The following is a 51,624-nucleotide window of genomic DNA, read 5'->3' on the forward strand; positions in this document are numbered from 1 at the left end:
CAAGAGGAGCCGGTGGCGCCAGGCCAGGCGCCTTGCGTAGAGAAGGTGGAACCCAGGCTCCACGGCAAGACCATTATCCCCCGCCAAGGGTTAAGGAAAAGGTGCCCGGGGCCTTTAGGCCCCGGGGGGAGGGAGTACACCGGTCTACTTGACCGGGGGACGGGACTTGAGGACCTCCTGGGGGGAAAGGGCCTTGGCCCTTTGCGCCTTCACCTCCTCGGCGCTTATGGGCTTGGCCTTGGACTTGGCGAAGGTGGTGAGGATGTGGTTCAGGAGGTCGGCCACCTCCTGGTCCTTGAGCTGGCGGAAGGGGGGCATGACCCCGTTATAGGTCTTGCCCTCCACCGTAAGGCTTCCCTGGAGGCCGTAGAGGACCACCCGGATCAGGTACTCCCGGCCTCCCTTGGCCTGGACCACCTTGTCCAGGTGGGTGAGGGGCGGGAAGGCTCCAGGGACCCCCTGGCCCGTGGCCTGGTGGCAGCTTTGGCAGTTGGCGGAGTAGAGCTTGGCCCCGGGGCTTTGCCCAAGGGCCAGAAGGCCCAGGAAGAGCAAGGCGGGCAAGAGGCGCTTCATGGCTCCATTATGGGGAACCCCGCTCCCCTTAGGCCAGGGGCATTTGTCCTAGGCCCTTAGGGATGTAGGCGCAGCGGGGGTCGGCGGCCAGGTGGTCCCCGGTTTCCGCCCAGGCCCGGGCCCGGCTTCCCCCGCAAAGCTCCCGGTACTCGCAGACCCCGCACTTGCCCTTTAGAAGGGCCTTGTTGCGGAGCTCGAGGAAAAGGGGGCTATTTCGGTAGATCTCCAGAAGGGGCTTCTCCCGCACATTGCCGGCGGAGAGGGGAAGAAACCCCGAAGGATACACCTCCCCCGTGGAGGAAACGAAGACGAAGCCGAAGCCGTCGGAGAGGTGCACCCCCCGGCCTTCCCCCACCAGGGCCCCGTCCTCCCCTCCTTCCTTCTTGCGGCGCTCCAGGGCCACCCGGCGGAACATGGGGCCTTCCGTGGTGCGCACCTTGAAGGGGTAGCGGCGGGAGAGATCGTAAAGGAGGTGCATCACCTCCTCGTATTCCTCGGGGGAGAGTTGCTCTAAAAGCGCTCCCCGGCCCACGGGTACCAGGAAGAAGACCTCCCAGGTGGCCACCCCTTTGGCCGCCAGGATCTCGGCGATGCCGGGGAGTTCCCCCTTGGTCTTTCGGGTCACGGTGGTGTTCACCTGGGTCATGAGGCCCACCTCCCGGGCCCATTCCAGGGCCTGTAGGGCCAGGGCGAAGGTGCCCGGGACTCCGCGGAAGCCATCGTGGCTTTCGGGGCTCGCCCCGTCCAGGGAGATGGCCATCTGGTGCACGGAAAGCTCCTTGAAGCGCTCCACCACCTCCCGGGTGAGCCTGGGGGTGACGGCGGGGGTGATCCCCACCTTAAGGCCCAGGCGTTTGGCCTCCTCCAAAAGGAGGAAGAGGTCGGGCCGGGCCAGGGGATCGCCCCCCGTGGGCAGGAGGATGGGCTTGGGGGTGTAGGTGGCGAGCTCCTCCAAGAGCCTCAAGCCTTCCTCGGTGGTGAGCTCCCCGGGTAAGGGGTCGGGCACCGCCGAGGCCCGGCAGTGCTGGCAGGCGAGCAGGCAGGCCCGGGTCATCTCCCAGGCCACCAGGAGGGGGAAGCGGTGAAGGTCGGGCTTCATGCCTCCAGGATGCCGCCTGGGGGTGGGGGCAGATGTCCCTAGCGGGGAAGGGTGAGGCGGTAGACCAGGGTAAGGGCCTCCCCGGGTTTAAGGGGGACCTCCAGGCGGTAGCCCTGGGGCAGATGGGTGGCCTCGGGGAAGTCCAGGCGGAAGGGCTGGGGGAAGGTTTCCGAAAGGAGAAGGGCGATGGGGTAGGGGTAGGGGTTTTTTAAGCGGGTTTCCACCCGGTAGGTGGCCTCCTTTTCGCTTTGCTGGAGCAGGCTCACCGTCCGTTCCAGCCGGCCCTCGAGGTCCCGCCCCAGCCACACCTCGGCCACCTCTCCCTCAGGGGTGGCGGGAAGCAGGGCCTGGCCCAGGAAGAAGCCTTCCTCCACCACCTCGAGGCTCCCCGGAGCCAGGGGGAAGGGTGCCTTAAAGCGGTAGCCCCGCTCCAGGGCCAGAAGCCTGTCCGTGCGGAAGGGTCCTTGGTAGCGAAGAAGCCGGGTTGGGCTTACCTGGGCCTTGAGGACAGGAATCTCCGTGGTGCCGGGCTCCAGCCGGCCCGGGGGCAGGGGGTAGCGGAAGAGGCCAAAGGGGCTTTCCCCCGAAGGAGCCTCGGCGAAGGCCCGCATGGGTATCCCCTTGGCCTCGGCCACCCCGAGAAGAGGGGCTTCCCCGGCGAGCAGGGTGAGCTTTCTGGCTTCCAGGGGGCTTCCCTCCAGCCGGAGCCGGGCCCAGAGGGTGAGCCTTCCCTCCTCCAGGGTGTAAAAGACCTCCCCGGAAAGCCCGGTGTAAAGGTAGCGCAGGGTGGCGGGCCCTTCCCCCTGGTAGCGGAAAAGGACCGTCGTTCCCTGGTAGATGCGCTCCTTTTCCTCCACCCCAAGGAGCCTTAAGGACCCCGGGGCCATGCGGGAAAGCTTTTCCCCGGCCAAATAGACCCAGGCGGAAGGGGGAAGGAGCACGGGTTCCTTGACCTCAGCGAAGCTGGGGTAGACCACCACCTCCTGGGCCCAGGCCAAGGCGCCCAGGCTCCAGAGGAGGGCTAGGAGGCCCACTTGGACTTTTCTCATACCCCCAGTTTAAGGGCCAAGGCCTCCACCTCCTGGCGGGAGAGGGGCCCTCCATGGCCCAGGTAGACGGTTTCTGCTCCCAGGTCCAGGATCTTGCGCACCGTCTTCTTGGTAAGCTCTGGGTCCTCGTTGATGAACCTGGGGGGAAGGCCCTTGCCCCTTAAGGCATCCCCGGCGATCAGGAGGCCTTCCCGGAAAAGCCCCACCTGCCCCAGGGTGTGGCCGGGAAGCTCCACCACCCGCCATCCCAGGACCTCCTCCCCTTCCTCCACTGGCCTCAAGGCCTCCCTGGGAAGGGGCGGGGCCAGGTTGGCGAGCCAGGGGCCCAGGAGGGGTATGGGTAGGGGAGGGCGGGGCTTTTCCTTGGTCAGGTAGGGCCACTCCTTGGGATGGGCCAGGATGGGAAGGCCAAACCGTTCCCAAAGGGCCCGGGCCCCGCCGCTATGGTCCGTGTGGTGGTGGGTGAGGAAGAGGAGCCTGGGGGGTTCCCTGAGGAGCCTTAGAAGCCTTCCCGCCTCCCAGGGAAGCCCGGCGTCCACCAGGAAGTACCCTTCCGCTACGGGAACCTTGTAAAGATTGGCGGCGAAGGGGAGGGCCTCAAGCCCTCTCATAGGTGGGAGGGACGCCCATTTCCGCCAGGGCCTTCCGGATGCCCTCGGCGTCGATCCCAGCCTGGCGGTGGAGGCTGGGGATGGAGCCGTGCTCCAGGAAGCGGTCGGGCAGGCCCAGGACCTTCACCTGAGGCTTCAAGCCCATCTCGTTTAGGGCCTCGAGGACCGCGCTTCCAAATCCCCCCATCCGTTGGTGGTCCTCCACGGTGAGGAGCCGGTAGCGGGCAAGCGCCTTGAGCATCTCCCGGTCCAGGGGCTTGAGGAACCGGGCGTTCACCACCCCGATCCTGGGATCGTCCGAGGCGGCCTCGAGGGCGTACTTCAAGGTCTTTCCGAAGGCCAGGATGTAGGCCTCGGTACCCTCCTTGAGCACCTCCCACCGGCCCCAGGGAATCTCGGGCCAGGCGCCCTCCGGGGCCCGTTCCACGTTGTCCCGGGGGTAGCGGATGGCGATGGGCCCTCCGATCTCTAAGGCCTTCTTCAGCATGGCCCTTAGCTCCAAGGCGTCCTTGGGGGCAGCGATCTGCAGGTTGGGGATGGTGCGCAGGTAGGCGATGTCAAAAACCCCGTGGTGGGTGGCTCCGTCGGCCCCCACCACCCCCGCCCGGTCTATGGCGAAGATCACGGGTAAGGCCTCTATGGCCACGTCGTGGATCACCTGGTCGTAGGCCCGTTGCAAGAAGGTGGAATAGATGGCCACGATGGGCTTGAGGCCCCGTAGGGCCATGCCCGCCGCCGTGGTCACCGCCACATCCTCGCAGATCCCCACGTCCAGGTAGCGGTCGGGGTGCTCCACGGAGTAGCGCACCAGGCCCGACCCCTCCCGCATGGCCGGGGTGAGGACGAAGAGGCGGGGTTCCAGATAGGCCAGCTCCGTGACGGCGTCCCCAAAGGCCTGGCTCCAGGTGTAGCCCTTGGAAACCTTCTCCGGCCTGAGGGGGTCAAAGCCCGAGGGCCCGTGCCAGTAGATGGGGTCGGCCTCGGCCACCTTGTAGCCCTTTCCCTTCTTGGTGACCACGTGGAGCAGGGTGGGGCCGTCCAGCTCCTTGAGGTGCTCCAGGATGTGGATGAGCCCCTTGAGGTCGTGGCCGTCCACGGGGCCGATGTAGCGGATCCCCCAGGCGTAGAAGGGGTTCTCCTGGTGGAGGATGAGCTTGGCCGCTTCCTTGGCCCGGTCCACCAGGCCGAAGAGCTTGGGGGAGATGTGTTCCAGGATGCTCCGGCCCAGCTTCTCGGCGTCCTGGACCCACTTTCTTATCTGAAGCTCTTTGAAGTACTTGTTGAGGGCCCCCACGTTTTCCGAGATGCTCATCTCGTTGTCGTTCAGGATGATGAGCATCCTCTTGCCTAGCTCCCCGATCTTGTTGAGGGCGGCCAGGGCCATTCCTCCGGTGAGGGCCCCATCCCCTATGACCGCCACCACGTGGTAGTCCTCCTTCGCCAGGTCCCGGGCGATGGCCATGCCCAGGGCATGGGCCAAGGAGGTGCTGGCGTGCCCGGCGGTGATGGCGTCGTGCTCCGACTCGGAAACCTTGGTGAAGCCGGAAAGCCCCCCTTCCTGCCTCAGGGTGTGGAAGCGGTCCTTGCGCCCGGTGATGAGCTTGTGGGCGTAGGCCTGGTGGCCCACGTCGAAGAGGATGCGGTCTTTAGGGGACTGGAAGACCCTGTGCAGGGCTAGGACGAGCTCCACCGCTCCTAGGGAGCTTGCCAGGTGGCCTCCGTTTTGCGCCGTGACCCGGATGATCTCGCTCCGGATTTCCTCGGCCAAGGCCAGGAGCTCCTCGAGGGTCAGGCCCTTCAGGTCGTCCGGGCTATTCACCTTGTCCAGTACCATCGTTTCCCCCTAGCTAGAAGTTCTTCTCCACCAGAACGCGGCCTTCCCGGGTGCGCACCTCCCCCACCCTGGGGGAAAACCAGACTTCCCGGGCATCCTGGCCGCGCTCGTCCTGGTAGACCTGGCGGATGCGGTACACCTGGAAGACCCCGGCGGGCAGGCGCACCTCCCGCTCCTCCAACACCTCCATGGCATAGCTCAGGCCTCCCTGGGCCAGGGGCTCCCGTCCCCCAGGGGTGAGGAGTTCCACCCGCACCGTCACCCTGCCCCCCCAGCGGTAGCCCACGGCTAGGAGGGCCTCCGGGGGGTACTCCAGGATGGGGGGGGTGAAGACCACCCGGGCGGAGGGGTCCTGGAAGCCCAAAAGCCGCACGCCAAAGGCTCCCACCTGCCGGTAGTAGACCCTGTCCTCCCCCCGGCCGAAGCTTCGGAAGCGCACCGCCTCCTGTCCCTCGTAAAGGGCCGGGCCCTCCACCCGCACCCGGTAGGGGGGGGAGGAAAGGGCCTCCCCCTCGGGCACATAGACCCACTCCAGGCCCGTGGTGGCGGGATAAAAGGCGGTTTCCTTAAGAAGGGGCCGGGCCTCGGGGGCCTGGGTGGCCTGGGGGGCACAGGCGGCCAGAAGGAGGGCGAGGGCCATAAGGTACCGCCTCATGATACGGAGTTTACCCCTTAAGCCCCGGTGGGCCGGCTCACGCTGCCCACAAGGAGGGATGCCCGGATTAGGACTGGCCAAGCTCCTTCTTGAGGCGGGAAAGCTCCTCCTCCAGCTCCTTTTCCGCGGAGAGGGCGGCGAGCTCCTTTTCCAGGTCCTGGCCATCCAGCTCCTTCAGGGCCTCGTGCCGGTCCTCCATGGAGAGGATGCGGGCCTCCATCTCCTCAAAGGCCTCGAGGGCCGGGTCGGCGTCCAGCTTGGATTCCATCCGCCGCACTGCCTCGGCGGCCTCCACCCCCTTCTTGCGGGCGAGAAGGAGCTTTTTCCTGGCCTCGGCCTCGTCGATCTTGGCCTCGAGGGCCTTGAGCTGGGTCATGAGGCGGTTCACAAGGGCCTTCTGCTCCTCCGCCTGCTGCTTGAAGCCCTCGGCCAGGTCCAGGGCCCGCTTCCTCCGCCTCAAGGCCTCCTTGGCCAAGTCTTCCCGGCCTGCCTTCAGAGCCTCCTTGGCCTTCTCCTCCCAGAGGGTGGCCTCTTGCAGGTGGCTTTCCACCTCCCGTTCCAGGCGCTTGCCCTCGGCCATGGCAGCCGCCACCTGCTCCCGGGCCTCCCTTAGGGCTTCTTTCATGTCCTCCAGGGCCTGGTTGATGATCTTCTCGGGGTCCTCGGCCCGGCGCAGCAGGTCGCTCAGGTTGGCCCGGATGAGACGGCTTAGGCGGTCCAGTAGGGTCATGGTTTTTCCTCCTAGGTTGAGTATGCCACACCCACCCTTGACCCTGGGGGAGAAAGGGGGTAGGCTTGCGCTGTAAGTATGCGCTTACTTGCAGGGCCGGAGGACCAGGGCTGGGGCAAGGATCCGGATCGCGGGTTGCTTTTGGCGGCCCTGGAGCTTTTGGCTGAGCGGGGGTACCGGGGGGCCACCACCAAGGAGATCGCCCGGCGGGCCGGGGTGAACGAGGTAACCCTCTTCCGGCGTTTCGGCAGCAAGGAGGCCCTTTTGCGGGCGGCCCTTTCCCGCTTTATCCCGGCGGGGTTTCTGGAACGCCTCCCCGCGGAGGAGGCTCCCTTGGAGGAGGGCTTGAGGCAGCTTTTAGAGGCCTACCTGGACCTCCTAAAGGCCCACCAGGCCCTTCTGCCCAAGCTGCTTGCCGAGCTTCTCCGCCACCCGGGGCTAAGGGGCGCAGGACCTCCGGAGGGCATCCTGGGTGTCCTGGAAAGGGTGGTGGGCTTCTTCCGGGCCCAGCAGCGCAAGGGTCTTCTCCGGTCCGATGAGCCTCCCGAGGAGATGGCCTTGGCCTTTGTGGGACCCTTGATGGCCCGCTTCCTTCTGGGGGAGGCTTTGGGGGTGCACCTGCCCCTGGACCCGGAGGCCTATCTGCGGGGATACCTGGAGGGTAGATATGGTGCAGGCAGAGGAGGTCAGTCGGAGCTTCGGTAGCGTCAGGGCCTTGGACCGGGTGAGCCTCGAGGTGCGCCCCGGGGAGGTCTTCGGCCTCCTGGGGCCCAACGGGGCGGGGAAGACCACCTTGGTGCGGATCCTCACCGGGGTTCTCCAGCCCGATGGGGGAAGGGCCTGGGTGGCGGGGTTGGAGGTGGGAAGGGAACCCCACCGGGTGAAGGCCAGGATCGGCTACGCCACCCAGGAGCAAAGCATTTACCGCGACCTCACGGTGGAGGAGAACCTCCTCTTCCGCGCCCGCCTGTACCGGCCCAAGGAGGCCCGCCCCCTGGCCCGGGAGGTCCTGGAGCGCTTTGGCCTTTTGCCCTACGCCCACGCCCTGGCCGGGCATCTTTCCGGGGGGTGGCGGCAGCGCCTGGCCCTGGCCCAGGCGGTGGTGCACCGCCCCGAGGTGCTTTTCCTGGATGAGCCCACCACCGGCTTGGACCCCCTTTCCCGGAGAAGCGTCTGGGAGCTCATCCATCAGGAGGCGGAGAGGGGGGCGGCGGTCTTGGTCACCACCCATTACATGGACGAGGCAGAGCGTTGCCACCGCCTGGCCCTGCTCTTCGGCGGCCGGGTGCTGGCCACGGGCACACCCCAGGAGCTGAAGGCCCTGGCCAAGGCAAGGGCCCGCTTTCTCTATGCTCCCGGGCTTTCCCTGAGGGAGGCCCGGGGGATGCCAGGGGTCCTCGAGGCCTGGCCGAGCGGAGCCGGGGTCCGGCTCATCGCCCGGAGGGAGGCTTCCTTGGGCGGATTGGAGGAGGTGGAGCCCAGCCTCGAGGACGTCTTCATCCTTCTTACCAAGGAGGTCTTATGAACCGCATCCTGGCCCTGGCGGAGAAGGAGTTCTTGCAGATCCGGAGGGACCACGTCCTGCCGCGGCTCATCGTCTTGCTCCCCACCTTGATGCTCCTCCTCTTTGGCTACGCCATCAACTTCACCCTTAGCCACATTCCCCTGGCGGTTTACGATGCCTCCCAGGACCGCATCAGCCAGGTGCTTTTGGCGGAGCTCACGAAGGAGGACCGCTTCCGCCTGGTCCACCGGGCGGCAAGCCCGGAGGCGGTGGTGCAGGCGGTGGACCGCGGCCAGGCCCGGGTGGGGCTGGTGGTGCCCCCTGGGGCCCTGGACAAGGTGCGGCGGGGGGAGAGCGTGAGCCTGGAGGTTTACGTGGATGGCTCCGACCCCAACTTCGCCTTCCAGGCCCAGGCGGCCCTGCGGAAGGCCATCCAGGAGGTCAACGCCCGCATCCTGGTGGGCCGGGCCATGGCGGGGGAGGCGGTGTTGCCCCCCTTGAGCCCCAACCTCCACACCCTCTACAACCCCGAGAACAAGACCGCCTGGTTCATGATCCCCGGCATCATCGGCCTGGTGCTCACCATGTTCACCGTCCTCCTCACCGCTTTGTCCATCGTGAGGGAGGTGGAAAGCCGCATGATGGAAAGCCTGCTGGCCTCCCCCTTGCGCCCCCATGAGATGGTGCTGGGCAAGGTGCTGCCCTACCTGTTCATCGCCTTCGGGGTGGCCCTGCTGGTGCTGGGCCTGGGGCATTTCGTGTTTGGGGTCCCGGTGCGGGGGAGCCTGGCCCTCCTCCTCTTGGCCATGTTCCTCTTCGTTCTGGGCTCGTTGGCCGCGGGGGTTCTCATCTCCACCCTGGCCCGGACCCAGGTGCAGGCGGTTTTCGGCACCTATGCCTACGCCTTTCCCACCATCTTCCTTTCCGGATTCGTCTTCCCCATAGACGGCATGCCCCGCTTTTTCCAGCTTCTTTCCTATCTGGTGCCGGCCCGGTACCTCATAGAGGTCCTCCGCGGGGTGATGCTCAAGGGAGTGGGGTTTGCGGTGCTCTGGCCCCATCTGGCGGCCCTTCTCCTCTTTTCCGCCCTGGTCCTCTTCCTGGCCTCCGTGCGCTTCCAAAGGCAGGTGGTGGCATGAAAAGGATCTGGTGGGTGGGGTGGGTGGTTTTGGGCTTGGCCCTGGCCCAGGGGCGCCTCGAGGCCGGGGTTTATGGAGTTTCGGGAAGCTTAGCCTCCACCCTCGAGGGAGGCTTCACCCTGGAGCCGGGGGAGGTCTACGGGAAGCTCCAGGTGGGGCAGGAAAGCCGGGGGGCCTTGGGGCTTTCCTCGAGCCTCGCCCTAGGGCCCCTGGGGTACCTGGCCTATGGCCTGCAAGCCGAGGTGGGGGTGGGGGGGCTTGGGGGGATGGCCTTTGCCGAAGGGGGTGCCGGCCCCCTGGCCCTGGCGGCGCGGCTCGGCTACCGCTCCAAGAGGGTTTTCCCCCTGTTCCCCGAGGAGGGGGTGTTCGGCCGGCTTTCCCTGCGTTACCGCCTGGTGCCCAAGGAGGTGGTGGGCCTGCTCTTGGAAAGGGGAGAGGTCTTGCGGGCCGAGGTGAGCTACGCCCTGAGGGAGGAGGCCACCTATACCCTGGGGGTGGGTTTTTCCGGCCTGCCCTATCTGGTTTTGGGCTGGAAGGGCGAGGTGGGGGAGGGGATGGAGGTTCTGGACCTCGCCCTGCGCTTAGGGGGGTTAAATCGCCTCGAGGCAGGGCTTTACTTAGGGGAGGCTAGCCTTTTCCTCACCCTTTCCTATCCCTTTGCGGGTAGCCTCGGGGTGTGGCTTGGGGACTTGGGGCTCGAGGGAGGATATAGGGAGGCTCCCTACGCCTGGGTCCGGTACGCCTGGAGGTGGCCATGAGGAGGAGATTTATGGAAAAACCCTGGGGTATTTTGCTCCTGGCCCTGGGCCTGGCTCTGGCGCAAAGCGTCTCCGAGATCCTGGACCGGGTGGAAAGGAACCTGCAGGACCCCTGGCAGGCGGTGGTGCAGGGCCAGATCCAGGGACCCGGAGGGCAGGAGGAGCTTAAAGCCCGGGTGCTGGCCATTCCCAAGGAAAACCTCTTCCGCATAGAGTTTCAGAAACCGGGCTCTCTAGAGGGCAACTTCACCCTGATCACGGAAAAGGAGGTCTGGAACTACCTTTACCTCACCAACCAGCTCATCGTGAGCCCCAAGGAAAAGGCCCAGGTGCAGGGCCTGGGGTTTAGCCCCCAGGGCCTTGGGGACCTGAAGGGGCTTTCCGAACGGGTGAGCCTTCGCCTTGTGGGGGAGGAGCGCCTGCCGGAGGGGGTGGTCTGGAAGCTGGTGGGCCGGGCACAGGAGGGCCAGGGTTTCGCCACCCTGGAGCTTTACATCCTGAAGAACGATCCCAGGCCCGTGCGCTTCGTGTTTCGGGACGAGGTGGGGAAGGTGATGGCCGACCTGCGGGTGGTGGAGTTCAAGAAAGCCTCCTTACGCCCCCAGGATCTCAAGCGCTACCCCAAGGACGCCCAGGTGGTGCGGCGCTAGGGTTCGGCGTAGAGGGGGGTGGTGAGGTACTTCCAGCCGCCATCCGGGCTGATGCAGGCCACCCTCTTGCCAGGGCCCAGTTCCCTGGCCACCTGCAGGGCTGCCCACAGGATCCCTCCCGAGCTCATTCCCAGGAAAAGCCCTTCCTCCTTGGCCAGCCGCCGGGCCAGGGGGAAGGCATCCTCCTCCCACACCTGGATGACCCCATCCAGAAGGGAAAGATCCAGGTTCTCGGGGATGAAGCCGGGTCCCATGCCCTGGAACTGGTGCTGGCCCATCTTGCCCCCGGAGAGGACGTTGGAGCGGGCGGGCTCCACGGCGATCACCTTCACCCCGGGGATCCTTTCCTTCAGGTACCGCCCCACCCCGGTGATGGTCCCCCCGGTGCCCGAGCCGTAGACGAAGGCGTCGATCCGCCCTTCTAGGGCCTCAAAGAGTTCCGGCCCGGTGGTCTCGTAGTGGGCCCGCACGTTGGCGGGGTTGGCGAACTGGTCGGGCATGAAGGCCCCAAGCTCCTCCTTAAGGCGCAAGGCCTCCTCCCTTGCGGCCAGCATCCGCCTCGCCGGGTCGGTGAGGACCAGCTCGGCGCCGAAGGCCTTCAGCACCCGCTTCCTCTCCTCGGACATCTGGGCGGGCATGGTGAGGATGAGGCGGTAGCCGCGGCTTGCGGCGATCATGGCCAGGCCGATCCCGGTGTTGCCGCTGGTGGGCTCCACGATGACCTGGCCGGAGCCGGGGCGGAGGAGGCCTCTTTCCTCGGCATCCTTGATCATGTACCAGGCGGGCCGGTCCTTGATGGACCCCCCGGGGTTGAGGCCCTCCAGCTTCACCCAGACCTCGGCCATGTCGGGCTCCACCACCTTGAAAAGGCGCACCACCGGGGTTTTGCCGATGATCGTTTCCACCCGCATACCCCTACTATAGGGCCTGTAAGGGAAGGGGAAGGAGCTTGGATACGGGGAAAGCTCCTTCCACCTTTCCTCCAAGGGGCGGGTCTGCTAGGCTAAGGGGAGCAAGCCTGGCTTGCGAAAGGGTGACCATGAAGGTTGAACAAGACAAGGTGGTAACCATCCGTTACACCCTCCAGGTGGAGGGGGAGGTCTTGGACCAGGGGGAGCTTTCCTATTTGCACGGGCACGGCAACCTGATCCGGGGCCTCGAGGAGGAGCTGGAAGGCCGCGAGGAGGGGGAGATCTTCCAGGCCCGTGTGCCTGCGGACAAGGCCTATGGACCCCGCGACCCCGAGGGGGTCCAGGTGGTGCCCCTCTCCGCTTTCCCCGAGGACGCGGAGGTGGTGCCCGGGGCCCAGTTCTACGCCCAGGACATGGAGGGGAACCCCATGCCCCTCACCGTGGTGGAGGTCCAGGGGGAAGAGGTGACCATTGACTTCAACCACCCCTTGGCGGGCAGGGACCTGGACTTCGAGGTGGAGGTGGTGAAGGTCCGGGAGGCTACCCCCGAGGAAATCCTTCACGGCCACGTGCACGAGGGCGGGCACCACCACTAAGCGCAAAGCCTCCCTCAGGCCCCAAGGCCCCTTGCGCTTTGGGGCTTGACTTTTTGGGTAATCCGTGGGATAGTGAAGAGTCCCTGGAAAGCCAGGTGGGTTTTCGGGATGAAGGAGAAGCATGAAGAAGGGTACCGTCAAGTGGTTTAACGCGGAAAAAGGCTACGGGTTCATCCAGCAGGAAGAGGGTCCGGATGTGTTTGTGCACTTCACGGCCATCGAGGCCGAGGGGTTTCGCACCCTGAACGAGGGTGACCGGGTGGAGTTCGAGGTGGAGGCCGGCCGGGGCGGCAAGGGCCCCCAGGCCAAGAAGGTCCGCCGCCTCTAAAGGATCTTTCCGCCCAAAGGCCCCTTCGGGGGCCTTTTTGCTTTAGGCTTAAGCCATGCGCATCCTGGTTTCCAACGACGACGGCATCTTCTCCCCCGGGATCAAGGCCCTGGGCCTGGCCATGCGGGCTTTGGGGGAGGTTTATGTGGTGGCCCCGGATGTGGAACAGTCCGCGGTGGGCCACGGGATCACCGTAAGGCGGCCCCTACGGTTCAAGCACACCGCCAGCGCGGGCTTCGGGGAGATCCCTGCCTACCGGGTGGACGGCACCCCTGCGGACTGCGTGGTGCTGGGCGTTCACCTTTTGGGCCGGCCCGATCTGGTGGTCTCCGGCATCAACATCGGGGTCAACCTGGGCTTGGACCTCACCCACTCGGGCACGGTGGCCGCGGCTTTGGAGGGCACTTCCTTGGGCATTCCCTCCATCGCCTTCAGCCTGGACACCTCGGGGGAGGAGCTCAACTTCACCCTGGCGGCGGAGTGGGCGGTGAGGATCGCCCGCCTGGTGATGCGAAGAGGGCTTCCCAAGGGGGTTCTCCTCAACGTGAACTTCCCGGCGGGGGTGCCCAAAGGGGTGAGGGTTACCCGACTTTCCACCCACCACTGGGAGGACACGGTGGTGGAACGCCTGGACCCCGAGGGGAGGCCCTACTACTGGATCGCCGGCACCCCCGTGGGGGAGGAGGAGGAGGGAACCGACCTTCACGCGGTGCGCCACGGGTACATCTCCATCACCCCCGTGAGCCTGGATTTCACGGCCGCGGATCTGTTGGGTGAGGTGGCCCGCTGGGTGGAGGAAGTATGACCACGGGCATCCCTTCCCTTAGCCCCAGGGCCTCCTTGGCGTTTCCCCGGTTGAGGGCGATCTCCAGGAGGCCTCCGCTTCCCAGGTAGGCCACGGCCTCCCCCGCTTCCACCTGGCCGAAGGTTTGGCGGATCGGGATGCGTTTCCCCGCCACCTCAACCAGGCCGTTTAGGGGAGCCTCGAGGAGGGTGGTGATGGCGTTGCCGAAGCGGTCAAAGGTGAGGATCTCTCCTTCCGGGCCTGGGGTGAGGGTGAGGGGCAGGCGTAATAGGTCCTGGGCGGGCACCTCCGGTCCAAGCCCCTCGGCAGCCAGCCCTAGGGCCAGGTGGGCTGCGGCGGGGGCGAAGAGGTCGCGGCCGTGGAAGGTGTGGCCCCCCGGGGCCCAGCCCGGCAGGGGGAGGATGCCCTTGGGGCTAGGGGGAGAGATGCAGGTGATCTCGTGGGCTCGGATGGGTGGGTCCAGAAGCCAGGCCAGGGTGAAAAGGCCGTTGTCAGGCCCCACGTAAAGCCGCCTTCCTAGGGCGGCGATGGCCCGCCTCTTGGTGCCCACCCCAGGGTCCACCACCGCCAGGACCACCGCCTGTTCCGGCAGGTAGGGGAGGGCCTCAAAAAGGGCGTAGGCAGCCCGGCGCAGGTCCTGGGGGGGTAGGGCGTGGGCCAGGTCCAGGACGGGTACCCCGGGGGCTTTTTCCCAGAGGATGGCCTTGACCACGCCCACGTAGGGGTCCTCGAGGCCAAAATCGGAGAGGAAGAAGACGGGGCGCATCCTGCCCTTAGCCTACGGGGTTTTACCTGGACCCCCACCCTGGCAAAGCCGGGACGGGGTGGCATCAGAAGCTCCGGAGCCAGGCGGCGGGGAAAAGGGCCAGGATCACCCCCGCCACCACCCAGCCCAAGGCCAGGCCCAGGGTGCCCTCCGCCCGCTCCTTGGCCCAGAGGAGGCCCGCCCCCAGGAGGAGGAGAAGGAAGGTGGGCCCGGGCACGGCCACCGCAAAGAGCAAGGCCGTCAGGTAGGGGGAAAGGTCCCGGTACCGTTCCTTAAGGACCATGGGGACCAGGCCCCGGAAGAAGGGCTCCATGAGGGCTAGGCCCAAAAAGGCAAGGAGGTTTAAGGGGAGGGTGCCTAGCCCCAAGGGCTCCCGGATCCACCCGTAGAGGAAAAGGAGGAGGACCAAGGCCGGCCCCACCCAAAACCCCTCGATCCAGCTGGACCAGGGGCCCAGAAGGGCAGGAAGGCGCTTGCGGAAGGGCCTTTGGAGAAGGAGGCTTGCGAAGAGGAGAAGGCCATAGAAGAGGTAAAAGCTGGGAAGGATCAGCTCTTTCTGGTAAGGGGTGATGAGGGCCAGGGCGTTGGCGAAAAGGGTTTTGCCCAGAAAGGCGGCCAGGAGGAGGGCCAGGAGGAGGGTGCCCAGGAGGGTCAGGTAAAGGCTTCCCGGCCCCGGCAGGGGATCCTCCACCACCTCGAGGGTGCGCAAGGGCTCAATGCGGCTTTCCCCCAGGAGGACCAGGAGCAAAAAGGCCAGGAAGACGAGAAGCCAGGGCCAGGCCTGGGCCAGGAAGCGGGCCGGGAGGTTTTCCAGGGCAGAAAGCTGTTTCAAGGCCGCCTGCCCCTGGGCAAGCTGCCCCTGCCCCAGGTAGGCCAGGGCCAGGAGGGAAAGGGCTTGGCCTTGCAGCCCGGGCTGGGTGGAAAGTTCCGGCAAGAGCCCTTCCAGAATAGGGATGGCCTCCTGGGGCTTCCCCGAGAGGAAGAGGAGGCGACCTCGCTCCAGCCTTTCCACAAGGGTGGAGCCCAGAAAGGTGAGACCCTCCTGGGGCCTTCCCAGGGCCAGATGGAGCCGGGAAAGCAAAAGGCGCGCCTCGGGGGTGGAGGGCAGGCCTTGGGCCAGCCTCAAGGCTTCCTCGTACTGGCGGAGGGCCTCGAGGGCCATGGCCTGCAGGAGGTTGGCCTCGGGCCCCGGGGGGAGGGAAAGCCTTAGCACCTCGGCGGCCTGGCCCTTTTGCAAAAGCAACCGGGCGCGAAGGAGCTGGGCCTCCGGCTCATCCCCCAGGCGTTCCAGGTAGCCTTCCACCTGCGCGAGGTCCCCCCTTTCCAGGTGGATGCGGGCGAGGAGGAGGAGGCTTGGCCGGTGCTCCGGATCGCTGGTGAGGGCCAACTCACAGGTGGCCTGGGCGCTATCCAGTGCCCCTCGTTGGTATAGGCGCTGGCAACGGGCGAAATACTCTTCGGCTCCCTGGGCCAAAGCGGGAGAGAGGAAGTGTAGGCCCAGGAGAACCAGCAATCCCCCAATAAGCCTCATGCCTTCCAGTTTACGCCCTCCCTCTCTTGTACCGGGTATAATCCCCCGCGGGTGAAACCCATGAGGCGCTGGATAACCGTACTTGCCGCGATGGTTTGGGTTGCTGGCCTGGCCCAGGCCCCCCAGGTGTCGGCCCTGGTGGATGCCGGGCGGTTTCAGGAAGCCTACGAGCTGGGCTTGAAACTGGGCACCCCCGAGGCCCTGGCCCTGGCGGCCAAGGGAGCCAGCTTTTACGCCCTTTACCAGGCCAAGCCCGAGGAGAAGCGCACCTGGTTTGAAAAGGCGGAGAAGGCGGCCTCCCAGGCCATCGCCAAGGCCCCGGATTACCCCGAGGGCTACTTTGAGCGGGCCCGGGCCCTGGGGCGGCTTTCCCAGTTCAAGGGGATCCTCGAGGCCCTGGCGGAGGGCTTGGCCCCCAGGATCCGAGGCGACCTGGAGAAGACCTTGAAGCTCAAGCCCGACCATGCCGGGGCCATGGTGGCCCTGGCCCTCTGGCACTTTGAGCTGGTGCAGAAGGGCTGGTTGGTGGCGGCCACCCAGGGGGCGGATGGCTCGAGGGTGGAGCCCCTCATGCAAAAGGCCATAGAGCTGGAGCCGGATGGGATCATCCACCGGGTGGAGTACGCCAGGGTCCTTGCCGCCTGGGGCAAGAAGGAGGAGGCCAGAAAGCAGCTGGAAACCGCCCTCTCTCTTCCCGCCAAAACCGCCGCCGACCGCTACGACCAGGAGAGGGCCCGGCAGGAGCTTGCCAGGCTGAAGTAGACCCAAGGAGCTCGGAGGCCGGGTGTATCCGGCCTCCTTTTTTACCTTGGAGTGGGGAGCCTAAGACCAAGCCGCCTTCCGAAGATCCGCAGGAGCACGGTGGCCAGGGTCCCGGCGAAAAGGGCCCCTTCCGGATGGGTGCCGTAGAGGGCATAGACCACAAGGGCTCCCACCAGGGCAGCGGAAGCGTACAGGTCCCCTGCCCGGTAGAGGATGCCCGGCACCTCTCCGGAGAGCACGTCCCGGAGCACGCCTCCCCCCACCCCTGAGAGGGTGCCCGCCAGGGCCACGCCGAAGGGGCCAAGCCCCGAGACCAGGCCCCGCTCCGCTCCCAGGGCAGCGAAGAGGCCCAGGCCCAGGGTATCCAGGTAGTAGATGAGCCGCTCCATGGCTTGTACCCTGGGGTGGAAGCGGAAGACGAGAAGCCCCGTGAGGACCACGCTCCACAAGAGGGGCTCGTTGTGCAGGGCCGTTGGGGGAAGGGTGCCCACCAGGACGTCGCGGATGGACCCACCCCCCACCGCGGTTACCGTGGCCAGCACCAGGACCCCCAGGAGATCAAATCCCTTTTCCACTCCCTTCAAGGCCCCGGTGGCGGCGAAGACCAGGGTGCCGAGCCAGACCAGGACCTCAACCATCCAAAAGCACCATGGCTCGAGCCTGCACGTGCGCTACCGCCAGGCCCTCCGAGGTCTTGAAGGTGAGGCCGATGCGGTCCAGGGGCAGGCCAAGAAGCCGGGAGAGATTTTCCAAAAGGCCCTGCCGGTGGGGGGAAAGCTTGGGCTGGTCCAGGATGATGGCCAGGCTTACCTGGATCAGCCTTCCCCCCCTTTCCTCAACGAGGCGGAGGGCCTCCCTTAGAAAGACCTCGCTGCGGGCTCCTCGCCACTTGGGGTCGGTGTCGGGGAAGAGGAGGCCGATATCCCCAAGGCCAAAGGCGGCCAGCAAGGCATCGGTGAGGGCGTGCAGGGGAGCGTCCCCATCCGAGTGGGCCAGGGCCCCGTGGGGGCTTGGAATCAGGAGGCCGCAGAGGTAGAGGGGTTTTCCCTCTATAAGGCGGTGGCTATCCTCCCCGTAACCTAGGCGCATGGCTATACTTTAGGGCATGCCGAGCTTTGCGGAAGCCCTAGCCCTCATGGAAGCCTGGACGGAAAGCGAGTCCCTGAGGCGGCACATGCGGGCGGTGGAGGTGGCCATGCGGGCCTATGCCCGCCGCTTCGGGGAGGACGAGGAGCTTTGGGCCATGGCCGGGGTCCTGCACGACATGGACTACGAGAAGTACCCCGAGGAGCATCCCTACCGGGGGGTGGAGGAGCTGAGGCGCCTGGGCTACCCGGAGGAGGTCTTGGAGGCCATCCTGGGCCACGCCTCCTACACCGGGGTACCCCGCAGGACCCTGATGGCCAAGGCCCTTTTCGCGGTGGACGAGCTTACGGGCTTGATCACCGCCGCGGTCTATGTGCGCCCGGACCGCTCCATCCTGGGCCTGGAGCTTTCCAGCTTGAAGAAGAAGTTCAAGGACAAGGCCTTCGCCAAGGGGGTGAACCGGGAGGAGATCCGGATGGGGGCCGAGGACCTGGGCCTTTCCCTGGACGAGCACATGGCCTTTGTCCTCGAGGCCATGAGGAAGGAAGCGGAGCTACTGGGCCTAAAGTAGTTGCCTTCGCCCCCTGTGTTCCGCTAGGGTGGAGGGCGTGGAGCTACCCGACCTAAGCCCTTACCTGGGGCAGGTGACCTTTGGCGGCCTGGCGGGGTATGCGGTGGGCTATGCCCTGAAGAAGGTGGGCAGGTTCCTGGCCATCGCGCTGGGCCTTCTCTTCATCGCCGTGCAGCTTTTGGCCCAGGCGGGCTACATCCAGGTGGACTGGACCCGCATCCAAAGGGATGTGGAGCCCCTCCTCCAGCAACCGGGTTTGCAGAGCCTGTGGGAGAGGCTCCTCACCACCCTCACCTACAACCTGCCCTTCGGGGCTAGCTTCGTGGGTGGGTTGATCCTGGGCCTGCGAGCTGGCTGAGGAGCAGGGGACGGCCTAGACCCAGGTGAGTTCCAGGTGGGCCTTCAGATAGCCCACCTGGAGCCCCCGGTAGTTCCTGCGTTCGGGCTGGTCCCAGGGGGTGGGCCCGGGATCCAAGCCCAGGAGCCTGAGGAGGGCCACCACCGCCACCTCCCGGGCCTGGGCCGAGCCGTCCTCCACCTTCAAGGCAATCCCCAGGGGCCCGTGGGGGCTTTCCAGAAGGGCCAGGCCGTAATAGCCGTCGGCTCCCCGCTTGGCCACCACCGGCAGGCGCTCCATCAGGAGGGTGTCGATGCTCCCGGGTCCTGCCACCAGCTCGGGGTGGCGGCGCATGATCTGCTGCACCTTGCGGAGGGGTTCCCGGTACGCCTCGAGGGCCCTTTCCGGCGCCGCCAGGAGGTAAAAGGCCCGGGCGGCCCGGGAAAGGGGCAGGGAAAAAGTGGGGACGCTACACCCGTCGATGGCCAGGAGGGGCTCCACCCCGGAAAGCTCCCTCAGGGTCTTCCGGTTCAGGACCTGGACCGGGTGGTCGGGGGTCTCGTAGCCTTCAGGGCTGGCTCCCAGGGCCAGGCTTACGGCCAGCATGCCCGCATGCTTCCCCGAGCAGTTGTGGTGGAGGGGCGTGGGGCTTTGCCCGGCTTCCTCCAGGGCCTTCCGGGCCTCCCTGGAGGAGGGAGGGTGGACCCCGCAGACCAGGGCCTCGGGGCCGAGGCCCAGCTTGGCCAAGAAGCCGGAAGCCACCGCCACATGGCGGGGGGTGCCGTCGTGGCTGGCGGTGGCCAGGGCCACTTCCTCCTCCGTGATGCCAAACCGCTCCACCGCCCCCGTGAGGAAGAGGGCCAGGGCCTGGAAAGGCTTGGCCGAGGAGCGCATGTAGGCCCATAACCCGGGGTTTCCCGCATAGGCCAGTAGGCCTTCCGGCCCGTGGATGGCCAGGGAAACCCGGTGCCGGTTCTCCACCTCTTGGCCGCGGTAGGCGTAGACCCAAGCGTTCACGCCCCAAGTCTACGCCGGGCTTCCTCAAAAAGGGGCCGCCAGTCCAGGCTAAGGTAGGGGGAGGGGAAGCCCAGGAGTTTCCCTTCCGCCTTTTTCAGGTTCCTCAGGCCTCCCCGCCCGCTTTTGGCCTGGTGCAGGGCCGCCGCCAGGAGGATGAGCCCCTGCAAAAAACGCCGTTTCTCTCCCTGCGCCTCCCGCCAGACTTCCTCCAGGGCCTCGTGGGCTTCAAAGTATTGGCCCTCTTGAAAAAGACGCCAGGCCTCACCCAAGGCTTCCACGCCTTAGGCTAAACTGGGGCCATGCGCTTTGTCCTGGCGCCCCTGCTGCTTGCCCTGGCTTCGGTTCCAGCCCTGGGGCTTAGGCTCGCCACCACCACCAGCGTCTACGACTCGGGGCTTTTGGACCGGCTTTTGCCGGTCTTTGAGCGGGCCACGGGGGTTCGGGTGGAGGTTTTGGCCGTGGGCACGGGGCAGGCCCTTAGGCTGGCGGAACGTGGGGATGTGGATGGGGTCTTGGTCCATGCCCCGGACCTGGAGGAAGAGGCCTTAAGGCGTGGTATCATCGCCCAGCCCTTCTGCCTGGCCCAGAATAGCTTCCTCCTGGTGGGGCCAAAAGGGGATCCCGCCCGGATCCGGGAGGCAGGGGATGTCCTGGAGGCCTTGCGGCGGATCGCCCGGGCCCAGGCTCCCTTCGTGTCCCGGGGGGACCGCTCGGGCACCCACCTGAAGGAGCTGGAGCTCTGGCGGAAGGCAGGCCTCACCCCCGAAGGAGGCTGGTACCTGGAGTCCGGGGCGGGCATGGGCCAGACCCTGGTTCTGGCGGCGGAGAAGGGAGCCTATACCCTCTCCGACCTGGCCACCCACCTCACCGTGGGCCGCAAACGGGGGCTGGAGGCTCTTTATCGGCGGGAGGATCCCCTTCTCTTGAACCAGTACACCTACTACCTGGTGCCTCAGGGGGCGAAGGCGGAGGAGGCGGAGGCCCTGCGCCGCTTCCTGGCCACGGAGGAGGCGGCTCGGTTGGTGGAGGGTTTGCGGGTGGAGGGGACCCCGCTCTTTAAGCCCTTGAGGGGGCGGTGTATCATCCCCAGGGGTGGAGGCCGCTGAGCTTTTGGAAATCTCCTTGCGCAGCCTCTGGGTGGCGGGGCTTGCTACCTTGCTGGCGGCTTTTCCCGCCGTGCCCTTGGGGCTTTGGCTGGCCCTTAAGGGGGGTGGGGGGATTTTCGGGCGGATTCTCCTCTATGCCGGCCTCGCCCTCCCCTCCGTGGTGGTGGGGCTTTTCTTCTACCTCCTCCTTTCCCGCTCGGGGCCTTTGGGATCCTTGGGCCTCCTTTATACACCCTACGCCATGGTGCTGGCGGAGGCGGTCTTGGCCCTTCCCCTCATCGCCGCCTTCGTGCTTTCGGGGGCCAGGGGTAGGGTGGAGGAGGTGCGGCTTTTGGTGCGGAGCCTGGGGGGCAAGGAGGGCCAGGTGCTTCCCACCCTGTTCTGGGAAAGCCGCCGCACCCTGGCCGCTGCCTTGGCCGCCGGCTTCGGCGGGGCCATCAGCGAGGTGGGGGCGGCCACCCTGGTGGGCGGGGATATCCGCCACCACACCCGGGTCCTCACCACGGCCATCGTGGTGGAAACCCGAAAGGGGGAGCTGGAAAGCGCCTTGGCCTTAGGATTTATTCTCCTGGGGGTGGCCCTCTTGGTCACCGCCCTGCTGGTTATCCTGGAGCGGGAATGAGTCCGGTTTTGCAGGCCCAGGGGTTGGTGCACCGCTACGGGGATTTTCGCCTCGAGGTTCCCCACCTCGAGGTTTATGCCGGGGAGATCCTGGCGGTGCTGGGGCCTTCGGGAAGCGGCAAGACCACCCTCTTGCGCCTTCTTGCGGGCCTCCTTTCCCCGGAAGAAGGCCAGGTGGAAGGAGGATTCCGCGCCTACCTGCCCCAGACCCCACCCCTTCTTCGGCGGAGCGTCCTGGAAAACGCTGCCTTTGGCCTGTTGCTCCGGGGGGTGCCCCGGCACCAGGCCCTGGCCCGGGCCTTTAGGCTCCTGGAAGAGGTGGGTTTGGAGGGCAAGGCTCGTCAGCCCGCCCATCTCCTCTCCGGGGGGGAGGTGGTGCGCCTGGCTTTGGCCCGGACGCTTCTGGTGGAGCCTGCAGCCCTGCTATTGGACGAGCCCACCGCCAGCTTGGACCCCGCCAACACCCTGAAGGTGGAGGCCATGCTAAAGGAGGCGGCGGAGGGAGGCCGGGGGGTGGTCCTGGCCACCCATGATCTCTTCCAGGTGCGCAGGCTGGCCCATAGGGTGGTCTTCCTCTTCCAGGGCCAGGTGGTGGAGGAAGCCCCTGCGGACCGGTTTTTCCAAAGCCCAAGGGACTCGAGGAGCCAGGCTTTTTTGGAGGGGCGGTTGCTTCCTTAACCTCCGCCCCGGGCTGCGGCCAGCTGGATCCTTTGGAACCAGGCCTCGGCCTCCTCGCCCTCCACCTCCACCTGGAGCTGGCTTATGGAAAGGCTTCCTACCCGGAGGGGGGCCTCCTCCCGGAAGCGCACGGTGGCCCCACGGAGGGCATAAACCCCTTCTTCTAGCTTCTTTCCGCCCCACTCCAGGAGGTATCTTTCCAAAAGCCAGGAGGGCAGGGCTCCGAAGCGCTCCACCCTTCCCCCGCCCGCTACGGGCGGGAAGAGGTCCAAGGTGGCCTCCTCCGTCAAGGGGGTGGCGAGCCCTTCCAGGTAGCGCACATCCCGCCCCTCCAGGAAAAGGGAAACCCGTTCGGCGAGGCTTTCGCCTTCAAAGAGCTCCTCCTTTAGGGTGGGATAGGCCCGGACCAGCGCCTCCAAAACCTCCCCCACCGTCTTGCCTTCCACCCGGACCTGGCTTTGACCCGTGAGGTCGCGGAAGGTGGCGTACAGGTTCACCTTGGGCATAGCCTCAGTCTAAAGGAAACCCTGGCCTAAAAGGCCAGGGTTATGGGTGCCATTAAAGGGCCTAGTCGGCGGCGGCGGAGAGGATGCCCAAGGCCTGGAGCTTGGCCGGGGGCACCACGCCTTTCTCCCAACCCCGCTCCTGGTAGTATTCCTGCAACATCAGGTCCAGCTCCGTGAGCTGGCCCTTGGAGCCTGCGCAGTCGGAGGGTTCCTTGAGGAAGCGCTCGGGCAGGTAGTCGGAGCCTTCCGCCCAGCCTGCCAGGTTGTTGTAGTAGCGCTCCAGGTTGTAGATGCGCTCCCCGATGAGGAGGATCTCCTCGGGGGTCACGGGCCGGCCCCAGTAGGCGGCAAGCTGCTTGGCGTACTCCTCGGGACCCTCGGCGAACTGGCTGAACTTGCAAAGGTCCAAGGAGTCGGTGAAGGCGGAGAGGTCCTGGAAGAGCTTGGTGAGCTTGCCCTTCCCCTCCCAGGCCAGGGGGTCGGTCTTGTAGGGCACCCCAAGGATCTCCGAGGCGGGGGTGTAGGCCCTGAGGTGGCAGGCCCCACGGTTGGAGGTGGCGTAGGCGATGCCCATGCCCTTGAGGCCCCGGGGGTCGTAGGCGGGGATGGACTGCCCCTTGACCTCGAGGGCAATCTCGGGGTGACCGATGGCCTTGGCAAAGCGGGCCGGGCCCTCCGCCAGGCTGTCCCCCACGCCCCGGCGGTAGGCGATGGCCTCGATGATGCGGGCCTCGCCCTCCTTGTCCCCAAAGCGGATCCCATCAGGGCCCTGGTAGTAGCCCTTCTCCGTGGCCTCCATGAGGACGGCGATGGCGTTTCCGGTCTCAATGGTATCCATGCCGTAGGCGTTACAGAGGTAGATGGCGTACCCGGTCCAATCGGTGTCGGTGTGGCCGGAGTGGGCCCCTAGGGCCCAGGCGGACTCGTACTCGTAGGACTCAAAGCGGATGGCCTTGCCGTTGATGTGGACCTCCACCATCTTCTTGCAGGCCACGGGGCAGGCGTGGCAGGTGTTGTCCTTGATGAGGCGGTGCTCGCGGATGTACTCCCCGGAGATGGTCTCTACTCCTTCAATGCAGGTGTGCTGGGCGTTGAAGGTGGGCAGGGCCCCCATTACGTTGGTGATGTTCATGAGCACGTTGGTGCCGTAAAGGGAAAGCCCTCCCTTTTTGGGGGCGGTGACGTTCTTGGGGTCGTTGATGGTGGCCGAGGCCTGGCGGTCGGCCTCCCGCCAGAGCTGGGGGTCCTTGGGCTGGGGCATGTTCTCCTGCTTGCCCACCACCACGATGGCCTTGAGCTTCTTGCTCCCCGCCACCGCCCCGGTACCCCCCCGGCCCGCAGCGCGCTCGTCGTTGTTGATCCAGTTGGCGAACCGCACCAGGTTCTCCCCGGCGGGGCCGATGGCCATCACGTCGGCATCCTCCCCGTGCCGCTCCCTAAGGATGCGGTGGGTCTCATGGGTGGTCTTACCCCAGAGGTCGGAGGCATCGTGGAGGGTGACTTCCCCGTCCTTTACCAGGAGGTAAACGGGCTTTTCCGAGGCCCCTTTGATGAGGAGCCCGTCGAACCCCGCCCACTTTAGCTTGGCTGCCGTCCAGCCCCCCATGTGGCTATCCGTTACCGTGCCCGTGAGGGGGCTCTTGGTGACCACCGCCAGGCGCCCCGACATCTTAGCCCGGGTGCCGGAAAGGGGGCCGTTCATGATGCAAAGGAGGTTGTCGGGGCTAAAGGGGTCCACTTTGGGCCCGTTTTCAAACACGTACTTGACCCCTAGACCCCTCCCGCCCACATACATCTCCAGGTCCTTGGGATCGGGGGCGAAGTACTCCACCTGGCCTGTAGAGAGGTTGATACGGGCAATCCTATGGGCATATCCACCGAGCATCCTTTACCTCCTTCTGGGCCAAAGGGAAGACACCTGTTGCGAAGAAGGCCACGCACCGCTGCCCAGGTTCTGGAGGATTATACCACCCAGACCCCCGGATAATGTAAAGGAGGTGACAGGCATAATGGAGCCATGCTGGCCCTTTTGGGGGAGGTCCTGGTGGACCTCATTGAGGAAAACCAGGACCCCTTGCGCTTTAGGGGGGTCCTTGGAGGCTCGGTGCTGAACACCGCCACCACCCTGGTCCGGTTGGGGTTTCCCGTGCGCTTCCTTTCTGAGGTGGGGGAGGACTGGGTTTCCGCCTGGAGCGAGGAGGAGATGAGAAAGCGAGGCCTCGAGCTCAGGCTTTTCCGCCATCCCGCCCCCATGCCCCTGGCCCTGGTGCGCCTGGATGCGGAGGGAAATGGGGAGTATAGCTTCCACCGTCCCTTTCATCTGCCTTACCGCCCAGGGCCTGAAGGCCTCCGGGGAGCCAGGGTGTTCCACTTCGGCTCTCTCCTGGCCCTCGAGGATCGTGTGGAGGAAGGCTTAGGCCTCCTTTTGCAGGAAGCGGAGGAGGAGGGAGCCTTTGTATCCTACGACCCCAACCTCCGGCGTTCCCCCGCCCCCAAGGAAAAGAAGCGGATAAGAGCCTATCTGGACCGGATAGACCTGTTGAAGCTTTCCCTGGAAGACGCCAAACTTCTTTTCCCCGAAGACCCCGTGAGGGCGGTGAAGGCTCTAGGTGTACCCCTAAAGGTCCTCACCCTGGGCCGGGAAGGGGCGGTGGCTTTCCTGGGGAAAGAGGCGGTGCGCCTTCCCGGAAAGGCGGTGAGGGTGAAGGATACCGTGGGGGCAGGAGATGCCTTCACCGCCGGGCTCCTGGCCCTTCTTCTCCGAAAGGGCTACGGCAAAGGGAATCTTCCCCTCCTGTCTTTGCCGGACCTAAAGGAGATCCTGGAGGGCGCCATCGCCCTATCCGCCTTGGCCTGCACCGTGCGGGGAGCCTACCTTCCGGAAAAGGGGCTCAGGTCCTGGCAGGTCCGGTACCTAGGGGATGAGGAGGACCTTGCCCGTGGTCTTCCGCCCCTCTAGGGCCTCGTGGGCCTCCCTGGCCTTTTCCAGGGGGAACTCCGCCCCGATGCGCACCCGTAGCCACCCTTCCCGGATGGCCTCAAAGACCTCCCCCGCCCGAAAGAGGAGTTCTTTGCGGGTGGCGGTGTAATGGTGCAGGGTGGGGCGGGTAAGGAAGAGGCTTCCTTTCCGGTTCAGGACCTGGGGGTCAAATGGGGGCACGGGCCCCGAGGACTGGCCGAAGAGGACCAGATAGCCCCTGGGCCTTAAGGCCTCGAGGCTCCCTTCAAAGGTGCTCTGCCCCACCCCGTCATAGACCACGTCCACCCCCCCTCCGGAGAGGGCCTTCACCGCCTGGGCGAAGCCCTCGTAGGGCAGGGCGTAGTCCGCCCCCGCCTCGAGGCAAAGGGCCCGCTTCTCCTCGGTGCTGGCGGTGGCGTAGACCGTGGCCCCCAGCCGCTTGGCCCACTGGATGAGGAGGAGCCCCACCCCTCCGGCCCCCGCATGGACCAGGACCTGATCCCCAGGGCGGACGGGGTAGGTGTTTTTCAGAAGGTAGTGGACGGTCATGCCCTGCAGGAGGCTCGCTGCCGCCAGCTTGGGATCCAGCCCTTGGGGCACGGGTACCAGCCTCTCCGCCGGCACCACCTGGTACTGGGCGTAGGCGCCCTGAACGTTGGCGAAGGCCACCCGGTCCCCAGGGCGTACCCCCACCACGCCTTCCCCCACCTTCTCCACCACCCCAGCTCCTTCCTCCCCTAAGGTGAAGGGAAGGGGCATGGGGTAAAGGCCCTTGCGCTTGTAGGTGTCGATGTAGTTGACCCCGATGGCCAACAGCTTCACCAAAACCTCCCCTGGCCCTGGCTCGGGGATGGGGAGGTCCTCGAGGGCCAGGACCTCGGGCCCGCCTGTCTGATGCACCCGTACGGCCTTCATGGGGAACAGTCTACGGTAAACTGGAGGGGTGAATCGGGCTAAGGACTGGCTTCTCCAGGCGGAAAGGGACCTGGAGATGGCTGAGATCGCCCGGAAGGCAGGCCGGCACGAGTGGGCCTGTTTTGCCGCCCAGCAGGCCGCAGAGAAGGCGGTAAAAGCCCTCCACCTCCACCTGGACCAGGAGGCTTGGGGGCATGTGGTGGCCCGGCTTCTCAAGGAGTTACCCTTGGAGGTTCCTCAAGACCTGGTGGAAAAAGCCCGCTACCTGGATGGGCTCTACATACCCACCCGATACCCCGATGCTTTTCCCGAGGGGCCTTCTGCGGAGCACTATGGCCCCTTGCAAAGCCAGGAGGCGGTGCGCTATGCCCGTGAAATCCTTGAGTTCTGCCGTGCTCAGATGGCCTAGCCGGGAGGAAGTGGAAGGTGCCCTTCAGGCCTGGATGGTCCGCCACCCCATCCCCGGCCTCCTGGCCCTGGGCTACTTCGGTTCCTACGCTCGGGGCGACTACGGGGTGGGAAGCGACCTGGATCTCCTTTTGGTGGTGGAGTCCTCTTCCCTTCCTTCCTGGCAACGGGCCCTAACCCTGCCCCTGGAGGAGCTTCCCGTGCCTGCGGAGGCCTTGGTCTATACCCTGGCCGAGTGGCAGGCCCTGCCTGAAAGAAGCCCCCGCTTTGCTGAAACCCTGAGGCGGGAGGTGCGCTGGCTCCTTCACCACCCCGCTCTTTTCCCCTAGCCCACCGTGCCCCTTAGCGGTTTGAGCTGCCGCGTTAGGGACTGGCCGGAATCCCCAACCTGGCAGGGCCAGGTTGGGGTGGTGCTAAAACCCCCTTTGGTACTGGGGGGGTACCTCCGGGGCCACGCCCAAGGCCTTGGCGGCCTTTAAGGGGAAGTAGGGGTCCCTGAGGAGAACCCGGCCCAGAAGCACCAGATCGGCGCTTCCCGCCTGTAGGAGGGTTTCCGCCTGCTCGGGGGTGGTGATGAGGCCCACGGCTCCCGTTCGCAGGCCCACCCTCTTGCGCACGGCGTCGGCGAAGGGCACCTGAAAGCCCGGGGCCAAGGGAATCCGCACCCTGGGCACCACCCCGCCCGAGGAGCAGTCCAAAAGGTCCACCCCCAGCTCCTTAAGCCTCCGGGCGAAGGCCAGGGTGTCCTCGAGGCTCCATCCTCCTTCCCCCCAGTCCGTGGCGGAGACCCGCACGAAAAGGGGAAGCTCCCTGGGCACCACCTCCCGCACTGCCTGGGCCACCTGGAGGGGAAAGCGCATGCGGTTTTCCAGGCTTCCCCCGTAGGCGTCGGTGCGCTGGTTGGAGAGAGGGGAGAGGAAGGAGGAAAGGAGGTAGCCATGGGCCATGTGGAGCTCGATCACCTGAAAACCTGCCCTAAGGGCTCGTCTGGCTCCTTCCACGAAGGCCTGGAGGATGCGCTCCATCCCTGCTTCGTCCAGGGGTTCGGGTACCGGGTAGCCCTCGTCAAAGGGAATGGGGCTTGGCCCCACCACCCGCCAGCCCAGGGGCTTTCCCCCTTCCCAGGGCCTGGCGGTCCCCGCCTTTCGCCCGGCGTGGGCCAGCTGGATCCCCGGCACCGCTCCTGCTTCCCGGATCCTCCGGGCGAGCTCCTTCAGGCCCGGAAGGTGGTCCTCCGACCAGATGCCCAGGTCATAAGGGCTGATACGGCCCAAAGGTTCCACGGCGGTGGCCTCCACCAGGATGAGCCCCACGCCCCCAAGGGCCCGCGTGGGGTAGTGGAGGAGGTGCCAGTCGGTTACCTCTCCCTCCAAGGTGGCGGAGTACTGGCACATGGGGGACATGGCCAGGCGGTTTTTCAGCCGGAGGCCGCCGAGTTCCAGGGGGGTGAAGAGCAACGCCATGCCTCCATTATGGAGGGCCCTTGAAGGAAAGCGTAAGGAACCAGTCCCGTGGGGGCCGGGTTTCCCTGCGCTCCTTTTTTGGATAGACTGGTCTTATGAACCCCGGCTTCGGTCAGGGGCAAGGCTCCGATCTGGCGGCTGCCTTCCGCTACGTGGAAAGCCTCCTCTTCGGGGATATGGAGCGCCCCGGCCTCACCCTCTACGACCTGGAGCGCTTGGTGGGGTACCCCGCCAAGGGGGAGGGTCCTTTGGCCTACACCCTGCCCCGCAGCAAGGGCCTTTCCGGGGTGCAGGCGGTGCGCCTGTACTACTATCCCAAGGATCCCGTCCTTCAGCTCATCGTGGAGATTGAGGATCTGGAAGGGAGAAAGCACCTTCGCCACTTCCGCTGGAACGGGTTTACCTGGGAAACCCCCGAGGGGGGGCAGGGGGAGCTGAAACCCACCCGGGAGGACCCAGCCTCCGTTCAAGTGGGTGAGGATTTCTTCTTGGGCTTTCCCCGGGAGGAGGCCCTGGAGCTGGAGGAGGCGGTGCGCAAGGGGGAGGCCTCGGGGGTCAAGTACCTCCTGTGCCCCCGGTGCCACACCCGGATCTTCTACGCTCCCTCGGTCCGCCCCGCGGGCCTCGTCTGCCCCCGGTGCGGCAACCCCACCCTCCTCTTCAAGACCCTTTCCGCGCCGGAGGGAGCCAAGGACCCCCTCGAGGCCCTGGCGGAGGAGCAGCGGGCCTTGAGGAAGGCCATAGAGGAGCTCACCGCCTACCTGAAGCGGAAACTGGGCCCTTAATCCTGGGGTTATGCTCTTTCCCGCTCCATCGTGGCCCAGATGGCCTGGGTGAGGTATTCCCTTGGGTCCCCGCCCCAGCGAGGCCAGGGTGGGGTGGCGTTAGACCCGTGTTCCCGGCTGGCTCCAGCCGGTGTAGGCGTAAAAACGGCCCCGTTCCCCCCCAAGGTAGTCCAGCAGGGGTTCCAGGAGGGGGCGGTGGCCGGAAAGCTTGACCGCCACCTCCTCCGGGGTGAAGAAGCGGGCTTCCACGATGTGGCCGTCGGGGTCCCTGGGGTTCAAAAGCCCCTCGTAACTGGCCCTGAAGGCCATGGCCAGGGTACGCTCGTTCTTGCGGCGGTCCTCCACCTGGATGGCGTAGGCCAGGTGCTCAATGGCCTTCACCTTCAGGCCGGTTTCCTCCCGCACCTCCCGCACCAGGGCTTCCAGAACGGTTTCCCCGGGTTCCACGGTGCCCCCAGGAAGGGTGTAGCGCACCATGCCCCGCCTGCCCCAGTCGTTCCCCACCAGGAGGACCCGGCCCTGGCGGTCCAACAGGATGGCCGCCACCACCAGGATCTCGCGGCGCATCACGCTTCCGTCAAGGCCTCCAGCTGCCGTTCCTGGTCGGCCCGTTTGAGGGCTTCCAAGAGGGGCTGGAGGTGCCCCGAGAGGATGCCCTCGAGGTCATGGGTGGTGAAGCCGATGCGGTGGTCCGTGACCCGGGACTGGGGGAAGTTGTAGGTGCGGATCTTCTCCGAACGCTCCCCGGTGCCGATCTGGGCCAGGCGGGTCTTTCGGAGCTTCTCCGCCTCCTCCGCCCGCTTCATCTCCAGGAGGCGGCTTCTCAGGATCATCAGGGCCTTTTCCCGGTTCTTGATCTGGCTGCGGGAGTCCTGGCAGGTGACCATGATGCCCGTAGGCAGGTGCACCACCCGCACCGCGCTGTCGGTGGTGTTCACCCCCTGGCCCCCAGGCCCCGAGGCCCGCATCACGTCGATGCGGATCTCGTCCATGTTGAGCTGGAAGTCGGACTCCTCCGCCTTGGGCAGCACCGCCACCGTGGCCGTGGAGGTGTGGATCCGCCCCTGGGTTTCCGTGGCCGGTACCCGCTGCACCCGGTGGACCCCGCTTTCGTACTTGAAGGTGCCGTAGGCCCCGGGCCCCCGCACCTCGAAGACCACCTTGGAGAAGCCTCCCAGGTCCGTGGGGTGGGAGTCCAGGATCTCGGTCTCAAACCCCATCTCCTCGGCGAAGCGCAGGTACATCTCCAGGAGGTCCCGGGCGAAAAGGGCGGCCTCCTCGCCCCCGGTGCCGGCGCGGATTTCCACGATGGCGTCCCTCTCGTCCATGGGATCCTTGGGCAGGAGGTGGCGTTCCAAGGCCTTTTCCAGCTCCGCCCTCCGGGAAAGGAGGGCTTCCTTTTCCGCCCTGGCCACTTCCTTGAGCTCGGGGTCTTCCAGGAGGCCCTCCACACCTTCCAGGTCCTCGAGGACCTTCCGGTACTCCCGGATGAGGGCGATCACCTCCCCCATCTCCGCATAACGCCGGGAAAGGGCCTGGTAGCGCTTCTGGTCCTTGAGGACCTCGGGGTCGGCAAGGAGCGCTTCCAGCTCCCGGTACTCCTCTTCTAGGCGCGCAAGCTTATCCAGCATACCTTACCTCAGGATACTCCAACCCGGGCTTGCCTTCGGGTTTAGGTATGCCTAAACTGGGGGGCATGGAAACCCCGGTCTTCCTCTACGCCCTCTTGGGAGGGCTCTTCACCTGGGGGCTTACCGCGGTGGGGGCGGCCAGCGTGTTCCTGGCGCAAGAGCCCAGCCGCAAGCTCCTGGATGGGATGCTGGGCTTTGCCGCAGGGGTCATGCTGGCGGCCAGCGTCTTCTCCCTCCTCCTTCCCGGCATGGAGATGGCCGCATCCCAGGGCATGGTTCCCTGGGTGCCCGCCGTGGTGGGCTTTCTCCTGGGAGGAGCCCTTTTGCGTCTGATGGACCGGTTTCTCCCCCATGTTCACCTGGTTCCAGGTGCCCAGGAGGAAGGGATCCGAACCCTGTGGCGGCGCACCACCTTGCTGATCCTGGCCATCACCCTCCACAACTTCCCCGAGGGCCTGGCGGTGGGGGTAGCCTTTGGAGCCGCAGGTCTAGACCCCACGGGGACGGCCACCCTGGGCGGGGCCATCGCCCTGGCGGTGGGCATCGGCCTGCAAAACATGCCCGAGGGTCTGGCGGTGGCCTGGCCCCTAAGGCGGGCGGGAATTGGGGCGGGTAAGGCCTGGTTTTACGGGCAGCTCTCCGCCATCGTGGAGCCCTTAGGAGCCCTTTTGGGAGCCCTTCTGGTCACGCAGATGCTCTACCTGTTGCCCTACCTCATGGCCTTGGCGGCAGGGGCCATGGTCTTCGTGATCGTGGAGGAGGTCATCCCGGAAAGCCAGGCGGAGGGCAACGGGGATATCTCCACCTTCGGGGTGATGACCGGCTTTGCCCTTATGATGGCCCTGGATGTGGCCCTGGGCTGATTCCTTCCTTAGGCTTGGGAATCCCTCTTGCCCAGGCGTTCCTTGAGAAGGCGGGCGGCTTCCTCCGCCTTGGCCTTGGCGGCTTCGGCAGCCTGGGCCGCTTTTTCCGAAAGCTCTTTCAGCTTGTCGGGGACGCCGTCCTTGTCCTGGTCCAGCTCCGCCAGGCGGGCCTTGGCCTCCTCGAGGGCCTTCTTGGCCTCCTGGAGAGCCTTTTCCACCAGGTCGGGCTTGCCGTCCTTGTCCTGGTCCAGCTTCTCCTTCAGCTCCTGAAGGCGCTTTTCCACCTCGGCGGTGACGGAACGGGTTTTCTCGGAAATCTGTTGCAACAAATCCTTAAGGAAATCCATAGCAAATAGTTTACAACAAGGCCCGGAGGTCCCCCACCACTTTCTCCGTTTCCTCCACCTTGTCCGGGCTGAAGAGGAGGACCAGGTTGCCCTCCTTCACCACGAAGGTGGTGGCGGTGTGGTCCACCAGGTACTCCCCCGGGCCCCGGTACTGGGTCTTCTGGTAGTAAACCCCGAAGGTCCGGGCCACCTCCTGGATGGTTTCCGGGCTTCCCGTGAGGCCCAGGAAGCTGGGGTGGAAGCCCTTGGCGTACTGGTCGGAGATCTGTGGGGTATCCCGCTCGGGGTCCACGCTGATGAAGATTACCTGCACCCTTTCCTGCTCCTTGGGGGAGAGCTTCTCGTAGGCCCGCTTCAGGGCCAGCATGGTGGTGGGGCATACGTCGGGGCAGTGGACGAAGCCGAAGAAGATGAGGACCAGCTTGTCCTTAAGCTGGGAAAGCTGTACCGGGCCCTGGGGCCCCTCGAGGGTGAAATCCACGGGCTTGGGGTTCAGAAGCCGGGTGCCGTAGAAGCTATGGGTGCCCTTGGGCAGGAGGAGGAACGCCACCCCTACCAGAGCGAGGACTAACAGGATGGGTAAGAGAAAACTTCTTTTCATCGCATCTCCACGGGGAGGATTACCTTAAGCCTGCTACCGTCTTGGAACTTCAGAACCAGGACCACCTTTTCCCCCGCCTTAAGGGGGCGCTTAAGCCCTTCCAGCATAAGGTGGTATTTCCCCGGGCGGAACTCCACCCGGCCTCCCGGGGGAATGTCCAGGTAGGGAAGGGGGCGCATGCCCAGGACCACCTGGCCTCCCCGGTGTTCCCGGTGGTCCTGATGGAAGGAAACCCGCTCGGCCACCTCCGTTTCGGCTCCCACCAGGCGCAAGGGGGTCTTGCCCCGGTTTTCCAGGGTCAGGTAGGCGGCGGTGTCCTTCACCACCGGGGGTACCAGGCGGACCCAGCCCGGGGTGGCCACAGCCTGGGCCAAGGCCACGCTACCCAGCAACAGGAAAAGCCACCTCACCCCTCCAGGCTACCAGGAGGGGAAGGACATATGTACTCCCCAGGGGTGAGGAGTACGGATGTCCCGCCCTTCCCTTCTACCCTAGGGGCGATGCGGCCCGTTCTTATCCTGGGCTTTCTGGCCCTTCCGGGACTGGCGGCTCCGGTGCTTCGCCTGGAAGGGGAGGTAAGGGGTCCATTGGTGCTTTCCACCCCGAACCTGGTGGTGGAGGGGCAAGGGGCAGTCCTGCGAGGGAACAAGGGGCACACCCTGAGCCTCCTCGCCCCGGGGATCAAGGTGCGGGGGCTAAGGGTGGTGGGGGCGGGGCCCGAGGGGGATTTCTTTGAGCCGGACGCCGCCATTTACCTCTCGGGGTGCGAGGGATGCCTGCTGGAGGATGTGAGGGTGGAGGAAGCCCCCGCTGCGGTGCGGGTGGAGGATTCCCCGGGGGCCACCATCCGGGGGCTTAAGGCCCGGGGCCTCGAGGGTTCCCCGGGGGTTTTGGTCTACTCCAGCCCCAGGGCCCGGGTGGAGGGAAGCCATCTCCAGGGCTTCATGGATGGGATCTACGTGGAGTACAGCCCGGGGATGGGGATTAGGGGCAATCTTCTGGAGAGAAACGGCCGCTATGGTTTCCACGTGATGTTCTCCTGGCAGGTGGGCATAGAGGGCAACCTGTCCCGGGATAACGGCGTGGGCAATGCGGTGATGCATGGGGCGCAGAACCTGGTGCGGGGAAACCGGCTTTATGGGCACAAAAGCCCGGTGGGCTACGGGCTTCTGGTCCAGGACGAGCGGGAAACGGAGGTTCGGGAAAACCTCTTTGCGGAAAACACCCTGGGCCTGGTCCTCATGGACGCCCAGGGGGTGAGGGTGGGGGGCAACGGCTTCCGGGAAAACGGCACTGCCTTGCGCATCACCCGGGAGCGGGGAGGAAACTCGGCTTGGGTAGAGAAAAACGCCTTCCAGGGGAACCTCTACGACCTTGCGGTGGACGATCCTGAGGCCAAGGCCCGGGTGGTGGGGAACCTGTACGACCGGGCTTCTGGTCTTCCTGTTCCCCACCTGCCCACCGGGAGCTTCGCCCTCCTCCTGGCCCGGCAGCCGGAGCTTTCCCTTTTCGCCCTCTCCCCGGGGATTGTCCTTTGGGAGGCGGCGGAGGCCCAGGTGCCGGGGCTGAGGCTCGTGGCCTTGGCCGATGCCCGGGCGGCTTCCTTGCCCAAGGCGGTGGCTTTCCGGGGCCACTGGATCATCCTGGGCCTTCTTGGAGGTGTTCTGTGGTGGTGGCGGAGAACCTGAGCAAGAAGGGAAGGCTTAAGGGAGTCACCCTGCAGGTGGCCGGGGGTGTGGTGGGGCTTTTGGGCCCCAACGGGGCGGGGAAGAGCACCCTTTTGGCCCTTTTGGCGGGGCGGATCAAGCCGGATGGAGGCAAGGCGGCGCTTTTCTCCCATGCCCCCCGGGATCCCAGGGCCCTTCCCCTAAGGGCCTACCTGCCCCAGACCCCCAGGCTATTCCCCCATCTCAGGGCCCTCGAGGTCCTGGAGGGAGCGAGGCGGGTGAAGGGGCTGGGCCAGGAGGCCCTCGAGGAAGCCCTGGAGCGTATGGGGCTGGAGGGGCTCCTGGGAAAACGGGTGGGAGAGCTTTCCGGGGGGCAGCGCCAGCGCCTGGCCCTGGCGGCAAGCCTCATGGGCGACCCTCCCGTCTGGCTTCTGGATGAGCCCACCGCCGCCTTGGACCCCAGGGGGCGGGAGCGGTTTTGGGCCTGGGTGGAGGGGAAGAAGGAGGGCGTGGTCCTGGTGGCCCTCCACCACGTGGAGGAAGCCCAGCGGGCAGACCGGCTTCTGCTCTTGAAGGGGGGAAGCATCCTGGAGGATGGCTCCCCAAGAGGGATTCTCGGCTCAATGGGGGAGCGTCTTTCCTGGCTGATGGAGGTGCTCTATGAGGAACCGGCGTGAGGTGCTGAAGGCTTTGGGTGGACTGGTGGTGGCGGGGCCGGCCCTTGCCCAGCCCATGGGGCACGGCATGGAGGCCCCGGCTCGTGCTTTGGGGATACGGGTTTCCCCTAAGCCCATTCCCTGGGACGAGGGGGCCTGTGCCTTCTGCGGCATGCCCATCAAGACCCCGGAAGGGCAGTGGCGGGGCCGCACCTTCTCCAAGGGCTTCTTTGAGCAGACCTATAGCCAGATCGCCTTTGGCAGGCCTACGCCTGCCCCCCATAATCCCAAGCAAGCGGTGGAGGCCCTGCACTTTGAAAGTATCGCCTGCATGGTGAACTACGCCTGGGTGCACGGGCTTAAGGATGGGGAGGGGGCTACTTTCTACGTCACCGACCGGGGGGCCTACGACCCGGGGAGGCCCCAGGAGTCGGTGCGCCTCATCCCCGCCCGCCAGGCCACCTACTACTGGGGGGAGAGGATGATGGTGGTCATGAACGCCAGGCTCCTGGCCTTCGCCAGCGCCAGGGCAGCCCAGGAGTTCGCCGAGAGGAACCGGGCCCAGCACGGTCGCCAGCGCTTCTACAGCTTCCAGACCCTTTGGGACCTGGCTCCCTTGCCGGAGATGAACCTGGTGGCCCTTCTGGCCCAGCATGCAGGGCTTTTGGGTGGAGAGGGCGAGGGGAGCCATGGCCATTAGCCTGATGGGGGCTTGGGGGGTTCCTCGAGGGTGTACCCTAGCCTAAGGACCTATGCACCGGCGGACCTTTATCCTTTCCCTGCCCTTCCTTCTCCAGGCCCTGGCGGCTCCCCGGGCCCTGAGGGTAGGGGTGGAGGCCTGTTCCTACTGCTTCATGACCATCCTGGATGCCCGGCATGCGGCCCAGGCGGTGAACCCCCAGGGGAAGGCCTTCTTCTACGATGACCCGGCCTGCCTTCTGGATCAGCTTAACGGCTGGGGCGGGCCTGGCCTTATCCCTAAGGAGGTGTACCTGGCGGATTTTGCGGCCAGCACCCGCACGGCCCCCAGGTGGATCCCAGCGGAAGGGGTGGTGCTCTACCACCATCCCAGGATCCGCACCCCCATGGGCTCGGGGCTTCTGGCCTTCGCCAGCCGGGAGGCTTTGGAGGGGCACCTTAAGGAGCGGCCCGGGCGGGGAGGTGGACGGATCCTCACCTGGGCCCAGGCGCTTAAGGAGGGGGAGAAGCGCCCCTGGGTGCCCGCCGACATCTTTTCCCCTTCCAAGGCCCCATGAGCCCCCTTTTCTTCAGGGAGATCACCCGCAACCCCTGGACCTTCGGCCTGTTCCTCCTTCCCTTCCTTCTGGCCCTGGGCTTCCTGGGCCGGGGAGAGGGGGTGGGGCTGGTGGGGCTTTACTCGGGGCTTCTCCTTCTCCTTCCCCCCTTGGTCCTGGCCCTGGCGGTGCCCCTTTTGGCCTCGAGGGAGGAGTGGGCCTTCCTCCTCGGGCTTCCCGTGGGGGCCTTCCGGGGCTTCGGCCAGGGGGTCCTGGGGATCTTCCTGGGGCTAGGGCTTCCCCTCATGCCCGGCCTTCTCCTGGGGGCGGGGTTCTTGGGGCTTTCCGGAAAGGCCGCCTTATGGCTTTTGCTTTCCGGCCTTGGCCTCCTGGCCTTCTGGGTGGGCCTTGCCGCCCTGCTTTCCGCCTTGACCCTGGAGGAAAAGCGGGCCCTGGGCCTGGGGTTTGGCCTTTTCGGCCTCTTGAACATCCTTTATGGACCCCTGGTGGTGGCCCTGGCGGTGCGCCTTAAGGACTATCCCCTGGAGGGCCTCCTCACCCTGGCCCTGCTTCTCAACCCCCAGGAGATCCACCGGGTGGGGCTTCTGGCCAGCTTGAAGGCCCCGGTGCTCACCGGGCCCATGGGGTACCTGGTGGCGGAGCGGCTTGGGGAGGTGGGGCCTTGGCTGGGCTTCCTTTACCTGGCCTTCTCGGGGCTTGCCCTGGCCCTGCTGGGCGCCCTGGTCTTTGCCCGTCGGGACCGGTAGCATAGGGCATGCGCCTCCGTCTGGCGGCCTTTTTGCTCATCCTTCCCTTTTTCCTTCAGCTTCTTGGCTTCGGGAAGACCCCCTTGGGCGGGGGGCTATGCGGGGAGCTCTTCCTGGTGCAAAACCCCGCCTTGGCCTTCCAGACCCCGGGGTTCTGGTACGCCCTTCTCTTCATGGTCCTGTTGGCCCTCGAGCTGGGCTACGGCCTCTCCTTGCTCCTCCTGCCCCTTCTAGAGGTGCCCGTAGGCCCGGGCTGGCGGCGCCTGGGGCGGTACCTGGTGGGGGTGATGGGGGGGCTTTTCCTCCTCACCCGCACCACGGGTCTACCCGCCCCGGGGCCCGGGGGGTGGGTGCTGGAGCGGGCCCCGGTGGACCCCCTTTCCCTGCTCTTGGTGGGCCTTTCCCTGGCAGGGGGCTTCCTCCTGAGGGAGAATGGGGGGCATGGAGCGGCTTCTTGAGGTGATGCGCCGCCTCAGGGGCCCTGGGGGCTGCCCCTGGGACCGGGCCCAGACCCACGAAAGCCTCATCCCGTACCTTTTGGAGGAGGCCAGCGAGGCGGCGGATGCCCTGTTGAAGGGGGATTCCCAGGAGATGGCGGAGGAGCTTGGGGATGTGCTTTTGCAGGTGGCCTTTCACAGCGTCATCGCCGAGGAGGAGGGGCGGTTCTCCTACGAGGACGTGGAAAGAAGCATCGTGGAAAAGCTCATCCGCCGCCACCCCCATGTGTTCGGGGAGGGCACGGCCAAGACCCCGGAGGAGGTGAAGGCCCGCTGGGAGGAGCTGAAGGCGGAGGAGGGGAAAAAGGAGGAGCCCTGTGGGCTACCCAAGCACCTTCCCACCCTGCTTCGGGCCTATGAGCTCCAGCGAAAGGGCGTGGATCCGGGAAGCGAGGAGGGCCTGAGGGCGGCCCTGGAGAAAGGGAACCTCGAGGAGGCACTTTGGAACCTGGTGGGGCTTTTCGCCAAGAGGGGCTTGGACCCCGAGACCGCCTTAAGAAGGCGCTTCCAGAGAGCCTGCCAGGAGGACTAGCCCTTCCCGAGGGCTTCCGCCTGGCGGCGGTGGCCGTGCCCCTTCTTGGGGAAAGCCTCCTTTTCACCCTAAGGAGCCCCCACCTCCCCACCCACGCCGGGCAGATCAGTTTCCCGGGAGGAGCGGTGGAACCGGGGGAAACCCCCGTGGAGGCAGCCCTGCGGGAGGCTGCGGAGGAGGTGGGCCTTTTGGGGGTGGAGCCCCTGGGGTACCTTGCCCCGGTGCTTTCCCCCCAGGGTTTCCTGGTCCAGCCGGTGGTGGTCTTCCGGGAGGACCTTCCTCCCCTAAGGCCCAATCCCCTCGAGGTGGCCCAGGTCTTCCTGGCCCCGTTGAAGGAGCTTCTCCAGGTGAATCCCTGGAGCGAGGTGCGCCATGGCCGCACCGTCTGGCATTTTCCCTGGCGGGGGGTGGACATCTGGGGGGTGACGGGGAATATCCTTAAGGAGTTCCTGGAGGTGTGGCGTGAAGCGAGTGGGGATTCTTCTGGCGGACCTTTTTGACGAGCGGGAGTTCCTGTACCCCTATTACCGGGTGCAGGAGGCCGGGTATACCCCGGTGGTCATCGGTCCTGAGGCCCGGGAGTACAGGGCCAAATCCGGTTTTTCCTGGAGGGCGGAGGTAAGCGCCCGGGAGGCACCGGAGCTGGCGGGCCTCCTCATCCCCGGAGGCTTCGCCCCCGATTACCTGAGAAGAAGCCCTGAGGTGCTGGCCCTGGTGCGCCGGGTGGCGGAAGAGGGAAGGCCCCTCGGGGCCATCTGCCATGCGGGCTGGGTTCTCATCAGCGCCGGGCTGGTGCGGGGTAGGCGGGTCACGGGGTTTTCCTCCATCCGGGACGACCTGGAGAACGCCGGAGGGCTTTACCAGGAAACTGGGGTGGTGGTGGATGGAAACCTGGTGACCGCCCAGGGGCCCAAGGACCTGCCCGGGTTCGTCCTGGCCTTTTTGGAGCTTCTGGCTAAAGGGTGAACCGGGTTCCCCTTTCCCCTTGCAAGACCCCGGCCACTACGCCCCTTTCCCCCTGGGCGATGGCGGCCCAGGGGGCACCTGCCCTAAGGGCGTTTAAGGCAGCTTCCACCTTGGGGATCATGCCCCCCTGGAGGATCCCCTGGGCCTTCAGGTCGTCCACTTCCTTCGGCGTGAGGTGGGGGAAGCGGGTGGTGGGATCCTTGGGGTTCCTTAAGACCCCGGGCACATCCGTGAGGAAGAGGGCGGGCCACCCCAAGGCCCCGGCCACCGCCCCGGCGGCGGTGTCGGCGTTCACGTTCAAGGGGCCTTCCTCGTCCAGGGCGATGGGGGCGAGAAGGGGCGTGTAGCCCTTTTCCAGGAGGTCCAGGAGCAAGCCCACTTCCACCCCCACCACTTCCCCCACCCGGCCCAGGTGGGGGAGGACCTTTCCCCTTAGGCACAGGGCATCCCGACCGGAAAGGGAAAGGGTCCTTCGCCCTCTTCGGGAAAGCCCCTCCGCCAGGCGCTTCCCCGTGAGGCACAGGCTCATCTCCACCACCTCCATGTGCTCAGGAGGCGTTACCCGCAGGCCTCCCTCAAAGCGGCTTTCCAGACCCAGGCGGGTAAGCCAGGCCCCGATCTCCGGCCCGCCCCCGTGCACCAGAACCAGGGGGCCGGGGTAGCTGGCGAGCTCGTCCAGCAGGGTTTCGGCACCCCTTAGGCTTCCCCCCACCTTCACCAGCAAGGGTTCACTCAAGGTAGATCACCTCCTCGGGCAGGTCCCCTTCCTCCTCGGCCTCCAGGAGGTCCAAAAAGCCCAAGGCGGCGTGGTCGGGGTGGAGGCCGAAATGGGCCGCCAGGGCCTGGACTGCGTTTACGGGGGGCATGCGGCTGGCCTTCTCGAGCAGGGGTTTCAGCTCCGAAGGGGCCATAAGCCTTTCCCCTAGCTCCGTTCCCTGGGCCAGCTCCGCCTGGACTTTTCCCCCCTCGGCCAGAAGAAAAAGAAGCTCCTCCTCGGCCAGGACCAGGAAGGCCAGGGCCTTCCCCAGTTGGGAAAGCTCCTCCAGGAAGGCCCGTATGGCCTCGGGGTCCTCCTGGGCCTCGAGGGTCTCATGGTAGAGGCTCACCCAGGGAGGATCCGGAACCAGGTAGATCCCGGCCCCCAGGGTCTTGCCCTGAGCCCAGGCCAGCACCCTTTCCAGGGGGGCCTCCACGTGGAGGGAGAGAAAGCTCCGCACCAAGCCCTATACTAGCCCTTGTGAGCGCCCTTTACCGCCGGGTCCGCCCCCTCACCTTTGAGGAGCTGGTGGGCCAGGAGCACGTGAAGGAGCCCCTGGTGCGGGCCATCCGGGAAGGACGCCTCGCCCAGGCCTACCTCTTTTCCGGTCCGCGGGGGGTGGGGAAGACCACCACTGCCCGGCTTCTGGCCATGGCCGTGGGGTGCCAGGGGGCGGAGCGCCCTTGCGGGGTTTGCGCCCACTGCCAGGCGGTGCAAAAGGGAGCCCACCCCGATGTGGTGGAGATCGATGCCGCCAGCAACAACTCGGTGGAGGACGTGCGGGAGCTTAGGGAGAGGATCCTCCTCGCCCCCCTTTCCGCCCCCAGGAAGGTCTTTATCCTGGACGAGGCCCACATGCTCTCCAAAAGCGCCTTCAACGCCCTCCTCAAGACCCTGGAGGAGCCCCCGCCCCACGTGCTCTTCATCTTCGCCACCACCGAGCCCGAGAGGATGCCCCCCACCATCCTTTCCCGCACCCAGCACTACCGCTTCCGCCGCCTCACGGAGGAGGAGATCGCCTTTAAGCTCCAGCGCATCCTCAAGGAGATGGGGAGGGAGGCGGAGGAAGATGCCCTTCTCCTGGTGGCAAGGATTTCGGACGGGGCGCTTAGGGATGCGGAAAGCCTTTTGGACCGCCTGCTTCTCCTGGAGGGTCCCTTGACCCGAAAGCAGGTGGAGGAGGCCCTGGGCCTTCCGCCAAGAGAAGCTCTTTCCCGCCTGGCCCGGGGCCTAGCCCGGGGGGACCTCAAGGAAGTGCTCTCGGAGGCCAGGGGGCTTTATGCCAAGGGCTTCGCCCCAAGGAGCCTGGCGGGAGGGCTCATGGAGGTGCTCCGGGAAGCCCTCTACGCCGCCCACGGCCTGCCGGGGGAGGGCCTCGAGGCTCCTCCTGAAGCCTTGCTTGGGGCCCTCACCGCCTTGGACGAGGCCATGGAGCGCCTTGCCAAGCGCTCGGACCTCCTGGCCCTGGAGGCAGCCCTGTTGCAGGCGGCCAGGGTTTTCCCGGCGGCCTCCTTGTTCCAGCCGGGCAAGGGGGAGGTTCAGCCCACGGCCGGCCCTTCCTCCGGGGAAGGGGTGCGGGCCGAGGCGGCTTTGCCCGAAGAGCCAGCCCATGTGCGTAGGCAAGGGGCTTCCCGGGAAGACCTGCCCGAGTTCCATCCCACCAAGCCCCTGGTGCCGCCAAGCGCCAGGGAGGCAGGCCTTTCCGGGGAGATGTCGGGAGGGGCGGTTAATGCGGCGGACCTGGCCAGGAGGTGGAGGGCTTTCCTCGAGGCCTTGAAGCCCACCCTGAGGGCTTTCCTCAGGGAGGCCCGGCCGGACCTGGAAGAAGGGCGCTTGGTGCTTCGCTTCCCCGAGAGCAAGGCCTTCCACCACAAGCGGGCTGAGGAGCAAAGAGCCGCCCTTCTCCCCCTGGTGCGGGCCCACTTCGGGGTGGAGGAGGTGGCCTTTCTCCTGGAAAAAAAAAGCCTAGACCCTAGGCCCCCTTCCCGGAACCTTCCTTTGTCCGGGGAAAAACGTGGGCGTTCGGAAGAGCCCAAGGCCTCCGAGCCTGCTTCCCCGGCCCTACCCGAAGGGAGTGTCCAGGAGGCCAGGGGTTTTCCTGAAGGGGAGGAGGAGCCGTGGGATGCCTGGCCCGAGCCAGCCGAAGGGTCACCTTCCGCAGAGGTTCCTTGGCGAGGGCAGGCGGACCCCTCCGGCCAAGGCGCTCCGGCAGGGGAACCCATTAGGCCCCCTGAGGATCCCAACCGGCGCCTGGCGGAGATCACCCGGCTTTTGGGGGCGCGGCTTCTGTGGGTGCGCAGGCCTAGGCTTCCCGAGGCCGAGGAACCGCTGAGTGAAGACGACATAGGGGGTACTGGTATATAATGCCTCCATGACCAAGACCACCGAGCTGGGGCAAGAGATCGTGGAGAACATCCTCAAGCGGCTGCGGCGTATCGAAGGCCAGGTGAGGGGTTTGCAGAAGATGGTGGCGGAGGGGCGTCCCTGCGACGAGGTGCTCACCCAGATGACCGCCACCAAGAAGGCCATGGAGGCGGCGGCCACCTTGATCCTGGAGGAGTTCCTCAACATCTGCGCCGCCGAGGTTTCCGAGGGCAAGGTGGACCCCAAAAAGCCCGAGGAGATCGCCACCATGCTGAAGAAGTTCATCTAGCCCCTTGGCGGGTGGCAGGAACCAGAGCTTCGGACGAGGGTTCGGAAAGGTGCAGAGGAGGCTTAGGCGCCTCTTTCATGCCTTTTTTCCCCGAAGGGAGGAGCCGGACGATGCCTTTGCCCTGGCCTTTTTGCAGGGGGAGGAGCGCACCCTTTACCTTTCCATGGACCCCAGGGACCGGGCCCATGCGGTGCGGGTGGCCCGCCGGCTCCTGAGGCACTACCCTGAGGCCCCTGCCTTCGCCATCCGGGCTGCCCTTCTTCACGATGCGGGAAAGGCCCTGAGGCCCTACCGTCCCCTGGAGCGCATCCTCACCGGGCTTTACGCCCTCCCTGTGTCCCCTTACCCCTTGCGGAGGGGGATCTTTGGGGCCTTCCAGGTGCGCCGCCACCATCCCCTGTACGCTGCGGAGCGCATTCAGGACCCCGAGGTACGGGCTTTGGTACTGGAGCACCACCGCCCGCAAAGCCTCTGGGGCAAGCGGCTTCACCAGGCGGACCAGGAGGAATGAACCCCCCTTTGGGCAAATGCCCCTAGCCAAGCCGGACCCTTAAGGAGTAGGGTATCAAAGAGCAAAGGAGGGCTTATGGAAGAGTTCACCTGGCGCGTGGGCGGCCCCCAAGGGGGCGGGATAGAGACGGCGGCCACCTTGTTCGCCCGGGCGGTGGCCAAGGGAGGTTGGTGGGTGGCCACCAAGCGGGAGTACCACTCCAACATCATGGGGCGGCACTCCTACTTGGATGTGCGCCTCTCGCGAAAACCCGTGGCGGCCTTCCGAGAGAAGGTGGACATGCTGGTGGCCCTGGACGGGGAGACCCTGGCCCGCCACCTGGACGAGATTCGGTCTGGAGGGGTGCTCCTTTACGATCCCCGGGTTCTGGAGCTTACAGTGCACAAGCTTCCCATGTTGGACCACCGGGTGGCGGAGGCCCTTTCGGGGCGCTTTGGCAAGCTGGACCCCAGCTTGAAGGATCTCCTTGCCGCCTACGTGGAGTCGGGGGTCCAGCCCCTGCCCTACCCCTTTGAGGAGGTGGCGGACCGGATCGGGGTGGAGCTGGGTGTCCCTTCCCTTCAAGCCCGGCGCACCCTGAACACCATCGCTGTGGCTGCAAGCCTCCGCTTCCTGGGCTTCCCCCTGGAGCCCTTGCTGGAAGCCCTGGCCCTGCAGTTTAAGGGCAAGGTATTGGAGCTGAACCAGAAGGTGGCCGAGGCGGTGTACCGGGAGGAGGTGCCCAGGCTTTCCTTCCAGCTTCACCTAAACGGGTACGAGCCGGGCCGGGTCTACCTCACCGGGGCCCAGGCGGCGGCCTTGGGCAAGCTGGCTGGCGGGCTTCGCTTCCAGACCTACTACCCCATAAGCCCGGCCACGGACGAGTCCACCTACCTCGAGGCCCACACGGCCTTTACCGGAGCCGACGTGGCCGTGGTCCAGACGGAAGACGAGATCGCCGCGGTGACCATGGCGGTGGGAGCGGCCCTCACCGGGGCCAGGGCCGCCACCGCCACCAGCGGGCCAGGCTTCAGCCTCATGGCCGAGGGCATGGGCTTTGCCGGCATGATCGAGGCCCCCTTGGTGGTGACCCTCTACCAGCGGGGTGGCCCGAGCACCGGCCTTCCCACCCGCACCGAGCAGGGCGACTTGATGTTCGCCATCCGGGGCGGGCACGGGGAGTACCCCAGGATCGTCCTGGCCTCTGGGGATATAGAGGATGCCTTCCTGGATGCCCAGAAGGCCTTGGCCTGGGCCTGGCGCTACCAGACGGTGGTGGTGCATCTTTTGGACAAGTTCCTGGCCTCCATGGCGCAGAGCCTTCCCAAGGAGGCCTTGAGGGTGCTTTCCCTGGATGGGGAAAAGCGCCTTGCCCCCAGAAAGGAGGGGTTTGGCCCCTATGAGCGCTACGCTCCCTCGGAGGACGGCATCTCCCCCTTTATCCCCCTTGGCACCCCGGGGGGCTTTTACTGGATGACCTCGGACGAGCACGACCTCGAGGGCCACATCACCGAGGACGTCGTCCTCAGGGAATACCAGATGGAAAAGCGCATGCGCAAGCTGGAAGCCGCCCGCAGCGAGATTCCCCTCGAGGACCAGTACACCCTCTACAGGGATGGCGAAGTCCTGGTCCTGGGTTGGGGCACGGTGAAGGGTACCCTCCTGGAAGCCCTGGACCGCCTGCCTGGGGTGGGCTACCTGCACCTCAGGCTCCTTTGGCCCTTCCCGGAGATTGGTGCACTTCTGGAGGGGAAAAAGCTGGTCACGGTGGAACACAACTACTCGGGGCAGCTTGCGGACCTGGTGCAGCAGGAAACCTTAAGGCGGGTCCATCACCGCATTGTGAAGTACAACGGCCGCCCCATCACCCTGGATGAGGCGGTGGAGGCCTTGGAGCAGGTGCTTGCGGGCAGGGCCCCGGAGCGCCTGGTGCTCAGGAAAGGAGTTTAACCATGCTGGAACTCAAACTTGCCGATTACAAGGCGGAAAAGCAACCGGACTGGTGCCCGGGCTGCGGGGACTATGGCATCCTCTCCGCGTTGCAGATGGCCCTTTTCGAGCTGAAGCGGGATCCTTCCCAGACGGCGGTTTTCTCGGGAATCGGTTGCTCCGCCAAGACCCCTCACTACCTTAATGTCTACGGGATCCACACCCTTCACGGCCGTGTCCTCCCCGTGGCCCAGGGGGCCAAGCTGGCCAACCCCCACCTCACCGTGGTGGCGGTGGGTGGGGACGGGGATGGCCTTGGAATCGGGGCCGGGCACTTCGTGGCCGCAGGCCGCCGCAACGTGGACATGCTCTACATCCTTTACGACAACGAGGTCTACGGCCTCACCAAGGGGCAGGCGGGGCCCACCCTGGGCCTAGGGGAGAAGACCAAAAGCCTTCCCAAGCCCAACCCCCAGGGGCGCATCAACCCCCTGCTTCTGGCCTTTGCCTCGGGTTACACCTGGATCGCCCGGGGCTACGCCTACGACGTGAAGGGCCTGAAGGAGCTCATCAAGGAGGGCCTTAGCCATAAGGGCCTGGCTTTTCTGCATGTCCTCCAGCCCTGCCCCACCTACAACGACCTGCACACCAAGGAGTGGTTCGCCCCCAGGCTCTATAAGCTCCAGGATGAGGGATACGACCCCCATGTTCCCGAAGGGCTTCCCCCGGAGGAGCTGGATCGCAAGATGGCTGAGTTCCAGGAAAAAGCGGCGGAGTGGGGGGAGCGGATCCCCATAGGGGTCTTCTGGAAGGCGGAGGTCCCCACCTTTGAGGAGCGCCTCAAGGCCTATCTGCCCCGCTACCCTGAGGTCTACCCTGCCTTAGGGCAACAGGAACCCCTGGACCTCGAGGGCCTCCTTAAGGAGTTCGCCCTTTAAGGCCGGATGAGCCGCGCCGGGGTGGCGATGAGGTCCACCCGGCGTTCCGGCTCCACGGGAAGCTTGGGGTAGACCATGAGGGCGTGGGCCAGGGTGGCGAAGGGGGCCTCCACGGCAAGCCAGGCCTGGGGAAAACCGTAGCCCTTCCCCACCCAGCCCCCTTCTTCATCCACGGCCACGGCCCCGATGAGGACTAGGTCTATGGGCTGCCCCTTTAGGTCCACCTTCACCCCGTAGCGGTAGGCCTCCCGCACCCGCTTGAGCTTTCTTGGGTCCAGGTCCTTAAGGAGCACGAACTCCCCCGGCCGGTCGGGGTGGGGGAGGATCAGGGCCTTTCCTGCCTTCAGGGCCTCTTCCCGCAAGGGTTTCAGCACCGCATCCATGCCCGCCAGGATGAGCCTGGCCCTTTGAAACTCCGGGGTGCGGAGGAGGAGCCCCGCTGCCTTTTTGGCTCCCAGGAAGTTGGGGTGGTGGCCGTGGGGAGGCGTGGGGTGAAGGGCCAGGTCGTAGCGGGCTAAGGTGTTCCAGACTTCTTCCCTAAGTTGGCCCAGGGTCATGGGGTTCTAAATAGCGCACGGTGATGCCTTCCAGCAAGCCTTGAACTTGCGCTTCCGTAACCTTCCGGGATAGCTTTCCGTCCGCTGTCCAGAATTCAGCCTGAAGCTTCTCCGCCAGGGCCAGGTAATGGGCGTCGTACACAGCTTTTAAACCCAGGGCTTGGGATAGGGCCAAGGCTCTTAGATGAAGGCCTTTGTCCCCCATCAGGCGGATGTTCAGGCCCAAGGCTCCTCGCAAAAAGGCTTCCGCTTGGGGCCCTGACAAGACCCCGCCCAGAACGTAGCGGTGAAGGGCATTGGCCACCTCGTAAGGCAGGAGGGTGGGGGCGACCACCTCCTTGCTACCCAAACCAAGAAAAGCTTCATGGGCCCTTCTGTCGCCAAGGATGCCTGCCAGAAGAACTCGCATGAGGAAGCTTGCGTCAAGAACCGCCCAGTTCAAGGGTGCGTTCCTCCCGCATCGCCCGTATGACTTCCTCTGGGGAAGAGATGGGTCCTTGTAGGTGGCTTCGGATCTCCTGGCCCAGCCTCCAAAGCGCATCGAGGATCTCTTGTTGCTTAGGCGCTTTCCGGAGCCGCTCGTATTCTTCCACGGACAGGATGACCGCTACGGCTCTTCCTCCCCGTTCCACCACCAGGGTTTCTCCCTGGGCCACGCGTTGGAGGACCTCCCCAAAGTGAACCCGGGCCTCGGTGGCGGAGATGGGGGTGCTGGTGTCCTCAATCATTGCATTAATCAGTATACCCAAGTACCTAACTAAGGGAGGCAAGGCCCTTGCTAGACTGGACCCTATGGGCCGCCTTAAGTTCGCCCACCTGCACCAGCACACCCAGTTCTCCCTCCTGGACGGGGCGGCGAAGCTTTCTGACCTTCTTGAGTGGGTGAAAACGGTTTCCCCCGAGGACCCTGCCCTGGCCATGACCGACCACGGCAACCTCTTCGGGGCGGTGGAGTTCTACAAGAAGGCCACCGCCATGGGGATCAAGCCCATCATCGGCTACGAGGCTTACGTGGCCGCGGAAAGCCGCTTTGACCGCAAAAGGGGGAAGGGCCTGGACGGGGGGTACTTCCACCTCACCCTTCTTGCCAGGGACTTCAAGGGCTACCAGAACCTGGTGCGCCTGGCGAGCCGGGCATACCTGGAGGGTTTTTACGAAAAACCCCGCATTGACCGGGAGATTCTACGGGAGCATGCCGAGGGTCTTATCGCCCTTTCGGGGTGCCTGGGGGCGGAGATTCCCCAGTTCATCCTGCAGGACCGCCTGGACCTGGCGGAGGCCCGGCTGAACGAGTACCTCTCCATCTTCGGCGACCGCTTTTTCATAGAGATCCAGAACCACGGCCTGCCCGAGCAAAGGAAGGTTAACCAGGTCCTGAGGGAGTTCGCCCGGAAGTACGGCCTGGGGATGGTGGCCACCAACGACGGCCACTACGTGCGCAAGGAGGACGCCCGGGCCCACGAGGTGCTTCTCGCCATCCAGTCCAAGAGCACCCTGGATGACCCCGAGCGCTGGCGTTTCCCCTGCGACGAGTTTTACGTGAAGACCCCAGAGGAGATGCGGGCCATGCTCCCGGAGGAGGAGTGGGGCGACGAACCCTTTGACAACACGGTGGAGATCGCCCGCATGTGCGAGGTGGACCTTCCCATCGGGGACAAGATGGTCTACCGCATCCCTCGCTTTCCCCTTCCCGAGGGAAGGACCGAGGCCCAGTACCTTAGGGAGCTCACCTTCAAAGGGCTTCTTTCCCGGTATCCGGACCGCATCACCGAGGGGTTTTACCGGGAGGTCTTCCGCCTTCTGGGGAAGATACCGCCCCATGGGGACGGGGAAGCCCTGGCGGAGGCCTTGGCCCAGGTGGAAGGGAAGGCTTGGGAAGCCCTTCTGCCCAAGCTACCCCCGTTGGAGGGGGTGAGGGAGTGGACGGCGGAGGCCATCTTGCACCGGGCCCTTTACGAGCTTTCCGTGATCGAGCGGATGGGCTTTCCCGGCTACTTCCTCATCGTCCAGGACTACATCAACTGGGCCAGGCGGAACGGGATCTCCGTGGGACCAGGCCGGGGAAGCGCCGCCGGGAGCCTGGTAGCCTATGCCGTGGGCATCACCAACATCGACCCCCTGCGCTTCGGCCTCCTCTTTGAGCGCTTCCTGAACCCCGAGCGGGTTTCCATGCCCGACATCGACACGGACTTTTCCGACCGGGAGCGGGACCGGGTGATCCAGTACGTGCGCGGGCGCTACGGGGAGGACAAGGTGGCCCAGATCGGCACCTTCGGTAGCCTGGCCTCCAAGGCAGCCCTCAAGGATGTGGCCCGGGTCTACGGCATCCCCCACAAGAAGGCGGAGGAGCTGGCCAAGCTGATTCCCGTGCAGTTCGGCAAGCCCAAGCCCCTGGCCGAGGCCATAGAGCTGGTGCCGGAGTTAAGGGCGGAGATGGAAAAAGACCCGCGGGTGCGGGAGGTGATCGAGGTGGCCATGCGCCTCGAGGGCCTGAACCGCCATGCTTCCGTGCACGCCGCCGGGGTGGTGATCGCCGCCGAGCCCCTCACGAACCTGGTGCCCCTCATGCGGGACCAGGAGGGGCGGCCTGTGACCCAGTACGACATGGGAGCGGTGGAGGCCCTGGGGCTTTTGAAGATGGACTTCCTGGGCCTGCGCACCCTCACCTTCCTGGACGAGGCCAAGAAGATCGTGAAGGAGTCCAAGGGGGTGGAGCTGGACTACGACCGCTTGCCTTTGGACGACCCCAAGACCTTCGCCCTCCTTGCCCGGGGAGAGACCAAGGGGGTTTTCCAGCTGGAATCGGGAGGGATGACCGCCACGGTGCGGGGGCTAAAGCCCAGGCGCCTCGAGGACATCATCGCCTTGGTTTCCCTCTACCGCCCGGGGCCCATGGAGCACATCCCCACCTACATCCGCCGCCACCATGGACAGGAGCCCGTGAGCTACGTGGAATTCCCCCATGCGGAGAAGTACCTGAGGCCCATCCTGGAGGAAACCTACGGCATCCCCGTCTACCAGGAGCAGATCATGCAGATCGCCTCCCAGGTGGCGGGCTACTCCCTGGGGGAGGCCGACCTTTTGAGGCGGGCCATGGGCAAGAAGAAGGTGGAGGAGATGCAAAAACACCGGGAGCGCTTCGTGCGGGGGGCCAGGGAGCGGGGCGTGCCCGAGGAGGAGGCCAACCGGCTTTTTGACATGCTGGAGGCCTTCGCCAACTATGGCTTCAACAAGTGCCTGCCGGGAAGGGCCCGGGTGCTGGACTACCGTACGGGAAAACTTGTGCCCATAGAGGCCATCGTCCGGGGGGAAGCCAAAGGGGTCTGGGTAGTTTCCCTGGACGAGAGCACCCTGCGCTTGGTGCCGAGGCCGGTGGTGGCCGCCTTCGAGAGCGGCCGGGCCATGGTCTACCGTCTGCGCACCGCCACGGGACGGGTCCTCGAGGCCACGGCCAACCACCCCCTCTACACCCCAGAGGGTTGGCGGGAGTTGGGTGCCCTTCGCCCAGGGGACTTCGTGGCCCTGCCCAGGCGCCTTCCTTACCAGCCTTCAGAGGACCTGAGGCCCCATGAGCTGGACCTTCTGGGCTTCGCCCTGAGCGAGGGGAACCTCCGCCATCCCTCCGGCTTTTACCTCTACACCTCCTCGGAGGAAGAGCTGGCCGCTATGGAGGAGGCCCTGGCGGGCTTTGCCAACACCCGCACCCGGGTGGTCTGGCGCCGGGGGGTGGCCCATATCTACGTGGGCCGGCGGGACCGCAAGGTTCCCGCGGAGGCGGAAACCTTCTTGAGGGAGATGGGGCTTTTGGGGCTTGCCGCCAAGGACAAGCATCTTCCCGAAAGGGTCTTTGGCCTTTCCCAGGAAGGGGTGGCCCGGCTTCTTGGACGCCTGTGGGTGGGGGATGGGGGGGTGGACGCCAAGGGTAGGCTCATCCATTACGCCACGGCCTCGGAGGCCCTTGCCCGGGGGGTCCAGCACCTGCTCCTCCGCCTGGGCTTGCAAAGCCGCCTGGTGGAGAAGCGCTTTCCCTACAGAGGGGGCCGGAAAGGATATGTGGTCTACCTCCTGGGGGGCCTCGAGGCGGCCCGGCGCTTTGGGGAGCTGGTGGGGCCTTGCCTTCTCGGCAAGAGGAAACGGGACCTGGAGGCCCTTCTTTCCTCCTGGGAGGAGGTGGGCCGGAGCACCAAGGACATCCTGCCTCTGGCCTTTCTCTCCCTGGTAAGGGATGCTTTGGCCCAGGCTTCCGGGGGTAGGGTGGGGGATTTTCTGGAGGCCCATGGCTTAGCCCAGGGTCTTTTGCGGCCCAGCAGGGGCCGCCTGGGGCTTTCCCGCGCCACCCTGGCGCGCCTTTCGGCCCTCACGGGAAGCCTAGCCTTGTTGCGCCTGGCCACGGCGGAGATCTACTGGGACCGGGTGGAGGCCATAGAGCCTCTTTGGGAGGAGGAGGTCTACGATCTCACCGTGGAGGGAACCCATACCTTCCTGGCCGAGGATGTGATCGTCCACAACTCCCACGCCGCCGCCTACAGCCTCCTTTCCTACCAGACCGCCTACGTGAAGGCCCACTACCCGGTGGAGTTCATGGCCGCCCTCCTCACCGTGGAGCGGCACGATTCCGACAAGGTGGCGGAGTACATCCGCGACGCCCGGGCCATGGGCATAGAGGTTCTTCCCCCCGACATCAACCGCTCGGGCTTTGACTTCAAGGTGGTGGGGGAGGAGATCCTCTTTGGCCTCTCCGCGGTGAAGAACGTGGGGGAAGGGGCAGCCCAGGCCATCCTGGCGGAAAGGGAGCGCCGTGGTCCCTTTAAGAGTCTCGGGGACTTCCTCAAGCGCTTGGACGAGAAGGTGGTGAACAAGCGCACCCTGGAGTCCCTCATCAAGGCGGGGGCCTTTGACGCCTTTGGGGACAGGGCCCGGTTGCTGGCTTCCTTGGACCCCCTCCTCCGGTGGGCGGCGGAAAGCCGGGAGCGGGAGCGATCCGGCATGATGGGCCTGTTCGCCGAGGTGGAAGAGCCTCCCCTGGCGGAAGCCTTGCCCCTGGACGAGATCACCCGGCTCCGCTACGAGAAGGAGGCCTTGGGCATCTACGTTTCCGGCCACCCGGTGCTGCGCTACCCGGGCCTGAGGGAGGTGGCGAGCTGCACCCTGGAGGAGCTTTCCGACTTCATCCGGGGCCTGCCCCCAAGGCCCAGGGTGCTCCTTGCGGGCATGGTGGAGGAGGTGGCGCGCAAGCCCACCCGCAGCGGGGGCATGATGGCCCGTTTTACCCTCTCCGACGAGACGGGGGCCCTCGAGGTGGTGGTTTTCGGCCGGGCTTACGAGGGGGTTTCCCCCAAGCTCAAGGAGGACACCCCCCTCCTGGTCCTGGCGGAGGTGGAGCGGGAGGAAGGGGGGCTTAGGATCATGGCCCAGGCTGCCTGGACCCACGAGGAGGTGGCCGAGTCCCCCAAGGCCCTGGAGGTGGAGGTGGACCACGCCCTGTTGGACGAGGCGGGCGTGGCCCTCCTCAAGAGCCTTTTGGACGAATACCCCGGAACCCTCCCCCTTTACCTCAGGGTGCAGGGGCCCTTCGGGGAGGCCATCCTTTCCTTGCGGGAGACCCGGGTGGGGGAAGGGGCGCTGGAGGCCCTCGAGGCCGAGGGCTTCCGCGCCTACCTGATCCCGGATCGGGAGGCCTTCCTCCAGGGGAACGGTGGAGGAGGGCCCAAGGAGGAAGTGGTGCCCTTTTAGAAAAGAACGGAGGCTGGGCCTAGGCCCAGCCTCCTTTGCCGGGGCCCCAACC

The 51,624-nt window shown here is 65.9% G+C and carries 62 protein-coding genes; 34 read left to right on the top strand and 28 right to left on the bottom strand.

Features of this window, described 5'->3' with window-relative positions:
* Window positions 1–144: 144 nt before the first annotated feature.
* The 7 genes from AC27GT_RS01740 to AC27GT_RS01770 form a co-directional block, all read right to left on the bottom strand.
* Window positions 145–573: a c-type cytochrome gene (locus tag AC27GT_RS01740; protein ID WP_015715962.1), complete on the bottom strand. Its 429-nt coding sequence runs from the start codon at window positions 571–573 to the stop codon at window positions 145–147.
* Window positions 574–601: 28 nt separating this feature from the next.
* Window positions 602–1,672: a TIGR04053 family radical SAM/SPASM domain-containing protein gene (locus AC27GT_RS01745; RefSeq protein WP_015715963.1), complete on the bottom strand. Its 1,071-nt coding sequence runs from the start codon at window positions 1,670–1,672 to the stop codon at window positions 602–604.
* A gap of 38 nt (window positions 1,673–1,710) precedes the next feature.
* The gene (locus AC27GT_RS01750) at window positions 1,711–2,721 is read right to left on the bottom strand and encodes a hypothetical protein (RefSeq protein WP_015715964.1); all 1,011 of its coding nucleotides are present in this window, start codon (window positions 2,719–2,721) and stop codon (window positions 1,711–1,713) included.
* Window positions 2,718–3,332: an MBL fold metallo-hydrolase gene (locus AC27GT_RS01755; protein WP_015715965.1), complete on the bottom strand. Its 615-nt coding sequence runs from the start codon at window positions 3,330–3,332 to the stop codon at window positions 2,718–2,720. Before AC27GT_RS01755 ends, AC27GT_RS01750 begins: the two co-directional genes overlap by 4 nt.
* Window positions 3,319–5,166 (bottom strand): 1-deoxy-D-xylulose-5-phosphate synthase, encoded by a 1,848-nt coding sequence (gene dxs, locus AC27GT_RS01760; RefSeq protein ID WP_028493633.1) that lies wholly within the window; start codon window positions 5,164–5,166, stop codon window positions 3,319–3,321. Before dxs ends, AC27GT_RS01755 begins: the two co-directional genes overlap by 14 nt.
* Before the next feature lie 13 nt (window positions 5,167–5,179).
* Complete coding sequence (locus AC27GT_RS01765) at window positions 5,180–5,821, bottom strand: hypothetical protein (RefSeq protein ID WP_028493632.1); 642 nt, start codon at window positions 5,819–5,821, stop codon at window positions 5,180–5,182.
* A 67-nt stretch (window positions 5,822–5,888) separates the two neighbouring features.
* A complete protein-coding gene (locus tag AC27GT_RS01770) occupies window positions 5,889–6,551 on the bottom strand; it encodes a PspA/IM30 family protein (protein ID WP_487223436.1) in 663 nt (220 codons plus the stop codon).
* Between the two features lie 78 nt (window positions 6,552–6,629).
* Between AC27GT_RS01770 and AC27GT_RS01775 the strand changes: the two genes are divergently transcribed.
* Genes AC27GT_RS01775 through AC27GT_RS01795 form a run of 5 tightly spaced genes read left to right on the top strand, consistent with a single transcriptional unit; the run spans window position 6,630 to window position 10,602 of the window.
* Window positions 6,630–7,256, top strand: a complete 627-nt coding sequence (locus tag AC27GT_RS01775) for a TetR/AcrR family transcriptional regulator (protein WP_041437962.1) — start codon at window positions 6,630–6,632, stop codon at window positions 7,254–7,256.
* The gene (locus AC27GT_RS01780; RefSeq protein WP_015715970.1) at window positions 7,219–8,076 is read left to right on the top strand and encodes an ABC transporter ATP-binding protein; all 858 of its coding nucleotides are present in this window, start codon (window positions 7,219–7,221) and stop codon (window positions 8,074–8,076) included. The genes AC27GT_RS01775 and AC27GT_RS01780 overlap by 38 nt, the downstream gene beginning before the upstream one ends.
* The gene (locus tag AC27GT_RS01785) at window positions 8,073–9,194 is read left to right on the top strand and encodes an ABC transporter permease (RefSeq protein WP_015715971.1); all 1,122 of its coding nucleotides are present in this window, start codon (window positions 8,073–8,075) and stop codon (window positions 9,192–9,194) included. The genes AC27GT_RS01780 and AC27GT_RS01785 overlap by 4 nt, the downstream gene beginning before the upstream one ends.
* On the top strand, window positions 9,191–9,952 hold the full coding sequence (locus AC27GT_RS01790; RefSeq protein ID WP_487223437.1) for a hypothetical protein: 762 nt from the start codon (window positions 9,191–9,193) through the stop codon (window positions 9,950–9,952). The genes AC27GT_RS01785 and AC27GT_RS01790 overlap by 4 nt, the downstream gene beginning before the upstream one ends.
* Before the next feature lie 11 nt (window positions 9,953–9,963).
* On the top strand, window positions 9,964–10,602 hold the full coding sequence (locus tag AC27GT_RS01795) for an outer membrane lipoprotein carrier protein LolA (RefSeq protein ID WP_028493626.1): 639 nt from the start codon (window positions 9,964–9,966) through the stop codon (window positions 10,600–10,602).
* On the opposite strand, the gene cysK is transcribed toward AC27GT_RS01795, so the two are convergent.
* Window positions 10,599–11,513 (bottom strand): cysteine synthase A, encoded by a 915-nt coding sequence (cysK, locus tag AC27GT_RS01800; protein ID WP_015715974.1) that lies wholly within the window; start codon window positions 11,511–11,513, stop codon window positions 10,599–10,601. The two genes, AC27GT_RS01795 and cysK, sit on opposite strands and share 4 nt — an antisense overlap.
* A gap of 128 nt (window positions 11,514–11,641) precedes the next feature.
* Here cysK and AC27GT_RS01805 point away from each other — a divergent pair, with 128 nt between their 5' ends.
* From AC27GT_RS01805 to surE, 3 genes are all read left to right on the top strand, one after another.
* Window positions 11,642–12,109, top strand: a complete 468-nt coding sequence (locus tag AC27GT_RS01805; RefSeq protein ID WP_015715976.1) for an FKBP-type peptidyl-prolyl cis-trans isomerase — start codon at window positions 11,642–11,644, stop codon at window positions 12,107–12,109.
* 121 nt (window positions 12,110–12,230) lie between these two features.
* Window positions 12,231–12,437, top strand: coding sequence for a cold-shock protein (locus AC27GT_RS01810; protein ID WP_015715977.1), 207 nt, complete (start codon window positions 12,231–12,233; stop codon window positions 12,435–12,437).
* Between the two features lie 55 nt (window positions 12,438–12,492).
* A complete protein-coding gene (gene surE, locus AC27GT_RS01815) occupies window positions 12,493–13,242 on the top strand; it encodes a 5'/3'-nucleotidase SurE (protein WP_015715978.1) in 750 nt (249 codons plus the stop codon).
* Here the strand turns inward: surE and AC27GT_RS01820 are convergent.
* Both AC27GT_RS01820 and AC27GT_RS01825 read right to left on the bottom strand, forming a co-directional pair.
* Window positions 13,190–14,008, bottom strand: a complete 819-nt coding sequence (locus tag AC27GT_RS01820; RefSeq protein ID WP_041437964.1) for an SAM hydrolase/SAM-dependent halogenase family protein — start codon at window positions 14,006–14,008, stop codon at window positions 13,190–13,192. The genes surE and AC27GT_RS01820 overlap by 53 nt on opposite strands.
* A 64-nt stretch (window positions 14,009–14,072) precedes the next feature.
* Complete coding sequence (locus AC27GT_RS01825; protein ID WP_487223438.1) at window positions 14,073–15,539, bottom strand: tetratricopeptide repeat protein; 1,467 nt, start codon at window positions 15,537–15,539, stop codon at window positions 14,073–14,075.
* A gap of 60 nt (window positions 15,540–15,599) precedes the next feature.
* Here AC27GT_RS01825 and AC27GT_RS01830 point away from each other — a divergent pair, with 60 nt between their 5' ends.
* Window positions 15,600–16,301 (top strand): tetratricopeptide repeat protein, encoded by a 702-nt coding sequence (locus AC27GT_RS01830; protein WP_049775607.1) that lies wholly within the window; start codon window positions 15,600–15,602, stop codon window positions 16,299–16,301.
* A gap of 41 nt (window positions 16,302–16,342) precedes the next feature.
* On the opposite strand, the gene AC27GT_RS01835 is transcribed toward AC27GT_RS01830, so the two are convergent.
* Both AC27GT_RS01835 and ispF read right to left on the bottom strand, forming a co-directional pair.
* Window positions 16,343–16,939 (bottom strand): trimeric intracellular cation channel family protein, encoded by a 597-nt coding sequence (locus AC27GT_RS01835; RefSeq protein WP_015715981.1) that lies wholly within the window; start codon window positions 16,937–16,939, stop codon window positions 16,343–16,345.
* Window positions 16,932–17,390: a 2-C-methyl-D-erythritol 2,4-cyclodiphosphate synthase gene (gene ispF, locus AC27GT_RS01840; protein WP_015715982.1), complete on the bottom strand. Its 459-nt coding sequence runs from the start codon at window positions 17,388–17,390 to the stop codon at window positions 16,932–16,934. The genes AC27GT_RS01835 and ispF overlap by 8 nt, the downstream gene beginning before the upstream one ends.
* 16 nt (window positions 17,391–17,406) lie before the next feature.
* Between ispF and AC27GT_RS01845 the strand changes: the two genes are divergently transcribed.
* Window positions 17,407–17,958: an HD domain-containing protein gene (locus tag AC27GT_RS01845; RefSeq protein WP_015715983.1), complete on the top strand. Its 552-nt coding sequence runs from the start codon at window positions 17,407–17,409 to the stop codon at window positions 17,956–17,958.
* Between the two features lie 37 nt (window positions 17,959–17,995).
* On the top strand, window positions 17,996–18,316 hold the full coding sequence (locus tag AC27GT_RS01850) for an FUN14 domain-containing protein (RefSeq protein ID WP_015715984.1): 321 nt from the start codon (window positions 17,996–17,998) through the stop codon (window positions 18,314–18,316).
* Between the two features lie 15 nt (window positions 18,317–18,331).
* Here the strand turns inward: AC27GT_RS01850 and AC27GT_RS01855 are convergent, their stop codons facing one another.
* Together AC27GT_RS01855 and AC27GT_RS01860 are read right to left on the bottom strand one after the other, a co-directional pair.
* On the bottom strand, window positions 18,332–19,312 hold the full coding sequence (locus tag AC27GT_RS01855) for an asparaginase (RefSeq protein WP_487223439.1): 981 nt from the start codon (window positions 19,310–19,312) through the stop codon (window positions 18,332–18,334).
* A complete protein-coding gene (locus AC27GT_RS01860) occupies window positions 19,309–19,590 on the bottom strand; it encodes a DUF309 domain-containing protein (protein ID WP_019551395.1) in 282 nt (93 codons plus the stop codon). The genes AC27GT_RS01855 and AC27GT_RS01860 overlap by 4 nt, the downstream gene beginning before the upstream one ends.
* Before the next feature lie 21 nt (window positions 19,591–19,611).
* Here AC27GT_RS01860 and AC27GT_RS01865 point away from each other — a divergent pair, with 21 nt between their 5' ends.
* The 3 genes from AC27GT_RS01865 to AC27GT_RS01875 are packed head-to-tail and all read left to right on the top strand — an operon-like array spanning window position 19,612 to window position 21,717.
* Window positions 19,612–20,418 (top strand): ABC transporter substrate-binding protein, encoded by an 807-nt coding sequence (locus AC27GT_RS01865; RefSeq protein WP_460331092.1) that lies wholly within the window; start codon window positions 19,612–19,614, stop codon window positions 20,416–20,418.
* Window positions 20,405–21,040 (top strand): ABC transporter permease, encoded by a 636-nt coding sequence (locus AC27GT_RS01870; RefSeq protein ID WP_126164861.1) that lies wholly within the window; start codon window positions 20,405–20,407, stop codon window positions 21,038–21,040. The genes AC27GT_RS01865 and AC27GT_RS01870 overlap by 14 nt, the downstream gene beginning before the upstream one ends.
* A complete protein-coding gene (locus tag AC27GT_RS01875; protein WP_126203401.1) occupies window positions 21,037–21,717 on the top strand; it encodes an ATP-binding cassette domain-containing protein in 681 nt (226 codons plus the stop codon). Before AC27GT_RS01870 ends, AC27GT_RS01875 begins: the two co-directional genes overlap by 4 nt.
* Here AC27GT_RS01875 and AC27GT_RS01880 read toward each other — a convergent pair.
* A complete protein-coding gene (locus AC27GT_RS01880) occupies window positions 21,714–22,223 on the bottom strand; it encodes a ubiquitin-like small modifier protein 1 (RefSeq protein WP_126187640.1) in 510 nt (169 codons plus the stop codon). The genes AC27GT_RS01875 and AC27GT_RS01880 overlap by 4 nt on opposite strands.
* Before the next feature lie 61 nt (window positions 22,224–22,284).
* Window positions 22,285–24,108, bottom strand: coding sequence for an aldehyde ferredoxin oxidoreductase family protein (locus AC27GT_RS01885; protein ID WP_487223440.1), 1,824 nt, complete (start codon window positions 24,106–24,108; stop codon window positions 22,285–22,287).
* A 132-nt stretch (window positions 24,109–24,240) separates the two neighbouring features.
* Between AC27GT_RS01885 and AC27GT_RS01890 the strand changes: the two genes are divergently transcribed.
* A complete protein-coding gene (locus tag AC27GT_RS01890) occupies window positions 24,241–25,182 on the top strand; it encodes a carbohydrate kinase family protein (RefSeq protein ID WP_487223441.1) in 942 nt (313 codons plus the stop codon).
* Here AC27GT_RS01890 and AC27GT_RS01895 read toward each other — a convergent pair.
* On the bottom strand, window positions 25,138–26,097 hold the full coding sequence (locus AC27GT_RS01895; protein WP_015715935.1) for a quinone oxidoreductase family protein: 960 nt from the start codon (window positions 26,095–26,097) through the stop codon (window positions 25,138–25,140). The genes AC27GT_RS01890 and AC27GT_RS01895 overlap by 45 nt on opposite strands.
* 28 nt (window positions 26,098–26,125) lie before the next feature.
* On the opposite strand from AC27GT_RS01895, the gene AC27GT_RS01900 reads away from it, so the two are divergent.
* Together AC27GT_RS01900 and AC27GT_RS01905 are read left to right on the top strand one after the other, a co-directional pair.
* Window positions 26,126–26,506 carry a HEPN domain-containing protein gene (locus AC27GT_RS01900; protein WP_015715936.1) on the top strand — a complete coding sequence of 127 codons (381 nt, stop codon included), beginning with the start codon at window positions 26,126–26,128 and terminating at the stop codon, window positions 26,504–26,506.
* Window positions 26,463–26,834, top strand: coding sequence for a nucleotidyltransferase domain-containing protein (locus AC27GT_RS01905; RefSeq protein ID WP_038031723.1), 372 nt, complete (start codon window positions 26,463–26,465; stop codon window positions 26,832–26,834). The genes AC27GT_RS01900 and AC27GT_RS01905 overlap by 44 nt, the downstream gene beginning before the upstream one ends.
* Window positions 26,835–26,918: 84 nt before the next feature.
* On the opposite strand, the gene AC27GT_RS01910 is transcribed toward AC27GT_RS01905, so the two are convergent.
* Window positions 26,919–27,968 (bottom strand): NADH:flavin oxidoreductase/NADH oxidase, encoded by a 1,050-nt coding sequence (locus AC27GT_RS01910; protein ID WP_487223442.1) that lies wholly within the window; start codon window positions 27,966–27,968, stop codon window positions 26,919–26,921.
* Window positions 27,969–28,063: 95 nt separating this feature from the next.
* Between AC27GT_RS01910 and AC27GT_RS01915 the strand changes: the two genes are divergently transcribed.
* A complete protein-coding gene (locus AC27GT_RS01915; RefSeq protein WP_487223443.1) occupies window positions 28,064–28,753 on the top strand; it encodes a hypothetical protein in 690 nt (229 codons plus the stop codon).
* A gap of 99 nt (window positions 28,754–28,852) precedes the next feature.
* On the opposite strand, the gene AC27GT_RS01920 is transcribed toward AC27GT_RS01915, so the two are convergent.
* Window positions 28,853–29,320: an NUDIX hydrolase gene (locus tag AC27GT_RS01920; protein WP_015715940.1), complete on the bottom strand. Its 468-nt coding sequence runs from the start codon at window positions 29,318–29,320 to the stop codon at window positions 28,853–28,855.
* Window positions 29,320–30,384 carry a peptide chain release factor 1 gene (prfA, locus tag AC27GT_RS01925; protein WP_487223444.1) on the bottom strand — a complete coding sequence of 355 codons (1,065 nt, stop codon included), beginning with the start codon at window positions 30,382–30,384 and terminating at the stop codon, window positions 29,320–29,322. Before prfA ends, AC27GT_RS01920 begins: the two co-directional genes overlap by 1 nt.
* 65 nt (window positions 30,385–30,449) lie before the next feature.
* Here prfA and AC27GT_RS01930 point away from each other — a divergent pair, with 65 nt between their 5' ends.
* A complete protein-coding gene (locus tag AC27GT_RS01930; RefSeq protein ID WP_487223445.1) occupies window positions 30,450–31,247 on the top strand; it encodes a ZIP family metal transporter in 798 nt (265 codons plus the stop codon).
* An 8-nt stretch (window positions 31,248–31,255) separates the two neighbouring features.
* On the opposite strand, the gene AC27GT_RS01935 is transcribed toward AC27GT_RS01930, so the two are convergent.
* Genes AC27GT_RS01935 through AC27GT_RS01945 form a run of 3 tightly spaced genes read right to left on the bottom strand, consistent with a single transcriptional unit; the run spans window position 31,256 to window position 32,605 of the window.
* The gene (locus tag AC27GT_RS01935) at window positions 31,256–31,594 is read right to left on the bottom strand and encodes a dolichyl-phosphate-mannose-protein mannosyltransferase (protein WP_487223446.1); all 339 of its coding nucleotides are present in this window, start codon (window positions 31,592–31,594) and stop codon (window positions 31,256–31,258) included.
* 10 nt (window positions 31,595–31,604) lie between these two features.
* Window positions 31,605–32,195 carry an SCO family protein gene (locus AC27GT_RS01940; RefSeq protein ID WP_487223447.1) on the bottom strand — a complete coding sequence of 197 codons (591 nt, stop codon included), beginning with the start codon at window positions 32,193–32,195 and terminating at the stop codon, window positions 31,605–31,607.
* Window positions 32,192–32,605, bottom strand: a complete 414-nt coding sequence (locus tag AC27GT_RS01945; RefSeq protein ID WP_126169881.1) for a copper chaperone PCu(A)C — start codon at window positions 32,603–32,605, stop codon at window positions 32,192–32,194. The genes AC27GT_RS01940 and AC27GT_RS01945 overlap by 4 nt, the downstream gene beginning before the upstream one ends.
* A 90-nt stretch (window positions 32,606–32,695) precedes the next feature.
* Between AC27GT_RS01945 and AC27GT_RS01950 the strand changes: the two genes are divergently transcribed.
* Genes AC27GT_RS01950 through AC27GT_RS01990 form a run of 9 tightly spaced genes read left to right on the top strand, consistent with a single transcriptional unit; the run spans window position 32,696 to window position 38,515 of the window.
* Window positions 32,696–33,883 carry a NosD domain-containing protein gene (locus AC27GT_RS01950; protein WP_487223448.1) on the top strand — a complete coding sequence of 396 codons (1,188 nt, stop codon included), beginning with the start codon at window positions 32,696–32,698 and terminating at the stop codon, window positions 33,881–33,883.
* Window positions 33,862–34,539 (top strand): ABC transporter ATP-binding protein, encoded by a 678-nt coding sequence (locus AC27GT_RS01955; protein ID WP_487223449.1) that lies wholly within the window; start codon window positions 33,862–33,864, stop codon window positions 34,537–34,539. Before AC27GT_RS01950 ends, AC27GT_RS01955 begins: the two co-directional genes overlap by 22 nt.
* Window positions 34,523–35,218 (top strand): nitrous oxide reductase accessory protein NosL, encoded by a 696-nt coding sequence (locus AC27GT_RS01960; protein WP_028493599.1) that lies wholly within the window; start codon window positions 34,523–34,525, stop codon window positions 35,216–35,218. Before AC27GT_RS01955 ends, AC27GT_RS01960 begins: the two co-directional genes overlap by 17 nt.
* A 52-nt stretch (window positions 35,219–35,270) precedes the next feature.
* Complete coding sequence (locus tag AC27GT_RS01965; RefSeq protein ID WP_464935768.1) at window positions 35,271–35,774, top strand: nitrous oxide reductase accessory protein NosL; 504 nt, start codon at window positions 35,271–35,273, stop codon at window positions 35,772–35,774.
* Window positions 35,771–36,520 (top strand): hypothetical protein, encoded by a 750-nt coding sequence (locus AC27GT_RS01970; RefSeq protein WP_015716003.1) that lies wholly within the window; start codon window positions 35,771–35,773, stop codon window positions 36,518–36,520. The genes AC27GT_RS01965 and AC27GT_RS01970 overlap by 4 nt, the downstream gene beginning before the upstream one ends.
* An 8-nt stretch (window positions 36,521–36,528) precedes the next feature.
* Window positions 36,529–36,978 (top strand): hypothetical protein, encoded by a 450-nt coding sequence (locus tag AC27GT_RS01975; RefSeq protein WP_015716004.1) that lies wholly within the window; start codon window positions 36,529–36,531, stop codon window positions 36,976–36,978.
* The gene (locus tag AC27GT_RS01980; RefSeq protein WP_015716005.1) at window positions 36,953–37,549 is read left to right on the top strand and encodes a MazG family protein; all 597 of its coding nucleotides are present in this window, start codon (window positions 36,953–36,955) and stop codon (window positions 37,547–37,549) included. The genes AC27GT_RS01975 and AC27GT_RS01980 overlap by 26 nt, the downstream gene beginning before the upstream one ends.
* A gap of 29 nt (window positions 37,550–37,578) precedes the next feature.
* Window positions 37,579–38,049, top strand: coding sequence for an NUDIX hydrolase (locus tag AC27GT_RS01985; RefSeq protein ID WP_015716006.1), 471 nt, complete (start codon window positions 37,579–37,581; stop codon window positions 38,047–38,049).
* A complete protein-coding gene (locus tag AC27GT_RS01990) occupies window positions 38,012–38,515 on the top strand; it encodes a type 1 glutamine amidotransferase domain-containing protein (RefSeq protein WP_015716007.1) in 504 nt (167 codons plus the stop codon). Before AC27GT_RS01985 ends, AC27GT_RS01990 begins: the two co-directional genes overlap by 38 nt.
* On the opposite strand, the gene argB is transcribed toward AC27GT_RS01990, so the two are convergent.
* The gene (gene argB, locus AC27GT_RS01995; RefSeq protein WP_015716008.1) at window positions 38,505–39,251 is read right to left on the bottom strand and encodes an acetylglutamate kinase; all 747 of its coding nucleotides are present in this window, start codon (window positions 39,249–39,251) and stop codon (window positions 38,505–38,507) included. The two genes, AC27GT_RS01990 and argB, sit on opposite strands and share 11 nt — an antisense overlap.
* Window positions 39,244–39,735, bottom strand: a complete 492-nt coding sequence (locus AC27GT_RS02000) for a hypothetical protein (RefSeq protein ID WP_148228629.1) — start codon at window positions 39,733–39,735, stop codon at window positions 39,244–39,246. The genes argB and AC27GT_RS02000 overlap by 8 nt, the downstream gene beginning before the upstream one ends.
* A gap of 17 nt (window positions 39,736–39,752) precedes the next feature.
* Here AC27GT_RS02000 and dnaX point away from each other — a divergent pair, with 17 nt between their 5' ends.
* The 5 genes from dnaX (at window position 39,753) to AC27GT_RS02025 (ending at window position 45,282) form a co-directional block, all read left to right on the top strand.
* On the top strand, window positions 39,753–41,636 hold the full coding sequence (gene dnaX, locus AC27GT_RS02005; RefSeq protein ID WP_487223450.1) for a DNA polymerase III subunit gamma/tau: 1,884 nt from the start codon (window positions 39,753–39,755) through the stop codon (window positions 41,634–41,636).
* Between the two features lie 7 nt (window positions 41,637–41,643).
* A complete protein-coding gene (locus tag AC27GT_RS02010; RefSeq protein WP_028493589.1) occupies window positions 41,644–41,925 on the top strand; it encodes a metal-sensitive transcriptional regulator in 282 nt (93 codons plus the stop codon).
* 49 nt (window positions 41,926–41,974) lie between these two features.
* Window positions 41,975–42,436: an HD domain-containing protein gene (locus tag AC27GT_RS02015; protein WP_487223451.1), complete on the top strand. Its 462-nt coding sequence runs from the start codon at window positions 41,975–41,977 to the stop codon at window positions 42,434–42,436.
* Between the two features lie 75 nt (window positions 42,437–42,511).
* Entirely contained in the window at window positions 42,512–44,365 is a 1,854-nt protein-coding gene (locus AC27GT_RS02020; RefSeq protein WP_487223452.1) for a 2-oxoacid:acceptor oxidoreductase subunit alpha, read from the top strand.
* Window positions 44,366–44,367: 2 nt separating this feature from the next.
* Entirely contained in the window at window positions 44,368–45,282 is a 915-nt protein-coding gene (locus AC27GT_RS02025; protein WP_487223453.1) for a 2-oxoacid:ferredoxin oxidoreductase subunit beta, read from the top strand.
* On the opposite strand, the gene AC27GT_RS02030 is transcribed toward AC27GT_RS02025, so the two are convergent.
* From AC27GT_RS02030 to AC27GT_RS02040, 3 genes are read right to left on the bottom strand one after another with little or no spacing between them, the layout of a single operon-like run.
* Window positions 45,279–45,839: a 5-formyltetrahydrofolate cyclo-ligase gene (locus AC27GT_RS02030; RefSeq protein ID WP_015716017.1), complete on the bottom strand. Its 561-nt coding sequence runs from the start codon at window positions 45,837–45,839 to the stop codon at window positions 45,279–45,281. The genes AC27GT_RS02025 and AC27GT_RS02030 overlap by 4 nt on opposite strands.
* A complete protein-coding gene (locus tag AC27GT_RS02035) occupies window positions 45,820–46,380 on the bottom strand; it encodes a type II toxin-antitoxin system VapC family toxin (RefSeq protein WP_321162866.1) in 561 nt (186 codons plus the stop codon). The genes AC27GT_RS02030 and AC27GT_RS02035 overlap by 20 nt, the downstream gene beginning before the upstream one ends.
* Window positions 46,262–46,567 (bottom strand): type II toxin-antitoxin system Phd/YefM family antitoxin, encoded by a 306-nt coding sequence (locus tag AC27GT_RS02040; protein WP_015716019.1) that lies wholly within the window; start codon window positions 46,565–46,567, stop codon window positions 46,262–46,264. Before AC27GT_RS02040 ends, AC27GT_RS02035 begins: the two co-directional genes overlap by 119 nt.
* A 64-nt stretch (window positions 46,568–46,631) precedes the next feature.
* Here AC27GT_RS02040 and dnaE point away from each other — a divergent pair, with 64 nt between their 5' ends.
* Entirely contained in the window at window positions 46,632–51,572 is a 4,941-nt protein-coding gene (dnaE, locus tag AC27GT_RS02045) for a DNA polymerase III subunit alpha (protein WP_487223454.1), read from the top strand.
* Window positions 51,573–51,624 lie beyond the last annotated feature (52 nt).

This window comes from Thermus sp. KWY1, from assembly GCF_057547025.1.

What these genes read in the sequence shown, in the direction of transcription:
- AC27GT_RS01740 (WP_015715962.1), bottom strand. Translation starts at nt 573, where the DNA reads ATGAAGCGCCTCTTGCCCGCCTTGCTCTTCCTGGGCCTTCTGGCCCTT.
- AC27GT_RS01745 (WP_015715963.1), bottom strand. Translation starts at nt 1,672, where the DNA reads ATGAAGCCCGACCTTCACCGCTTCCCCCTCCTGGTGGCCTGGGAGATG.
- AC27GT_RS01750 (WP_015715964.1), bottom strand. Translation starts at nt 2,721, where the DNA reads ATGAGAAAAGTCCAAGTGGGCCTCCTAGCCCTCCTCTGGAGCCTGGGC.
- AC27GT_RS01755 (WP_015715965.1), bottom strand. Translation starts at nt 3,332, where the DNA reads ATGAGAGGGCTTGAGGCCCTCCCCTTCGCCGCCAATCTTTACAAGGTT.
- dxs (WP_028493633.1), bottom strand. Translation starts at nt 5,166, where the DNA reads ATGGTACTGGACAAGGTGAATAGCCCGGACGACCTGAAGGGCCTGACC.
- AC27GT_RS01765 (WP_028493632.1), bottom strand. Translation starts at nt 5,821, where the DNA reads ATGAGGCGGTACCTTATGGCCCTCGCCCTCCTTCTGGCCGCCTGTGCC.
- AC27GT_RS01770 (WP_487223436.1), bottom strand. Translation starts at nt 6,551, where the DNA reads ATGACCCTACTGGACCGCCTAAGCCGTCTCATCCGGGCCAACCTGAGC.
- AC27GT_RS01775 (WP_041437962.1), top strand. Translation starts at nt 6,630, where the DNA reads ATGCGCTTACTTGCAGGGCCGGAGGACCAGGGCTGGGGCAAGGATCCG.
- AC27GT_RS01780 (WP_015715970.1), top strand. Translation starts at nt 7,219, where the DNA reads ATGGTGCAGGCAGAGGAGGTCAGTCGGAGCTTCGGTAGCGTCAGGGCC.
- AC27GT_RS01785 (WP_015715971.1), top strand. Translation starts at nt 8,073, where the DNA reads ATGAACCGCATCCTGGCCCTGGCGGAGAAGGAGTTCTTGCAGATCCGG.
- AC27GT_RS01790 (WP_487223437.1), top strand. Translation starts at nt 9,191, where the DNA reads ATGAAAAGGATCTGGTGGGTGGGGTGGGTGGTTTTGGGCTTGGCCCTG.
- AC27GT_RS01795 (WP_028493626.1), top strand. Translation starts at nt 9,964, where the DNA reads ATGGAAAAACCCTGGGGTATTTTGCTCCTGGCCCTGGGCCTGGCTCTG.
- cysK (WP_015715974.1), bottom strand. Translation starts at nt 11,513, where the DNA reads ATGCGGGTGGAAACGATCATCGGCAAAACCCCGGTGGTGCGCCTTTTC.
- AC27GT_RS01805 (WP_015715976.1), top strand. Translation starts at nt 11,642, where the DNA reads ATGAAGGTTGAACAAGACAAGGTGGTAACCATCCGTTACACCCTCCAG.
- AC27GT_RS01810 (WP_015715977.1), top strand. Translation starts at nt 12,231, where the DNA reads ATGAAGAAGGGTACCGTCAAGTGGTTTAACGCGGAAAAAGGCTACGGG.
- surE (WP_015715978.1), top strand. Translation starts at nt 12,493, where the DNA reads ATGCGCATCCTGGTTTCCAACGACGACGGCATCTTCTCCCCCGGGATC.
- AC27GT_RS01820 (WP_041437964.1), bottom strand. Translation starts at nt 14,008, where the DNA reads ATGCGCCCCGTCTTCTTCCTCTCCGATTTTGGCCTCGAGGACCCCTAC.
- AC27GT_RS01825 (WP_487223438.1), bottom strand. Translation starts at nt 15,539, where the DNA reads ATGAGGCTTATTGGGGGATTGCTGGTTCTCCTGGGCCTACACTTCCTC.
- AC27GT_RS01830 (WP_049775607.1), top strand. Translation starts at nt 15,600, where the DNA reads ATGAGGCGCTGGATAACCGTACTTGCCGCGATGGTTTGGGTTGCTGGC.
- AC27GT_RS01835 (WP_015715981.1), bottom strand. Translation starts at nt 16,939, where the DNA reads ATGGTTGAGGTCCTGGTCTGGCTCGGCACCCTGGTCTTCGCCGCCACC.
- ispF (WP_015715982.1), bottom strand. Translation starts at nt 17,390, where the DNA reads ATGCGCCTAGGTTACGGGGAGGATAGCCACCGCCTTATAGAGGGAAAA.
- AC27GT_RS01845 (WP_015715983.1), top strand. Translation starts at nt 17,407, where the DNA reads ATGCCGAGCTTTGCGGAAGCCCTAGCCCTCATGGAAGCCTGGACGGAA.
- AC27GT_RS01865 (WP_460331092.1), top strand. Translation starts at nt 19,612, where the DNA reads ATGCGCTTTGTCCTGGCGCCCCTGCTGCTTGCCCTGGCTTCGGTTCCA.
- AC27GT_RS01875 (WP_126203401.1), top strand. Translation starts at nt 21,037, where the DNA reads ATGAGTCCGGTTTTGCAGGCCCAGGGGTTGGTGCACCGCTACGGGGAT.
- AC27GT_RS01880 (WP_126187640.1), bottom strand. Translation starts at nt 22,223, where the DNA reads ATGCCCAAGGTGAACCTGTACGCCACCTTCCGCGACCTCACGGGTCAA.
- AC27GT_RS01885 (WP_487223440.1), bottom strand. Translation starts at nt 24,108, where the DNA reads ATGCTCGGTGGATATGCCCATAGGATTGCCCGTATCAACCTCTCTACA.
- AC27GT_RS01890 (WP_487223441.1), top strand. Translation starts at nt 24,241, where the DNA reads ATGCTGGCCCTTTTGGGGGAGGTCCTGGTGGACCTCATTGAGGAAAAC.
- AC27GT_RS01895 (WP_015715935.1), bottom strand. Translation starts at nt 26,097, where the DNA reads ATGAAGGCCGTACGGGTGCATCAGACAGGCGGGCCCGAGGTCCTGGCC.
- AC27GT_RS01905 (WP_038031723.1), top strand. Translation starts at nt 26,463, where the DNA reads ATGCCCGTGAAATCCTTGAGTTCTGCCGTGCTCAGATGGCCTAGCCGG.
- AC27GT_RS01910 (WP_487223442.1), bottom strand. Translation starts at nt 27,968, where the DNA reads ATGGCGTTGCTCTTCACCCCCCTGGAACTCGGCGGCCTCCGGCTGAAA.
- AC27GT_RS01915 (WP_487223443.1), top strand. Translation starts at nt 28,064, where the DNA reads ATGAACCCCGGCTTCGGTCAGGGGCAAGGCTCCGATCTGGCGGCTGCC.
- AC27GT_RS01920 (WP_015715940.1), bottom strand. Translation starts at nt 29,320, where the DNA reads ATGCGCCGCGAGATCCTGGTGGTGGCGGCCATCCTGTTGGACCGCCAG.
- prfA (WP_487223444.1), bottom strand. Translation starts at nt 30,384, where the DNA reads ATGCTGGATAAGCTTGCGCGCCTAGAAGAGGAGTACCGGGAGCTGGAA.
- AC27GT_RS01930 (WP_487223445.1), top strand. Translation starts at nt 30,450, where the DNA reads ATGGAAACCCCGGTCTTCCTCTACGCCCTCTTGGGAGGGCTCTTCACC.
- AC27GT_RS01935 (WP_487223446.1), bottom strand. Translation starts at nt 31,594, where the DNA reads ATGGATTTCCTTAAGGATTTGTTGCAACAGATTTCCGAGAAAACCCGT.
- AC27GT_RS01940 (WP_487223447.1), bottom strand. Translation starts at nt 32,195, where the DNA reads ATGAAAAGAAGTTTTCTCTTACCCATCCTGTTAGTCCTCGCTCTGGTA.
- AC27GT_RS01950 (WP_487223448.1), top strand. Translation starts at nt 32,696, where the DNA reads ATGCGGCCCGTTCTTATCCTGGGCTTTCTGGCCCTTCCGGGACTGGCG.
- AC27GT_RS01960 (WP_028493599.1), top strand. Translation starts at nt 34,523, where the DNA reads ATGAGGAACCGGCGTGAGGTGCTGAAGGCTTTGGGTGGACTGGTGGTG.
- AC27GT_RS01965 (WP_464935768.1), top strand. Translation starts at nt 35,271, where the DNA reads ATGCACCGGCGGACCTTTATCCTTTCCCTGCCCTTCCTTCTCCAGGCC.
- AC27GT_RS01970 (WP_015716003.1), top strand. Translation starts at nt 35,771, where the DNA reads ATGAGCCCCCTTTTCTTCAGGGAGATCACCCGCAACCCCTGGACCTTC.
- AC27GT_RS01975 (WP_015716004.1), top strand. Translation starts at nt 36,529, where the DNA reads ATGCGCCTCCGTCTGGCGGCCTTTTTGCTCATCCTTCCCTTTTTCCTT.
- AC27GT_RS01980 (WP_015716005.1), top strand. Translation starts at nt 36,953, where the DNA reads ATGGGGGGCATGGAGCGGCTTCTTGAGGTGATGCGCCGCCTCAGGGGC.
- AC27GT_RS02010 (WP_028493589.1), top strand. Translation starts at nt 41,644, where the DNA reads ATGACCAAGACCACCGAGCTGGGGCAAGAGATCGTGGAGAACATCCTC.
- AC27GT_RS02020 (WP_487223452.1), top strand. Translation starts at nt 42,512, where the DNA reads ATGGAAGAGTTCACCTGGCGCGTGGGCGGCCCCCAAGGGGGCGGGATA.
- AC27GT_RS02025 (WP_487223453.1), top strand. Translation starts at nt 44,368, where the DNA reads ATGCTGGAACTCAAACTTGCCGATTACAAGGCGGAAAAGCAACCGGAC.
- AC27GT_RS02030 (WP_015716017.1), bottom strand. Translation starts at nt 45,839, where the DNA reads ATGACCCTGGGCCAACTTAGGGAAGAAGTCTGGAACACCTTAGCCCGC.
- AC27GT_RS02035 (WP_321162866.1), bottom strand. Translation starts at nt 46,380, where the DNA reads ATGCGCTTTGGAGGCTGGGCCAGGAGATCCGAAGCCACCTACAAGGAC.
- AC27GT_RS02040 (WP_015716019.1), bottom strand. Translation starts at nt 46,567, where the DNA reads ATGATTGAGGACACCAGCACCCCCATCTCCGCCACCGAGGCCCGGGTT.
- dnaE (WP_487223454.1), top strand. Translation starts at nt 46,632, where the DNA reads ATGGGCCGCCTTAAGTTCGCCCACCTGCACCAGCACACCCAGTTCTCC.